The sequence below is a fragment of the Sphingomonas pokkalii genome, assembly GCF_003096275.1.
Taxonomy (GTDB): Bacteria; Pseudomonadota; Alphaproteobacteria; order Sphingomonadales; family Sphingomonadaceae; genus Sphingomonas; species Sphingomonas pokkalii.
This window is the reverse complement of sequence record NZ_QENQ01000001.1, coordinates 2692431-2750101: the sequence shown is the minus strand read 5'-3', so window position 1 is coordinate 2750101 and position 57671 is coordinate 2692431. Positions and strand designations below refer to the sequence as shown.

General features: G+C 66.1%; 48 protein-coding genes and 1 pseudogene (2 of these 49 cut by a window edge). 27 read left to right on the top strand and 22 right to left on the bottom strand.

Going from position 1 to position 57671, the window contains the following annotated elements; all coding sequences use genetic code 11:
- From DD559_RS12620 to DD559_RS20400, 3 genes and pseudogenes are all read left to right on the top strand, one after another.
- Nucleotides 1-437 carry the 3' portion of a cold-shock protein gene (locus tag DD559_RS12620; protein ID WP_116469485.1) on the top strand. Its footprint begins 157 nt before the window's first position, so 437 of the gene's 594 nt are visible here — the last part of the coding sequence; the start codon falls outside the window, past its left edge; the stop codon is at nucleotides 435-437.
- A 110-nt stretch (nucleotides 438-547) separates the two neighbouring features.
- Nucleotides 548-940: an NADH:ubiquinone oxidoreductase subunit NDUFA12 gene (locus tag DD559_RS12615; protein WP_116470894.1), complete on the top strand. Its 393-nt coding sequence runs from the start codon at nucleotides 548-550 to the stop codon at nucleotides 938-940.
- A pseudogene (locus tag DD559_RS20400) lies at nucleotides 937-1368 on the top strand (DUF2155 domain-containing protein); the annotation flags it as partial. The gene DD559_RS12615 and the pseudogene DD559_RS20400, both read left to right, overlap by 4 nt.
- Nucleotides 1369-1403: 35 nt before the next feature.
- On the opposite strand, the gene aat reads toward DD559_RS20400, so the two are convergent.
- The 3 genes from aat to DD559_RS20155 all read right to left on the bottom strand — a co-directional run bounded on the left by aat (nucleotide 1404) and on the right by DD559_RS20155 (nucleotide 3559).
- Nucleotides 1404-2132 carry a leucyl/phenylalanyl-tRNA--protein transferase gene (gene aat, locus DD559_RS12605; protein ID WP_116469484.1) on the bottom strand — a complete coding sequence of 243 codons (729 nt, stop codon included), beginning with the start codon at nucleotides 2130-2132 and terminating at the stop codon, nucleotides 1404-1406.
- Nucleotides 2129-2869 (bottom strand): ParA family protein, encoded by a 741-nt coding sequence (locus DD559_RS12600; protein ID WP_116469483.1) that lies wholly within the window; start codon nucleotides 2867-2869, stop codon nucleotides 2129-2131. The genes aat and DD559_RS12600 overlap by 4 nt, the downstream gene beginning before the upstream one ends.
- Before the next feature lie 87 nt (nucleotides 2870-2956).
- On the bottom strand, nucleotides 2957-3559 hold the full coding sequence (locus DD559_RS20155; protein WP_240610242.1) for a hypothetical protein: 603 nt from the start codon (nucleotides 3557-3559) through the stop codon (nucleotides 2957-2959).
- On the opposite strand from DD559_RS20155, the gene DD559_RS12590 reads away from it, so the two are divergent.
- Nucleotides 3558-4058, top strand: coding sequence for a hypothetical protein (locus DD559_RS12590; protein WP_116469481.1), 501 nt, complete (start codon nucleotides 3558-3560; stop codon nucleotides 4056-4058). The two genes, DD559_RS20155 and DD559_RS12590, sit on opposite strands and share 2 nt — an antisense overlap.
- Here DD559_RS12590 and DD559_RS12585 read toward each other — a convergent pair.
- Together DD559_RS12585 and DD559_RS12580 are read right to left on the bottom strand one after the other, a co-directional pair.
- On the bottom strand, nucleotides 4016-5383 hold the full coding sequence (locus DD559_RS12585) for a sensor histidine kinase (RefSeq protein WP_116469480.1): 1368 nt from the start codon (nucleotides 5381-5383) through the stop codon (nucleotides 4016-4018). The two genes, DD559_RS12590 and DD559_RS12585, sit on opposite strands and share 43 nt — an antisense overlap.
- A gap of 62 nt (nucleotides 5384-5445) precedes the next feature.
- On the bottom strand, nucleotides 5446-5973 hold the full coding sequence (locus DD559_RS12580; protein WP_116469479.1) for a DNA-deoxyinosine glycosylase: 528 nt from the start codon (nucleotides 5971-5973) through the stop codon (nucleotides 5446-5448).
- Nucleotides 5974-6126: 153 nt separating this feature from the next.
- Here DD559_RS12580 and DD559_RS12575 point away from each other — a divergent pair, with 153 nt between their 5' ends.
- Nucleotides 6127-6717, top strand: a complete 591-nt coding sequence (locus tag DD559_RS12575; protein ID WP_240610241.1) for an alpha/beta hydrolase — start codon at nucleotides 6127-6129, stop codon at nucleotides 6715-6717.
- Between the two features lie 52 nt (nucleotides 6718-6769).
- Here DD559_RS12575 and DD559_RS12570 read toward each other — a convergent pair whose 3' ends face one another.
- From DD559_RS12570 to DD559_RS12530, 9 genes are all read right to left on the bottom strand, one after another.
- Nucleotides 6770-8227: a S41 family peptidase gene (locus DD559_RS12570; RefSeq protein WP_240610240.1), complete on the bottom strand. Its 1458-nt coding sequence runs from the start codon at nucleotides 8225-8227 to the stop codon at nucleotides 6770-6772.
- Between the two features lie 71 nt (nucleotides 8228-8298).
- Nucleotides 8299-9447 carry an acyltransferase family protein gene (locus DD559_RS12565; RefSeq protein WP_116469476.1) on the bottom strand — a complete coding sequence of 383 codons (1149 nt, stop codon included), beginning with the start codon at nucleotides 9445-9447 and terminating at the stop codon, nucleotides 8299-8301.
- A complete protein-coding gene (locus DD559_RS12560) occupies nucleotides 9444-11786 on the bottom strand; it encodes an alpha-N-acetylglucosaminidase (RefSeq protein WP_240610239.1) in 2343 nt (780 codons plus the stop codon). Before DD559_RS12560 ends, DD559_RS12565 begins: the two co-directional genes overlap by 4 nt.
- Before the next feature lie 49 nt (nucleotides 11787-11835).
- The gene (locus tag DD559_RS12555) at nucleotides 11836-14544 is read right to left on the bottom strand and encodes a TonB-dependent receptor (RefSeq protein ID WP_116469474.1); all 2709 of its coding nucleotides are present in this window, start codon (nucleotides 14542-14544) and stop codon (nucleotides 11836-11838) included.
- A 270-nt stretch (nucleotides 14545-14814) separates the two neighbouring features.
- A complete protein-coding gene (locus tag DD559_RS12550; protein ID WP_116469473.1) occupies nucleotides 14815-15297 on the bottom strand; it encodes a GAF domain-containing protein in 483 nt (160 codons plus the stop codon).
- 206 nt (nucleotides 15298-15503) lie between these two features.
- Nucleotides 15504-15905 (bottom strand): alternative ribosome rescue aminoacyl-tRNA hydrolase ArfB, encoded by a 402-nt coding sequence (gene arfB, locus DD559_RS12545; protein WP_116469472.1) that lies wholly within the window; start codon nucleotides 15903-15905, stop codon nucleotides 15504-15506.
- Nucleotides 15898-16554: an RluA family pseudouridine synthase gene (locus tag DD559_RS12540; protein WP_116469471.1), complete on the bottom strand. Its 657-nt coding sequence runs from the start codon at nucleotides 16552-16554 to the stop codon at nucleotides 15898-15900. Before DD559_RS12540 ends, arfB begins: the two co-directional genes overlap by 8 nt.
- A gap of 119 nt (nucleotides 16555-16673) precedes the next feature.
- On the bottom strand, nucleotides 16674-17276 hold the full coding sequence (wrbA, locus tag DD559_RS12535) for an NAD(P)H:quinone oxidoreductase (RefSeq protein WP_116469470.1): 603 nt from the start codon (nucleotides 17274-17276) through the stop codon (nucleotides 16674-16676).
- Nucleotides 17277-17332: 56 nt separating this feature from the next.
- Nucleotides 17333-18031, bottom strand: a complete 699-nt coding sequence (locus DD559_RS12530; RefSeq protein WP_116469469.1) for a pirin family protein — start codon at nucleotides 18029-18031, stop codon at nucleotides 17333-17335.
- A gap of 113 nt (nucleotides 18032-18144) precedes the next feature.
- Between DD559_RS12530 and DD559_RS12525 the strand changes: the two genes are divergently transcribed.
- The 3 genes from DD559_RS12525 to ctrA all read left to right on the top strand — a co-directional run bounded on the left by DD559_RS12525 (nucleotide 18145) and on the right by ctrA (nucleotide 20976).
- Complete coding sequence (locus DD559_RS12525) at nucleotides 18145-19056, top strand: LysR family transcriptional regulator (RefSeq protein ID WP_116469468.1); 912 nt, start codon at nucleotides 18145-18147, stop codon at nucleotides 19054-19056.
- Nucleotides 19053-20135 (top strand): AI-2E family transporter, encoded by a 1083-nt coding sequence (locus DD559_RS12520; RefSeq protein ID WP_116470893.1) that lies wholly within the window; start codon nucleotides 19053-19055, stop codon nucleotides 20133-20135. The genes DD559_RS12525 and DD559_RS12520 overlap by 4 nt, the downstream gene beginning before the upstream one ends.
- Nucleotides 20136-20268: 133 nt before the next feature.
- On the top strand, nucleotides 20269-20976 hold the full coding sequence (gene ctrA / locus DD559_RS12515) for a response regulator transcription factor CtrA (RefSeq protein ID WP_116469467.1): 708 nt from the start codon (nucleotides 20269-20271) through the stop codon (nucleotides 20974-20976).
- Nucleotides 20977-21086: 110 nt separating this feature from the next.
- Here ctrA and DD559_RS12510 read toward each other — a convergent pair whose 3' ends face one another.
- The gene (locus DD559_RS12510) at nucleotides 21087-21641 is read right to left on the bottom strand and encodes a hypothetical protein (protein WP_165831085.1); all 555 of its coding nucleotides are present in this window, start codon (nucleotides 21639-21641) and stop codon (nucleotides 21087-21089) included.
- Between the two features lie 89 nt (nucleotides 21642-21730).
- A complete protein-coding gene (locus tag DD559_RS12505; RefSeq protein ID WP_116469465.1) occupies nucleotides 21731-23386 on the bottom strand; it encodes an amidohydrolase in 1656 nt (551 codons plus the stop codon).
- Between the two features lie 59 nt (nucleotides 23387-23445).
- Between DD559_RS12505 and DD559_RS12500 the strand changes: the two genes are divergently transcribed.
- Together DD559_RS12500 and DD559_RS12495 are read left to right on the top strand one after the other, a co-directional pair.
- Nucleotides 23446-24690: a threonine ammonia-lyase gene (locus tag DD559_RS12500; RefSeq protein ID WP_116469464.1), complete on the top strand. Its 1245-nt coding sequence runs from the start codon at nucleotides 23446-23448 to the stop codon at nucleotides 24688-24690.
- Nucleotides 24691-24892: 202 nt separating this feature from the next.
- Entirely contained in the window at nucleotides 24893-25672 is a 780-nt protein-coding gene (locus tag DD559_RS12495; protein ID WP_116469463.1) for an arginyltransferase, read from the top strand.
- Between the two features lie 4 nt (nucleotides 25673-25676).
- Here the strand turns inward: DD559_RS12495 and DD559_RS12490 are convergent, their stop codons facing one another.
- Nucleotides 25677-26570 (bottom strand): LysR family transcriptional regulator, encoded by an 894-nt coding sequence (locus tag DD559_RS12490; protein WP_116469462.1) that lies wholly within the window; start codon nucleotides 26568-26570, stop codon nucleotides 25677-25679.
- Between the two features lie 104 nt (nucleotides 26571-26674).
- Between DD559_RS12490 and DD559_RS12485 the strand changes: the two genes are divergently transcribed.
- The 11 genes from DD559_RS12485 to DD559_RS12435 all read left to right on the top strand — a co-directional run bounded on the left by DD559_RS12485 (nucleotide 26675) and on the right by DD559_RS12435 (nucleotide 42959).
- The gene (locus tag DD559_RS12485; protein WP_116469461.1) at nucleotides 26675-28222 is read left to right on the top strand and encodes an NADH-quinone oxidoreductase subunit L; all 1548 of its coding nucleotides are present in this window, start codon (nucleotides 26675-26677) and stop codon (nucleotides 28220-28222) included.
- A gap of 4 nt (nucleotides 28223-28226) precedes the next feature.
- A complete protein-coding gene (locus DD559_RS12480) occupies nucleotides 28227-30635 on the top strand; it encodes a YbcC family protein (protein WP_116469460.1) in 2409 nt (802 codons plus the stop codon).
- A complete protein-coding gene (locus tag DD559_RS12475) occupies nucleotides 30632-30883 on the top strand; it encodes a hypothetical protein (RefSeq protein ID WP_116469459.1) in 252 nt (83 codons plus the stop codon). Before DD559_RS12480 ends, DD559_RS12475 begins: the two co-directional genes overlap by 4 nt.
- A gap of 62 nt (nucleotides 30884-30945) precedes the next feature.
- Entirely contained in the window at nucleotides 30946-31881 is a 936-nt protein-coding gene (locus DD559_RS12470) for a hydrogen peroxide-inducible genes activator (RefSeq protein ID WP_240610238.1), read from the top strand.
- A 72-nt stretch (nucleotides 31882-31953) separates the two neighbouring features.
- Nucleotides 31954-33645, top strand: coding sequence for an ATP-binding cassette domain-containing protein (locus DD559_RS12465; protein ID WP_116469457.1), 1692 nt, complete (start codon nucleotides 31954-31956; stop codon nucleotides 33643-33645).
- The gene (locus tag DD559_RS12460) at nucleotides 33629-34687 is read left to right on the top strand and encodes an HlyD family secretion protein (protein WP_240610237.1); all 1059 of its coding nucleotides are present in this window, start codon (nucleotides 33629-33631) and stop codon (nucleotides 34685-34687) included. Before DD559_RS12465 ends, DD559_RS12460 begins: the two co-directional genes overlap by 17 nt.
- Complete coding sequence (locus DD559_RS12455; protein WP_116469455.1) at nucleotides 34684-36078, top strand: TolC family protein; 1395 nt, start codon at nucleotides 34684-34686, stop codon at nucleotides 36076-36078. The genes DD559_RS12460 and DD559_RS12455 overlap by 4 nt, the downstream gene beginning before the upstream one ends.
- A 141-nt stretch (nucleotides 36079-36219) precedes the next feature.
- On the top strand, nucleotides 36220-37107 hold the full coding sequence (locus tag DD559_RS12450) for an MlaA family lipoprotein (protein ID WP_116469454.1): 888 nt from the start codon (nucleotides 36220-36222) through the stop codon (nucleotides 37105-37107).
- Nucleotides 37108-37178: 71 nt separating this feature from the next.
- Entirely contained in the window at nucleotides 37179-40286 is a 3108-nt protein-coding gene (locus DD559_RS12445; protein WP_206364499.1) for a response regulator, read from the top strand.
- Nucleotides 40271-41143: a CheR family methyltransferase gene (locus DD559_RS12440; protein ID WP_116469452.1), complete on the top strand. Its 873-nt coding sequence runs from the start codon at nucleotides 40271-40273 to the stop codon at nucleotides 41141-41143. The genes DD559_RS12445 and DD559_RS12440 overlap by 16 nt, the downstream gene beginning before the upstream one ends.
- Nucleotides 41136-42959 (top strand): response regulator, encoded by a 1824-nt coding sequence (locus DD559_RS12435; RefSeq protein ID WP_116469451.1) that lies wholly within the window; start codon nucleotides 41136-41138, stop codon nucleotides 42957-42959. Before DD559_RS12440 ends, DD559_RS12435 begins: the two co-directional genes overlap by 8 nt.
- Before the next feature lie 24 nt (nucleotides 42960-42983).
- Here DD559_RS12435 and DD559_RS12430 read toward each other — a convergent pair whose 3' ends face one another.
- Entirely contained in the window at nucleotides 42984-43970 is a 987-nt protein-coding gene (locus tag DD559_RS12430; protein ID WP_116469450.1) for a LacI family DNA-binding transcriptional regulator, read from the bottom strand.
- A 94-nt stretch (nucleotides 43971-44064) separates the two neighbouring features.
- A complete protein-coding gene (locus tag DD559_RS12425) occupies nucleotides 44065-46119 on the bottom strand; it encodes a phosphocholine-specific phospholipase C (RefSeq protein WP_116470892.1) in 2055 nt (684 codons plus the stop codon).
- A 378-nt stretch (nucleotides 46120-46497) separates the two neighbouring features.
- Between DD559_RS12425 and DD559_RS12420 the strand changes: the two genes are divergently transcribed.
- Nucleotides 46498-47988: a tannase/feruloyl esterase family alpha/beta hydrolase gene (locus DD559_RS12420; protein ID WP_240610236.1), complete on the top strand. Its 1491-nt coding sequence runs from the start codon at nucleotides 46498-46500 to the stop codon at nucleotides 47986-47988.
- 7 nt (nucleotides 47989-47995) lie between these two features.
- Here the strand turns inward: DD559_RS12420 and DD559_RS12415 are convergent, their stop codons facing one another.
- The 3 genes from DD559_RS12415 to DD559_RS12405 all read right to left on the bottom strand — a co-directional run bounded on the left by DD559_RS12415 (nucleotide 47996) and on the right by DD559_RS12405 (nucleotide 50867).
- On the bottom strand, nucleotides 47996-49069 hold the full coding sequence (locus DD559_RS12415; protein ID WP_116469449.1) for a PLP-dependent cysteine synthase family protein: 1074 nt from the start codon (nucleotides 49067-49069) through the stop codon (nucleotides 47996-47998).
- Between the two features lie 338 nt (nucleotides 49070-49407).
- Complete coding sequence (locus tag DD559_RS12410) at nucleotides 49408-50058, bottom strand: Crp/Fnr family transcriptional regulator (protein ID WP_240610235.1); 651 nt, start codon at nucleotides 50056-50058, stop codon at nucleotides 49408-49410.
- Between the two features lie 179 nt (nucleotides 50059-50237).
- Entirely contained in the window at nucleotides 50238-50867 is a 630-nt protein-coding gene (locus tag DD559_RS12405; RefSeq protein WP_206364498.1) for a hypothetical protein, read from the bottom strand.
- Between the two features lie 251 nt (nucleotides 50868-51118).
- Between DD559_RS12405 and DD559_RS12400 the strand changes: the two genes are divergently transcribed.
- From DD559_RS12400 to DD559_RS12380, 5 genes are all read left to right on the top strand, one after another.
- Nucleotides 51119-51313 carry a hypothetical protein gene (locus DD559_RS12400; RefSeq protein WP_368389687.1) on the top strand — a complete coding sequence of 65 codons (195 nt, stop codon included), beginning with the start codon at nucleotides 51119-51121 and terminating at the stop codon, nucleotides 51311-51313.
- Nucleotides 51314-51718: 405 nt separating this feature from the next.
- Nucleotides 51719-54799, top strand: coding sequence for a TonB-dependent receptor (locus DD559_RS12395; protein ID WP_240610234.1), 3081 nt, complete (start codon nucleotides 51719-51721; stop codon nucleotides 54797-54799).
- Nucleotides 54800-54942: 143 nt separating this feature from the next.
- The gene (locus DD559_RS12390) at nucleotides 54943-55665 is read left to right on the top strand and encodes a SapC family protein (protein ID WP_116469445.1); all 723 of its coding nucleotides are present in this window, start codon (nucleotides 54943-54945) and stop codon (nucleotides 55663-55665) included.
- Nucleotides 55662-56702: a cupin-like domain-containing protein gene (locus tag DD559_RS12385; protein WP_116469444.1), complete on the top strand. Its 1041-nt coding sequence runs from the start codon at nucleotides 55662-55664 to the stop codon at nucleotides 56700-56702. Before DD559_RS12390 ends, DD559_RS12385 begins: the two co-directional genes overlap by 4 nt.
- A gap of 106 nt (nucleotides 56703-56808) precedes the next feature.
- A protein-coding gene (locus DD559_RS12380; protein ID WP_240610233.1) for a glycosyltransferase crosses the window boundary here: on the top strand, nucleotides 56809-57671 show its 5' portion. It continues 196 nt past the right edge of the window; 863 of the gene's 1059 nt are visible here — the first part of the coding sequence; it begins with the start codon at nucleotides 56809-56811; its stop codon lies beyond the right edge, outside the window.

Genomic DNA, 57671 nt, shown 5'->3' with positions numbered 1-57671 from the left:
ATCCCGCGATTGGCGATATTCTGATTCATTTTTCGGTATTGCAGGAACATGGCCGCCGCAGCTTGCCGGAAGGCGCGCGGCTGGAATGCATCGCCGTGCGGCGCCAGCGGGGGCTGCAGGCGCGCAGCGTCGTCTCGATCGATCTCAGCCAGGCGGTGGAGCCGGTGAAGCGCAGCGGCGACCGGATCGAGCGGCTGAAGCTGATCGACGATGCCGGCCCGTTCGAATCGGTTTCGGTGAAATGGTTCAATCGGCTGAAGGGCTATGGCTTCCTGGTGCGTGCGGGAGAGACCACGGACATTTTCGTCCATATGGAAACGCTGCGTCGGGCAGGGATTGAGGAAGTCGAGCCCGGCCAGCCGCTGCGCGCCCGAATCGTCGATGGAGAGAAGGGGCCGCTTGCCGTGGCTGTGGAGCAGCCGCTGATGATCGTCTGAAGGCTGGGGCAAGGCACCGTGCGGCGCGCGCCCGCCCTGGCGGCGGGAAAGCGGCCGGCATCGCATCGGAACCTTGCCCAGGCGCACGCTTGGCGGTATCGGACAAGCCCATGGGACTTCCTTTTCCGATCTTCACCTGGTGGAACGGCGCCACCTTCGGCACTCGCATGGGATTGCGCGGCAAGAAGCGCATCGGCGAGGATTCGCTTGGCAACCTTTATTATGAGGGCGGCCGCGATCCGAACGGTATCCCGCGCCGCTGGGTGATCTACAAGGGGTCCAACGACGCCAGCCGCATTCCGCCGGAATGGTTCAGCTGGCTGCACCACCAGATCGAAGGCGCGCCCGAAGAGGTGCTGCCGCCGGTGCGTGGCTGGGAAAAGCCCTGGGTGCCGAATCAGACGGGCACCGAGCTCGCCTATCGTCCGCCCGGCGCGCTCGAAAAGGGTGGCCAGCGCGTACGTGCAACCGGCGACTACGAGGCGTGGACGCCGGACGCATGAGAGCTGCGGCGGCGCTGATCGCGCTCGCCCTGACGGCTGGCTGCTCGAAGGGCGGTGGTGACGGTGCTGCCGGCGGGGACAATGCCGGCGACGCGCTGGTGATTACCGGCGCGGGCGGGAATGACGGCCAGGGCGCCGAAGTGGTTTCGATCGGGCCCGATGCGGCAACGGCGGATGCCGCGGCAACGCCGATGCGCGATCGGGTCGCCGTGATCGGCGTGCTCAACAAGCGGAACGGCGTTGAACGGGATGTGACGCTCAAGCCGGGTCAGGCGGTGCGCATCGACGGAAAGGTGACGGTGCGGCTGCGCGCATGCGAGCGGACCGCACCTTGGGAAGCCGATCGATTGACGGGCGCATTCCTGCAGATGGATGTGCTGCGCGGCCCCCGGCAATGGTCCCGCGTGTTTTCCGGCTGGGTGTACAAGGAACAGCCGGCGCTGAACGTCGTGCAGCACCCGGTTTACGATATCTGGCCCAAAAGCTGTGCGATGACTTTCCGTGAGAGCGGACCGGATACGGTGCCGGCATCGTCCGCCGTGCCATCCAGCGCGAAGAAATCGCCGGAAGCCGAACCCTCCCCTGCGGAGGACGCACCGTCCAGCGCTTCGCCCAGCAACGCGACATAGTCGGCGCGGGGGATTTCCACCGCCCCCAGCGATGCCAGGTGGTCGGTGATGAACTGGCAATCGAGCAGGCGGAAGCCGCCGGCCTGTAGCCGTGCGACCAGGTGTGCGAAGGCGACCTTGGAGGCATCCCGCACCCGCGTTACCATCGACTCGCCGAAAAACGCGCGGCCAAGCGCAAGACCATAGAGGCCGCCGGCCAGTGCCCCATTCTGCCAGCACTCGATGGAATGGGCGTAACCCTGACGATGCAGTTCCAGGAAGGCGCGCTCGATCGGGCCGTTGATCCAGGTTTCCGGGCGATCCTGCGCCGCTTCGGCGCACAGGCGGATCACGCCGGCGAAATCGCGATCGACGGTGACCTCGAAGCGTTCCGACGCGATCGTCTTGCGCAGCGAGCGGGAGAGGTGAAATCCGTCGAGCGGCAGGACGCCGCGCATCTTCGGTTCCACCCAATAGATGCTGGGATCGTCGCGGTGATCGGCCATCGGGAATACCCCCATGGCATAGGCACGCAGAAGCAGCGACGGATCGATTTCCTGTTCCGGGCCGCGACGTTGGCTCATTTTGCGGGGATGCGCCGGGCTAGCGCCTGTTCGATCGTCTGCCACAAGCCTGCGAAGGCGCGTGCCGCTTCGCTGCGCGGTGCGAAGGCGCCGACGGGCGACCGGCGCACCGCGACGGCTTCGATGAGGCTCGCCATCGGGACGGTCGGCCAATCGGGATCGCGGGAGAGCGCCTCGACATGGAGCTTGCGGCGGCGATCGACCATCGCGTGTACCGGCATCAACGGAACCTTCGCGCCGCGTTGCGCCAGATGGGTGGCGACTTCGTCGAACGCGCGGCGGGACAGGGGGGAGGGGACCACCGGCACGACGATCAGATCGGCGGCGCGCATCACCTGCTCGCTGGTATCGGTCAATCCTGGCGGGCAATCGAGCAGGATGCGATCATAATCCTCGGTCAGATCGTCCAGCAGCTTGCTGAGGCGCTTCTTCTTCTCCAGCGCGTGGAACAGATGGTCGAGCCCGCGGAGCGACGTATCCGCCGGCAGCAGTTCCAGCCGTTCGAAGGCGGTGCCGCAGATCAGCTTGGCGGCGGCAATGTCCTTGGAAAAGATCGATTGTGCGGCATGGTGCGACGGTGCGTCGCCGCCGAGCAGGAACGTCGAGGCTGCCTGCGGATCGAGATCCCATAGCAGGGTGCGGCGAGCGGAGCGTATCGCCGAACACCAGGCGAGATTGACCGCCATCGTGGTTTTTCCCACGCCTCCCTTCAGACTGTAGATTGCGATCGTCGCCATGCGGTTCCTCCCGACGCGCTACGCTGGCACGAAAAAGGCCCGGTGAGAATTCCCACCGGGCCAGGATCTCGTGAAAATGCGGTGGCCTCAGGCCTTGCAGGTGTGGGCGGTGCCGTCTGCGAGGGTGATCTTGGCGGACTTTGCGTTGCCTTCGAGCTTGTAGCCGCCTTCGGCGACATAGGCCTGGCCGGCTTCCGGCGCGTTGAGCAGGATCGACTTCATCGAATCCTTCTTCTCGCGAAGCGCGGCCATCTTGCCGCCCTTGAAGAAGTCAACGAACAGCAGCGTGTTACCCGGCTGGCAACGGAAGGACACCGACGTCTCGATCGAGGGCGGCGGCTCCGACGGCGCGGCGTTCGCAAGCTGCGAAGCCATGGGATCGGGCGAGCGGCTGTCGACCACTTCGGGCTTGTTGTTGCATGCGGCGAGCGCCAGCAGTGCGACGGCGGAGAGAGCAAACGGGGAGGAGTTTTTCATAGCGTTCGGGCTTTTCCTTGGGTGGGGGAGAATCGTCAAGCGGAAATCGGGATCCAATGCACCCATGTTGTGCGACGCAGCGTAGTAAGCGCAGGCAACGCTGTTTGCGCAACCCCGTAACAGCCGCTTGCGCGATCTCCCGGAGCCGGTGCAGGTGTCCGGCTTGACCGTGACGCTTTGGCTGCGCAGGAGGGCAGGGAGGAGAGAAGGCATGACGGTTCGTTCGCATTGGCCAGTGCTGCTATCGATGCTGCTACTGGCGGGCTGTGGCGGCAGCCCGGACGATCAGGGCGATCTCGCCCAGGCGAACGAAGCCCAGGCGATCAAGCCCGGCCCGATGCTGGGTGGCATCGACCTCTCCAAGCCGCTGCGCCTGCGGGCCGGGGATGGCAAGGGATGGACGCTGGATCTGGCACCCGGGCGGATCCTGTATCGCCCGGCAGGCAAGCCGCCGGTTCCCTTCTACCCCGTTTCGCCCCGGCTTGGCGTCGGCGAGGCCCGCTATCCGACCCAGACGCCCGATGGGGAGACGGTCGCCATCGTGCTCCGCCCGGAGGCTTGCGGCAAGGGCGACGCCGCCGCGCCGCTGACGGCGACGCTCACGATCGGGGCACGCAGCTACGCCGGGTGCGCATCTCCCTTGCCGATCGAACAGATTCGATACGATCTTTACAATGAAGCGATGTCGGACGCCGAGAATGCCGGCGGGTAATCGGGCGGGCGCTTCGCCAGCAGGGTAAAGTGGATGGTGGTGCCGCCATCGCTGTGCTGGGACAGCCACAGGCGGCCGCCATGCTCTTCTATCAGGTACATCGCGATCGGCAGGCCGATGCTTGGCCCGACGGCAGTGCCGTCGCCGCTTTGCAGGCTGAACCGCGCGCCGCTTTCGCCTGCGCCTGGCTTCAGGCCAGTGACGGTGACGCCGACGTCGATCCGGTCGTCCCGCATCGCGGCGGTGGTGATGCGGATCGTGCCGCCCTGGCAATAGGTACAGGCATCGGCACCGGCACTGACGACGTTCGAGAGGGCCTGCACGATCTGCTCCGCGTCGAAAAAGCCATTGGCCGCATCCGGCGCGATGTCGATGGAAATGGGCGGCAATGGTTGGGATGCGGTGGCGCGCGCGGCTGCCAGCGCCTGTTCGATCACGCCGGCCAGGGGGTGCAGATCGAAGACGAAATCGGTCTGTCTGGCCATATGGCGGATACGGCGAATGATATTGCCCGCGCGGTGAAGCTGCTCCTCGGCCGAGCGGGTGATCGCCAGGGTCCGTTCGTCGGTTTCCGGAGACAGGCGAATCGCCGCCATGAAATTGGCGGCGGCCGAGAGCGGCTGGTTGAGCTCGTGCGCGATCGCCGCCGCAATGGCGCCCAGCGCGCCGGCGCGCGCCCGGGCCGCCATCTCGCGTTCGATCTCCAAGCGATCGGCCACGATCTTGTCGCGTTCCGCAATTCGCGAATGTAGTTCCCGATCGACGCGGATGCGATAATCGGCCAGCGCCACATACCGCGATATGGACTGGAGAAAATCGGTTTCGTCTTGCGTGAAGTGCGCCGCGCTGCGGCGGCCGAAGCCAAGCGTGCCCAGCAGCTTTCCGCCATGGGAAAGCGGCACCGCGACGAAGCTGTTCAGCCGCAACAGGCGCAGGAAGTAATGGCCGGGGTCCTGCGATTGCTGGACATCGTCTACGACGACCATTTCACCCCGCTGCGCCGCCGTCCCCGATGTCGACTGGCCGGGGCGGAGGCGGATCGAGGCGCCCACCACGGCTTCCTGTGGGTTCAGGCCGCGATGCGATACCAGGCCCAGATCCCGTGTTTCCTCATTGAATTCGTGGTGGATGAACAGGTCGATGCCAAGCTCTTCGCGGATGTTGTCGAACACCTGCGCCAATGCGGGTTCGAGCTGGCGCGCCTGCATCAGCAGGTCGGTGTTGGTGACCAGCAGATCGGAACGCGCATGCTGCCGCGGGCGTGCCGACGCAATGGCGCCGGGATCACCCTCCTCTTCCGGCACGGTGCCTCGTTCCTTCGACATGGTGATGATACGCCCTTTGTCACATGCTATGTCGTGCAGAAACGAACCCCTAGTAGGTATTGCTACTGAGTTTCATTCTGGGACGGGTTTCCTCCTTCGACGATGTCCGCAAGGCGTTGCCAATCGGGAAGTTTCCGCGCGACGCCCACGGTGTGCAGCGGGCTTGAGGAAGGCAGGGCGATCACCGCAAACCCCGGCGCCATACCCGCCAGTTGCCGCATCCCATGCCGGTAGGCGGTGGCGCCGTTGAAGGCGATCGCGCGGAGATGCGGAAGCGTGGCGGCAAGCGCGCCAATATCGTGCGGCTCCACCTCCCGAAGCGCGGCATCGGTGCTGCCGGGGCGTTCGGCGCTGGCAACCACGTCCCACAACCCGATATGGGCCGCGAGCAGCGCCTGAAGCCGATCCGCATAGGGGAGCGGCACAAGATCCCGGCCGGCGGCCGGTGAAATCAGCTGCCAGAACTGGTTCTGCGGATGCGCGTAATAGCGTTGGGCGGCCAGCGACCGCTCGCCCGGAAGCGAGCCGAGCACCAGCAACCGGACGTCCTGATCGACCACGGGGGGGAAGCTGAACTTACGAGCGGTCATCACCCCGCCATTCTTGCAGAGCGCAGCCGGGTGGTCGAGCCGCGCCCTTCGGAGGCCGGCTTGCGACAGGCCGCGATACCCGGCCGAAGAAGTTCATTGCCGATGGCACGAATAGGATATAGCTTCAGCCAGTATCGAACAGGGAGTATCGCCGTGGCACTGGCAGCAATTCCCAACGATTTCTTCTCGGTCATCACGGCTGGCCATCACACCTCCGGCATCCTGCAGGCGATTCTTGGTAGCGGCCAGCCTGTCGGCGCGCATCTCGACGATCCGACGGATATCGACCGCCAGCGCAGCCTTTGGGCCGCCAAGCTGGACCATGCGATCCTGCGGGCGGAACGGCCGGTATTGCTGGTTGCCCGCGGCCAGAGCTGTTTTGCTGCGACCTGGTGGGCCAGGCTTTCCCCGCGTGACTATATCGCGCGCGTGGCGGGAGCGCTGTTCATCGACCCGCTGGAAGCGGATGGCGCCGCTGCCGCTCGCTTCGCCTCGCCGCGTATCCGCCTGCCGTTTCCGTCGCTGCTGCTGAACGGGGAATCGCCCGATAGCGATGCCGTTCGCCGTGCCCAGGCGCTTGCTCTTGAATGGGGCGGCGCGCTCGATTCTGCACCGCGCACCGAGGCGCTTTCCCGCTGGCAAGGTGCGCGCGAATTCGTGATGCGGATGACGGCGGGGGTGGTCGATCGCCGTGCGCAGGCGGCGGGTGCGCTGGCCGCAGCGCTGCACGCTCCCAAGGACTGAAGCCGGCCCGCCATCCTGATGGGGTGGCGGACGGGCCGGCTCCGGCCCGGGATCAGAAAATGCCGGGAACTTCGCGCTGGGCAGTGTTCGGTCGGGCTGGCGACAAAAGATCGCGCTGCTGGCGGGAAACGCTCGCCACGCCGATGCCGCCGCTATTGCTGATCGGGCTGCAACTGCGGCCTGCGACGAAATCGAGCGCCGACTTGATCGATGCTTCGCGGACATCGCCCAACGGGCGCGACAGATCGTCGATCGCGCTGCAACTGGCTTCGACGGTGCTGGCCAGACCATTGAAATAGGCGCCCTGGCGGTTGGCGTTCTGAGTTGCGAACGCGATCACGCGCAGGCGATCATCGCACTCCTTCCGGTCGATCGCGATCTGGCCCACGGGCTTGCCATAGGTATTGGTGCCGATCAGCGCGACGCTGCTGTGGAAATAGGGAAGGGCCGTGTTGATGACGAGTTCGCTGGCTGAAGCCGTGCCGCGGGTGCCGATGAATGCGATGCGCGTCGGGACAATGGCCTCAGGTTGTGCGCTGAAATAATCCGTTTCATCATTAGCCGATTTTTCCGGGCGGAAGCTGACATAGCTGAACACGTCCGTGGAACGGCGGGCGCCGCCCAGCAGGTCGCCGAACAGCTCCGCGATCGAAACCAGGCCGCCGCCATTATAACGCAGATCGACGATCAGGTTGGTGATGCCCTGTGCCTTGAACGTCGCGAAGGCGCTGCGCAGGGCCGGATCGGCGGTGTTGATGAAGGTGCGCAGATTGATATAGCCGACGCGCCCGCCGCCGTTAGGATCCGTAAGGATTTGCGCGCCATAGCGATTGGACACGGGCGCAAGGCTGAATTCGGCTTTGGCGAGCGAGACCACGCGCTCGCTGCCGTCGGTGCTGCGGATCCGCAACGTCCGGCTGGTGCCGTTGGTATCGGGGCCAAGCGCGTCGGTGACGCCATCCAGGCCCTGGCTGGCGATGATGCTGCTCACATCCCGAAGATTGCCAGCGTTGGTGCCGATGGCGACAATCTGCGCGCCGCGATCGATGCCGGCCTTCAATGCGCTGCCGCCTTCGAAGCTTTCCGCGACCATGATCGTTGAAACGCCGTCGGTGGCCAGGCGGAAACCGAAGCCGGCACTGGAGCCGGAGGTGTAGTAGGCGGTCTCTCCCGCGATCGATGTGAGATAGGTGAAATGGCGATCACGTCCCTGCGATCGCGCGGTGGCGGTGAGCGCATCGAGGTACGTATCGGGCGATGTATAGCCCGATGGATCGAGATTCGCTGGCAGCGTTTCGGGGAAGAGATACCATTCGCGCATTGCCGCCAGGATCCAGTCCTGACGGCTGCGGAGCGTGCAGGCGCTGGACGTTGGGGTCGGGGTTGCAGTTGGCGTGGGAGTGGCGGGTTGCACCATCGAACCGCTGCCGCCACCGCTGCCGCCGCCGCCACAGCCGGCCAGCAACCCGGCCATCACCAACGCCGAAATACCCGAACGCAACGTCGACATCACTATTCCCCCATACATGTACCCGCAACGCTTAGTCGGTCGCGGGGTGCTTCGCCAGAAGGCGTCGCGCATCAGGCTTTCAGAATCCAGCCCTTTCGATCCATCCACCAGCCGACCGCCCAGCACAGCATCGTATAGGCGAAGGCGCAGAGCAGCGACCCCAGCGAGCCGGGCGCGATCGCCTGGAAGATGTCGACGCCGGCGGCTTCGTACGTGCCGTTCTCCGCGCCCGCGGGGATCATGTTGAGCACCGTCACGAACAGCTCGGAGAACAGGTAGATGGCCAGCGGATTGCGGCCGAGGATGGTGAAGAAGCGGGTGCCGCGCTTGAAACCGGCGATCTCGATCAGCCAGATCGCAGCCCCGAGCAGCAGCAGATCCAGGCCGACGGTGAGCAGCACATAGGAGCCGGTCCACAGCTTCTTGGCGATCGGGAACCAGGGCGACCAGGCGAGCCCGGCCAGCACCAGCACCACGCCGACCAGCGCCATTCGCCCCACGGTGCGGCGCAGCTCGCCGCCCTGCACGATGGCGAGGCCTGCCAGATAGCCTGCGATCACGTTGACGGTGGCGGGCAGGGTGCCGAGCAGCCCTTCGGGATCGAAGCCCGCATCCTTCTTGTAGAGATGGCCCGGCCCCAGCAGCCACAGGTCGATCTGGGTGCCGATATTGGCATATTTGTCGAACGCCATCCCCGCCGGGCTGAAGGCGAGCAGGATCGTCCAATAGCCGAGCAGCATGGCGACGCCCGCCAGCAGCAGCTGCCGCGGCTTGAGCCAGCGGATCATCAGCCCGGCCAGCACATAGCAGAGCGCGAGGCGCTGGAGCACGCCGGGCACGCGGGTGAGCGCGAAGGGCTTGAGCTCCCAACCGTTCGCGCCGTGCTCGACGAAGGGGAACCAATACATGAGGTAGCCGAGCACGAAGATGATCGCGCCGCGCCGGAACAGCCGGGCGAGGAACGGCGCGGTCGCCACCGGCTTGCGGAAGGCGAAGCTCATTGCATTGCCCATCGCGAACAGGAAGGTGGGGAACACCAGGTCCGCCAGGGTGAAGCCGAACCATTTGGCATGGACCAGCTGCGGATAGGGCTCGGCACCGGGCCCCGAGGTATTGACCAGGATCATCAGGAAGATGGTCGCGCCGCGAAACACGTCGAGCGCGAGGAAGCGCGGCTTGCCGGCGAGCGCGGCGACGGTGTTGGCCTGGGTTTCGGTCATCGGGCGTCGCTTTCTGCGAGGAGGGTGCGGGCAAGGGCTAGAGGTGCGGCGGGGCGTTGGCGCGCCCACATCTTGCCGTCCTTGAGCCAGGCGGCCTGCCAGTCGCGGATGGCGGCGGCGGTGGCCTTGGCGTCGAACGGCTGGTGCGCGGCGGCGGCGGCGCGCTGGGCGGCGAGGAAACGCTGCCAGCGCGGCCAGTAATAGCCGGCATAGAGGCCCTGCCAGGCGCGCGAGGCATAATCGGAGAGGTGGCCGGTGCCCCCCCAGACGGTGACCACCGCCTTGGCCTGTTCGACGAACGCCGCCTTCTCGGCGGGCGTGTCGCCATAGGCGGCGGCGTCGGCGAGCCAGCTGCCCAGCGTTTCCTGCTGGTTGCCGGCGAGCGCGTCGATGTCCTTGGCGAGGCGTTCGGCGGCGGCGGTGGCGCGGTCGCCGGTGGCGAGGTCGCCCGCCTTGTAGGCGGCGACCGCCGTCTTCAGCCGGTCGTCCAGCCGCACGCTGGCATAGTGGCGGACGAGATCGACCACGTCATAGGTGTAGAGCAGTTCGCCGCCATGTTGCGGGGCCTGGGCGAGCAGCGCTTCGATTCCGGCGCGGAGTTGGGCCGGATCGCCCGGCGCGGCGGGGTATTCGGCGCCGTCGAGGCTGGGGAATTTGAAGAACAGATAGGCGCCGGCCTGTTCGTGCCACCAGCGCGGCGTCCAGTAGCGGGTGGTGTAGGCGCCGGCGATCGCCTTCTCCCAGGCGGCGACCAGCGCGGGCGAGGTCTTGCCGTAGCGCGCGCGGGTATAGTCGCCGATCCAGGCATCGAGCGGGCGGGCCTTGCCGGCGGCGTCGATCTCGCCCCAGGCGAGGTCATAGGCATAGGCATAGGCGATGCCGTTGCTGTGCAGCCCTTCCGGGAACAGCCCGAAGCCGCGCATCCGGCCATGGCCCGGATTGGCGAGCGCGGCGGTGATGTCGCTGCGGTAGAAGTTCAGGTCGCCATAGACCGGGTTGCTGCCGCCGTAATTGTGGACATAGCCATAGGCCCAGCCCTTGCCGTAAAAGGCCTTTGTCGCGTTCCAGATGCCGGGATAGCGATCATTGCCGATGTCGAGGATCAGCATCCGCTCGTCCGGCACCTTCGACAGGAAGGCGGAAATGGCATCGGGCGTCCAGAAGGCCTTGTCGGCGCCGAACAGCCAGCCCTGCATGACCCAGGTCGCGTTCGGCGCGGCGGCGGTGATCGAGCGGTAGAGCCGCTCGCCATAGGCCGCGAGCCGGGCGTCGCGGACCTCCTTGGGCAGCGCGGCGGCGCGGGTGGCGGCGGTGTTGGCGATGGCGTCGCCATAGGCCGCCGCGCGGGCGTCGCTGCCGTCTTCGGCGATCGGCGGCACCATCTCGTTGAAGGCATCGGCGAGATAGTATTCGCCGGGGCCGTAGGTCGCCGTGTAGAGCTGCAGGAAGCGCGCGGCGAGCTTGGCGAACAGCGGATCGGACGGGTCGAGCCAATAGGTGCCGGGGAAGCCCTCCCATTGCCGCATCTGGTAGATCTTGGCTTCGGGGTGCGCCTTGGCGAACGCCTCGGGCACATAGCCGGAAAAGGCGGGCAGGATCGGCTTCATGCCGAGCGACCGCATCCGCGCCAGGATCTGGCGCTGGAGCACGCGCTTCTTCTCGATCCAGTTGGCCGAGAGCGGCGCGCGATAGCCGGCGATGTTGCCCATGCGCTGCCAGGGCAGGAAGGGCGCGGCGGAGAGGCCCTGGGCGATCTGGGCGTCGGTCATGCCCTGCTCGCGCCACAGCGCGCGCCAGACATGTTCCTGCCCCTCCATCGCCAGCGGCGTGTCGACGCCGTGCGCGGCCATCCAGTCGATCTCGCGCTCCCAGCGGCCCCAGTTCCACCAGGGGGTGGTGTAGCCATAGGTGCAGGTGTTCAGATAGGTACGCAGCGAGAAGGGCGAGGCGACCACCCCACTGTCATAGCCATCGCGCAGCGCCAGCGGCCGGTTGCGCACGCCCTCCCAGGAAACGAACAGGCTGCCCTGCTGGCCGAGGGTCCGGGCGGCGCCGCGCACCAGCGCGACCGGCGAGGTGCCTTCGATCCGCAGGCGACCGGCAGCGGTGCGGGCGCGGAACTGTGGCGTGGCGCCGGGAACCAGCGCCAGATCGATTCTTCGGGTGTCGACGCCGAGGCGCGCCAGCACGGTGCGGGCAGCGGCGGTTTCGGACTGGGCTGCCGGCGCGGTGGCCGGTCTGTCAGGCTGCGCCGCAGCGGGGGTGGCGAGGACGAGGCCGGCCGCGACCGGGCCGAGGTAACGGAAACGGCGGGCGGCAATATGGGCCAAGTCGTACACTCCAGAACACGAAAATTCGGGGGCGGCGTGGTGCCGCCCCCGAGGGGTCTTACATCTTCAGCGTAGCCGACAGGTAGAAGCTGCGGCCATAGAAGCTGCTTTCCTGCCAGACGGCGGGATCGCGGAAATAGGCCTGTTCGCGGCTGTTGTTGAGGTTGATCACCCCGGCCGCGAAGCTGAGCCATTTGTTCGGCGAATAGCCGCCGCTCAGGTCGAACTGGGTGCGGCCGCGCACGACATGGCCTTCCCGCGCGAAGAAGCTGTCCGCGCTGTTCTGCTCATAGCTGCTGCGATGGTTGACCGAGAGGCGGATGTTGAAATGCTCGTTCTCCCAATAGGGCGAGACGTTCCACGTCACCTTCGACAGGTTGCGGATGGTGAAGCCGGTGCCGATCGCCACCTTCTGCGGATAAACCCGCGTCAGGTTGGCGAGGATGCCGAAGCCGTCCACCGGCAGCAGATCGTCGAACGACTGGTTCCAGCTCACCTCGAAGCCCTTCACCTTGATGGTGCTGGGATCGTTGCGGGTCTGGGTGATGTCGTAGCTGTTGCCGCGGGCATCGACGCAGTCGTTTGCCGTGGCGGTCAGCGCGGTGCCGTTGAACGTCGACGGGCAGATCAGCGACGAGAAGGTGCCGTTCTTGATCCACTTGTAGAAGCCGTTGATCGCGATCGCGCTCGACCGGGTGAAGTACCATTCGACCCCCAGATCGAGCTGATCGGCGGTCAGCGGCTTCAGCGATGCCTGGCCGAGATCGACCGAGATCGTGCTGGTGCCCGGCGGCGAGGTGTTAGGCGAGCTGCTGGTGGTCTGCGCCATGGAGGTGCTGGAGTCCATGATCGGGCGGACGAGCACCTTGGCGGCGGCAAAGCGGACCTGCAGCGTGCGGGTCGGCTCCAGCACGAGGTTCAGGCTGGGCAGGACATTGTCGTAGCTCTGCTCGATCGCATAATCGCCGATCTTGCGCTGCACTTCGGTATAGCCGTCGGTGCGGGGGGCGGTGATATTGCCCTTCACCTTCTGCTTGGTGTGCTCGTAGCGCACGCCGATGTTGCCGCGCAGCGTCATGTCGCCCAGCTGCGTGTCGATGCCCGCCATGAAATAGGCCGAGGGCATGAAGCGATCGACATGGTAGCTGCCTTCCGGCGCCGCGATATCCGGAACGGTGATGCCGGCCTTGGCCAGTGCCGCGTCATAGGCGCCGAGATCAGGCCCCACCCAGGCACCCGGAATGCCCGTGTCACCGTTGAGGAAGCCGCTGACCGGATAGTTGGTGGTTGCCATCGCCGGGAAGATCGCGCTCGACGGCGCCGGCTGGTTGGCCAGCGCGATCATGTCGTGGCGGCTGACGTCGCGGTTGAAGATCTCATGGCGATATTTGGCGCCGATGGTCAGCTTGTTGATCGGGCCGAGCGCGACATCCTTGGAGATGTCGGCCTGCGCCGAGCTTTCGCTCGAGCGCATCTTGCGGGTGGCGCCGTTCGGATATTCGTTCCGCGTGAGCGCACTCGGAGCGTAGAGTGCGGTGCTGGTGAGGTCGGTGCCGACGCTGTACTTCACCGCGTCAGGGTTGGAGAAGTCGATCGTCGCCGTCGGGATATTGACGGCGAGGATGGCGGCGGCTTCGCGCTGATAGGTGCTGCCCTGCGTGTAGTTGAGCGCCGTGCGCGCCGACCAGCCATTGTCGCCGGTCCACTTGCCTGACAGGGTATAGCCCTGGCTGACGAGATCGCGGTCCTCGTGCTGGCGGTTGTTTTCCATGGAGAAGTTGGTGGCGGTCGCCTTGGTGGCGACACCGTTCACGACGTTGCTGCCAGCGATGCGCGACGTGTTGAACAGGAACACCTGCTGGTTCACGTCGTAATCGGTGATGTCCTTGGCATAGATCGCGCTGGCATCGATTTCGACGCGGTCGCTCGGGCGCCACTGCACGCCGCCGCTGCCCATCAGGCGTTCGGTGTCACGATCGATGCGGCGATAGCGCGGGCGGCGTGGCACGAAGGTGCTGGCGCCGGCGATCGTCTGGGTCGCCCAACGGTCCATCCAGAAATAGTCGGCGCGGTCCTTCAGCTTCTGATAGCCGAGGTTGAGGTACACGCCGAGCGTGCCGTCGGCGAACTGGTCGACATAGCTTCCGCTGACCTTCGGCGTGATCTTGCCGCCGGCATATTCGGAATTCTGGCCCTTGACCGAGAGGACCAGCTGGCGGCCCTTATAGTCGAGGGGTTTCGCGGTCTGAATGTTGACCGTGCCCGAAAGGCCACCGGCATCCATGTCTGCGGTCGGCGACTTGATCACCTGGATCGAATTCGCGAGCTCGGTCTGGATGATGTCGTAGCGGAAGCCGTCGGTGAAGTCGGCGCTCTTGAAGGTCTGGCCGTTCACGGTGGTCATCGCATATTGCGGGCCGAGGCCGCGGACGCTGATCGTCGCACCGCGCCCGTTGATGTTCGACATCTGGACGCCGGAGATGCGCTGAATTGCCTCGGTGATGTTTTCGCTGGGGAACTTGCCCAGGTCCTCGGCCGAGATGCCGTCGGTGACGCGGGTATCCCTGCGCTTCGCATCGATCGCATTGTCGATCGCGGCGCGGATGCCGGTGACGACGATCTCGCCGCCGTCCTGACCGGCCGGTTCGGTGGTGGTCTGTGCCTGTGCGGCGCTGGCAAAGCCCAGTGCTGCCGCGCATCCCGATACGAGCAGAAGCGCGCGGATGTGGCGGCGCGTGCCTGTGGTGACGCTACCCGTGATGTGCATGTGTTTCCCCCAATGCTGGCCTTTCGGCCGGTTGGCTGCCGCGCTCCATCGCGCCCTCCCGTGGCGCTTGCGTCTGGAACACGGCAAGCCTGCATTGGTCGGTATCGGTCTTACTCTGTCAAGGCCAATTCAATACAAAAAACAAATGGTGGTATTACCTATTTGCCTGACATCGTTGCAAATGTTGCATTAAGTGATTGATAATGTGGACTGCAATTTGAGTGTCGCCCAAGCGCCACAGGCGCGAGGATTTGAATACAGGTATGCTGGTCAGGCAATGCGGGGTGCCAGAATCCGCATCAGCGCCTCGCAGCCGGCTGCATCGCCCGCATCGAACCGAGCGGGCAATGGACTGTCGAGATCGAGAACGCCGAGCAGTCGGCCCTGGTGGACGATAGGCACCACCAGCTCCGATCGGCTGGCCGCGTCGCAGGCGATATGACCGGGGAATGCGTGGACGTCCTCGACCAGCTGGGTTTCCCGCGTTGCGGCGGCGGCGCCACACACGCCCTTGCCGAATGGGATGCGGATGCACGCCGCCTTGCCCTGGAACGGGCCCAGCACCAGTTCGTCCGCCACGTTGCGGTAGAAGCCGGCCCAGTTGAGATCGGGCAGATACTGGCCGATCAGTGCGGAGACGTTCGCCATGTTGGCAATCGGATCGGGCTCTTCCGCCGTCAGCGAATCGAGCGCGGCGGCGAGATCGCGATAGAGCTCGGCCTTGGAATCGGCGGTGATGTCGAAGCTGTACATGGCGGCGATGTAGGGGATCGCGGCAGCGGGTGCGAGGGGGACTTGGTTCTGCCGGTGCTCCGAAGCCGCATCCTCCCCCGCCAGGGGGAGGTGGGCCGCGCAGCGGCTCGGAGGGGGAGGATGCCAGAACCTCTCAGCCCGTCCTTCCTCCCCCTCCGTCGCCTTCGGCGACACCTCCCCCTGGCGGGGGAGGATACGCTCTGCTTTCAGTCCAGGGAAACCTTGCCCCGCCCGGCCTTCACCGCCGAGCGGCCCTTCTTGGCATCCACCCGCCGTGCCTTGGCGGCCTTGCTCGGTTTGGTCTTGATCCGTCTGGCCTGGCGTTCGTGCGCCTTGTCGATCAGATCGGACAGGCGCTGGCGGGCATCGGTTCGATTTGCGTCCTGGGTGCGATATTGCCGGGCGGTGATCAGCAGCTCGCCCGCCGAGGTCATCCGGGTGCCGGCCAGTTCCTTCAGCCGTTCATAGGCATAGGGCGACAGGCCCAGCCGGAACACGTCGACCCGTAGTTGCACCGCGGTCGCCACCTTGTTGACGTTCTGCCCGCCGGGGCCGGTCGCCGCGAGGAACTTTTCCTCGACGATAGCCTCGTCGGGAATTTCAGCCATTCGGGCGACCGAAGCCGATATGGTGGAAACGTGCGGGCAGCGGCGCGTCCCCGTGCACGTCCGGCTTGCCGAGGCGGGGGACGGTGATCGACTGGGCGTGGAGCATCAGCGCCGGGCCGCCGCGCCCATAAACGGGGTCACCGACGATCGGAATGCCGATGCCTTCCAGTGCATGGACGCGGATTTGATGGGTGCGGCCGGTCTCGGGATAGAAGGCGACCAGCGCGCGGCCGTCCTGCACTTCCATCCGCTTCCAGCGGGTGCGCGCGGACTTGCCCTTGGGATCATGGGTCATCCGCCAGCCCTCCTCGATCGTCGAGACCTTGCCGAGCGGCAGGTCGATCTCGCCGCTTTCGGCTTCGGGCACGCCGTCGAGGATCGCGACATAGCGCTTGGTGACCTGGCCGGCCTCGAACGCCTGGCCGAAGCGCTTCATCGCCTTGGGGTTGCGGGCGAGCAGCAGGCAGCCGCTGGTGTCGCGGTCGAGCCGGTGGACGGGAAGCGGCAGGCGCTGGAAGCCGAAGGTCAGCTGGTCGAGCAGATCCTCCAGGCTTTCGCTGCGGTCGCGCGGGCGATCGACGGGGAGGCCCGCCGGCTTGTCGATGATCAGCGCTTCGCCGTCGATGAAGAGTACCCGGTCCTTGAACATGCGCGAGCATATAGCGCGCCGCGCGAAATCCGCGAGCCCGGATACGAAAACGGCCGGAGCAGGGGATGCTCCGGCCGTCTTGGTGTGCCGCGCGCTACGCTACCGGCGCGGCACCTGGGTTACGCCTTCAGCTTGGTCGCCGTGGTCGCGACGCGGGCGCCGAGATAGCGGGCGCCGTCGAGCTCGACGGCGCTCGGCTGGCGGCTGCCGTCGCCGTCGGCGATCGTCGTCGCGCCATAGGGGGCGCCGCCCTTCACTTCGTCCACGCCGCCCTGGCCCTGGAAGCCGTAATCGAGGCCGACGATCGTCATGCCGAAGTGGAGGAGGTTGGTGAGGATCGAGAACAGGGTCGTTTCCTGGCCGCCATGCTGCGAGGCGGTGGAGGTGAAGGCTGCGCCGACCTTGCCGTTCAGCTGGCCCTGGAACCACACGCCGCCGGCCTTGTCCCAGAACGCCGCCATCTGGCTGGCGAGACGGCCGAAGCGGGTGGGGCTGCCGACGATGATGCCGTCATACTGGGCGAGCTGGTTGACGTCGTCGAGCACCGGATGGCTCTCGTCGACGCGGAAGCCGGCGGCCTGGGCGACTTCGAACGGCGCGGTTTCGGCCACGCGGCGAACGTCGACGGTCGCGCCGGCGCTGCGTGCGCCCTCGGCCACGGCGTCTGCCATCGTCGCGAGATGGCCGTAGGAGGAGTAATAGAGAACGAGGATCTTGGTCATGGCAACGGTCCTTTCACGGGAAGGAAAAGGGGGCCTGCGGGCCCCCTGGGGGAAACTTACTCGGCGTCGACGAGGACGATTTCGGCGTCTTCGAGCGCGGTGATCGTCACGGTCTGGCCGCCGGCCAACGCTGCACCATCGCGGGCATCGATACGATCACCCGCAAGGCTGATCGACCCAACTGCTGGTACAAGATAGGCGTGGCGACCCTCACCCACGGTATAGGGTACGCTCTCGCCTGCCTTCAGCGTCGCGCCGAGCACGCGGGCGTCGGCGCGGATCGGCAGCGCATCCTTGTCGTCGGCGAAGCCCGAGGCGAGGGTGACGAAGCGGCCCGAACGATCGCCCTTGGGGAAGGGCTTGGCGCCCCAGCTCGGCTGGCCGCCGGCCGCGCGCGGCAGGATCCAGATCTGAAAGATCCGGGTCGTTTCCGGCTCGAGATTATATTCCGCGTGGCGCACGCCGGTGCCAGCGCTCATCACCTGCACGTCGCCCGCCTCGGTGCGGCCCTTGTTGCCCATCGAGTCCTGGTGGGTGATCGCACCCGAGCGGACATAGGTGATGATTTCCATGTTCTGGTGCGGATGCGGCGGAAAGCCCGAATTTGGAGCGATTTCGTCGTCGTTCCACACCCGCAGCGCCCCCCAGCCCATGCGGGCCGGATCGTAATAGTCGGCGAAACTGAAGTGATGCTTGGCCTTGAGCCAGCCGTGATCGGCGCCGCCCAGGCTTTCGAAACTGCGTTTGTCGATCATCGCTGATCTCCCATTGGTTGCCGCCAAAATAGGGATCGAGATCAGCGCGTAAACGGAAACGTTGGAAACTGATCGTTTCATGATATTGCGTTGGCCGAGCAGGAGACGCGGGGATGAAGCTACCGGATTTCGAAGCCTGGGCGGTGTTTGCCAGCGTGGTGGAACATCGCTCGTTCAGCGGCGCGGCGCTGGCGCTGGGTGTCTCCAAGGCGACGGTTTCCAAGGCGATCACCCGGCTGGAGGGGCGGTTGGGCACCGCGCTGTTCCATCGCACTTCGCGGCGGCTGACGCTTACCGACAGCGGCCAGCACCTTGCCGACCATGCCCAGCGTATCCTGGACGAAGGCCAGTCGGCGGAGGAGGCGGCGTTCGAATCCGCCAGTGCGCCCTCCGGCGTGGTCCGGCTGGCGGCGCCGCTGACCTTCGGGGCGCGTCATCTTTCCGGCCTGATTGCCGAGTTCATGACGGCGCACCCGCAGATAAAGGTGGAGCTTACCCTGTCCGATGCCTTCATCGACATCGTCGGCGAGGGGATCGACGTCGCGTTGCGCATCGCCGAATTGCCCGATAGCTCGCTAAGGGCCCGGCGGCTGGGGCCGGTGAACATCCATGTCGTCGGTGCGCCCGATTATTTCGAACGCATGGGCCGGCCGCAGCACCCCGCCGACCTCGCTCGCCACGCCTGTTTCGTCTATACCAACACGGCGACGCCGGGGACCTGGCGCTTTCGCAAGGCGGGTGGTGAGGAAGCGGCGGTGCGGGTGGACGGGCCGCTGCGCACCGACAATGGCGAGGCGATGCTGCCGGCGCTGCGGGCCGGGCTGGGCGTGGCGCGGCTGCCGGGATTCCTGGTGGATGACGATATCGCGGCGGGCAGGCTGGAGCCGGTGCTGGCCGACTGGGTGGCCGGATCGGTGGGGCTTCATCTCGTCACGCCGCCGGGATCGCGGCGGCCGGTGCGGGTGGAAACGCTGATCGAGTTTCTGACGGAGCGCCTGCGCTCTCTGTGCGTTCGGCAAGCGTGAAGCGCCTCGTTCCCGATGATGCCGATGCGCGGTTCATTCGCCGTGTCCTGATCCTGCTCGCGCTGGGCGGGGTGGTGGTTGCGCTGGTGCGCGCTGCCGATCTGCTGATCCTCACTTTCGGGGCGGTGCTCGGCGCGGTGGTGATCCGCGCGATCGGGGATCGCTATCTCCAGCTGGGGTTGGCAAGGCGCTGGTCGGTGCCCGCTGCGATGGCGACGGTGCTGGCGGCGATCGCGTTCCTCGTCTGGCTGTTCGCCGTGCAGTTCGGCCCGCAGATCGAAGCGCTGGTCCGTTCGATCCCGCAATTGGTCGCGCGGCTGGAAGGCTGGGCGCAGCGCAGCCCCGTGACCGCCAAGCTCTATGATGCTGCCGAGGCGGCGTTCGCGGGATCGCGGGTGGCGCGCGATGCGGGTGGGTTTGCGCTGGGATCGGCCGAACTGCTGCTCAACACGCTGCTGCTGCTGGTGGGGGCGCTGTTCATCGCGGCCGATCCTGGTGTCTATTTGCGCGGGGCCCTGCTGCTGGTGCCGAAGGGGCGCCAGCGCGACGCCGTTGCCGATGCGCTGGCCGATGTGGGTACCACGCTGCGGCTGTGGTTGCGCACCCAGATCATCCTGATGACCAGCATGGGGCTGCTGGTGGGGTTGGGACTGTGGATCGCGGGGGTGCCGTCGCCGGCCGCGCTCGGGCTGCTGGCGGGGTTGAGCGAGTTCATCCCCTATGTCGGCCCCACGGCGGCGATGCTGCCCGCGCTGGGCCTGGCCGCAACCGCGGGCACGGGGACGCTGATCGGCTGCCTGCTGACCTTCGCCGGTGTGCGAATCATCCAGACCAATTTCCTGACGCCCTTCGTGCAGAGCCGGGTGATCGCGATTCCCCCGGCCGTGACGCTATTCGCGATCATCGGCATCGGGTTCGTGTTCGGGCTGTTCGGGCTGTTCTTCTCGGCGGCGCTGCTGGTGGTGATCTTCACGCTGGTCCGCAGCGTGTATCTGCGGGAGGTTCTGGGCGAGGAAATCGATCCCCGGCAGCCGCCGGACCTGCCCTCCGAACCGCCTCCGTCCGAACCCGCATCGTAGATTCCACAGGGTGCCGAACGACCCCGGCTTACGAGAAATTAACCTTTCAGCTTCATTGACGTTTAGGTTAATGAATCGTCCAGCGCGTCGGGCAACGGGGCTCCGCCGTGTGGTGTGGACAGGGGAACCGGCAATGCGCGTGCTGCTGATCGAAGACGAACCAAGCACAGCCAAGGCGATCGAACTGATCCTCTCGGGTGAGGGCTTCAACGTCTATACGACCGACCTGGGCGAGGAAGGCCTCGATCTGGCGAAGCTGTATGATTACGATATCATCCTGCTCGACCTGAACCTGCCGGACATGCATGGCTATGACGTGCTGAAGAAAGTTCGCACCGCGCGGGTGCAGACCCCGGTGCTGATCCTTTCGGGCATCAACGAGATGGATTCGAAGGTCCGTTCGTTCGGCTTCGGTGCCGACGATTACGTGACCAAGCCGTTCCACCGCGACGAGCTGGTTGCCCGTATCCATGCCGTGGTGCGCCGCTCCAAGGGCCATTCGCAGTCGGTGATCCGTACCGGCAAGCTGGCGGTGAACCTGGACGCCAAGACCGTCGAGGTCGACGGTGCCCGCGTCCACCTGACCGGCAAGGAATATGCCATGCTGGAGCTGCTCTCGCTCCGCAAGGGTACGACGCTGACCAAGGAAATGTTCCTCAACCACCTGTACGGCGGGATGGACGAGCCCGAACTCAAGATCATCGATGTGTTCATCTGCAAGCTGCGCAAGAAGCTGAGCATGGCCTGCGAAGGCGACAATTATATCGAGACCGTCTGGGGCCGTGGCTATGTGCTGCGCGAGCCGGACGAGGCACTGCAGGCGGAATCGCAAGTCGCCTGATTTCCTCGACACGCAAAGACAAAAGCCGTCGTCACGCCCCGGTGACGGCGGCTTTCTCTATTTGTAGCGCGAGAGGCGCGCGCTCCCGAGCGCGATGACGTGATGTCGCGCTATCGGTCGGCCGTATCCGTCTGGCCTTCCAGTACGGCCTCGTAGATCTGCGAACGATCCGGACCTTCGGCGATATGCAGCAACACCCATGTGTCGCCACGACGCGCGACCAGCACGCGAATGCGATCGTTGAACAGGCCATCCGCAAGCCCGGTTGGCGCAATGCGGCCGGAATTCAGGATCAATCCGCCCATCCCTGCGCCGCAGGCCGGGCCGACGCACGCATAGACCGTCTTGAACCCCTGCTTCTGAAACAGGCCGGTGTAGTAGCGCTCGATCTGAAGCGGGGCGGTAGCCGGGGTGAGGCGATAGTCGATATGCGTGACCTGGCCCGTATGCGGTGCGAGATTGGCTTGTGCCGTTTCATTCGTGACCGGGCCGGTTGGGAGGACGATTTCGTCCAGCGACGGCGCGCGATAGCCGTCGATGATCGCGCCGGGATAGCGCGGCAGCGCGGCATGGTCTTGGCCCTCGCTATCCTGCGCCCGCAGCGGGGCGGCGGCGAACAGCGCCGCGAGCATCGGAAGGGCCATCCCAAGGGATCGTCCGCGCATTGATTTCTCCTCTCCAATCAAGGGCTTTGTAAACGCACCTTCTATGCCCGATTCGCGAGGGCAGCCCAACAGGGCGTGGACATTGTCTCCTATTTCTTGGCAACCCAGGCGCGTTGCCCGGCCACCCAGGTTTCCAGCACCTTGGTGCCTCGCAATTCGGCGGGAGAAACGACAAGCGGATCGCGATCGAGGATCAGGAAATCAGCCCAAAGCCCCGGTGCCAGCCGGCCGAACTTGTCTTCGGCGAACCCGGCATAGGCCGCCCCGATGGTGAAGCCGGCCCAGCCTTCCTCGCGGCTCAGCCTCTCTTCCGGTCGCCAGCCCCCCGGCGGGTTGCCCTGCGCATCCTGGCGGGTGGCGCTTGCCGCCCAGCCGGCCCAGGGATCGGGCCTTTCGACCGGATAGTCGGAACCGAACGCCAGGCGCGAGCCATCGCGCAGCAGCGACCGCCAGGCATAGGCGCCGGCAAGCCGATCCGGCCCGAGCCGCGCTTCGGCCATCGCGCGGTCGCTGGTCTGGTGGACCGGCTGCATCGATGCGATCGTACCGAACTTGGCGAAGCGCGGCAGATCCTTCGGATCGATGATCTGGGCGTGCTCGATCCGCCAGCGGCGATCACCCTTATAGGTATCGGACAGCGTTTCGATCGCATCAAGAACCTGCTGGTTGGCGCGATCGCCGATCGCATGGACGGCGAGCTGGAAATTGTCCATCGCGCCGCGCGCCATCAGGTTGAGCAACTGATCGTCGCTGAGGAAGCCCAGGCCCTTGTTGCCTGGCGCATCGGCGTAATCGGCCTTCAGCCACGCCCCGCGCGAGCCGAGCGCGCCATCGGCGTAGAGCTTGATGCCGCCCATCCGCAGCCGATCATTGTAGAGCCAGGGCGTAGGCCCGGCGCCTGCCACGCGCAGGGCGGTTTCCACGCCATGCGCATAGCTCATGATGCGGAGGCGTAGCTGGCCGATATCGGCCATGCCGCGCATCGTTTCCCAGTCGTCGATCGTCGTGCCCATATCCGCCGTGGCGGTGATGCCCAGCGCGAGCAGCTTTTCCTGTGCCGCGAGGAAAGCGGCGTTGCGTTCGCGCGGCGTGGGCTGGGGAACGACCTTGGCGACCAGATCGGTCGCGGCATCGATCAGCACGCCGGTGGGGCGCCCGCTGGCATCGCGCTCGATGCGGCCGCCGGCGGGGTCTTTGGTGGCCGCGGTGATGCCGGCGAGTTCGAGCGCGCGGCTGTTCGCCCATCCCGCATGGCCATCGACGCGTTCGAGCCAGGCAGGCCGGTCGCTGACCGCCCGATCGAGCTCGGCGGCGGTGGGGAAACGGCCGAGCTGCCATTTCTCCTGGTTCCATCCCCGGCCGAGAATCCATTTTGCCGGGCTGCGGCCGGCATGGTCGCGGATTCGGGCAAGGGCATCGTCGAGGCTGGTGGTGTCGGCGAGATCCAGCTGCAGCTGCTGGAAGCCCAGGCCCATGAAATGGCCGTGCGCGTCGATCATGCCGGGCACGAGCGTCGCGCCTTTTAGGTCGATGCGCCAGACGAGCTTCTTCGGCCGCTTCTGCCCCTTGGCGATCAGCGCGACGACCTTGCCCCAGGGATCGATCTGTAGCGCCTCGAACCGCACCACCGCGCCCTTGGCATCGAGTGTAATGCCGTTGACATTGTCAATGATTCCATCGGCCTGTGCGGCAGGGGCAAGCAGCAGGGCGGCGGCGGCGGCGAGCCGTTTGAAGCGGGTGAACATGCCGGCAGGGCATAGGGCCTGTTCCCCCGGCGCGCCAGATGGTCTAGGCGGGCGGAATCATGGCTACAAAAGCAGCACCCGCATCCGCCTCGCTCCCCGTTTCGATCGACGATGTTCGCGCGGCGGCAGAGCGAATTTCGGGCGCGGTGGTGCGGACACCCACGCTGCACAGCCGCACGCTTTCGCAGCTCACCGGCGCGAACGTCTATCTGAAGTTCGAAAATCTTCAGTTCACGGCGGCCTATAAGGAACGCGGCGCGCTGAACACGCTGCTGCAACTGGATGCGGAGGCGCGTGCAAAGGGCGTGATCGCTGCGTCGGCCGGCAACCATGCCCAGGGCCTGGCCTATCACGCGACGCGCCTGGGCATCCCCAGCACGATCGTGATGCCGAAGAACACGCCGATCGTGAAGGTGACGCAGACCGAGGGGCACGGCGCAACCGTGGTGCTGCATGGCGAGACGTTCGACGCGGCCTATGCGCATTCGCGCGAGCTGGAGGCGGCGCAGGGCTATACTTTCATCCACCCGTTCGACGATCCGCGGGTGATCGCCGGCCAGGGCACCGCGACGCTGGAACTGCTCGAAGACGTACCCGCCATCGATACGCTGGTCGTGCCGATCGGCGGCGGCGGCCTGATCTCGGGCGCGGCGATCGTCGCCAAGGCGCAGGATCGGTCGATCGAGGTGCTGGGCGTGCAGGCGGAGCTCTATCCGTCGATGTACAATCGCATCCACCACACCGAAATGCCGTGCGCGGGCGACACGTTGGCAGAAGGCATCGCGGTGAAATATCCGGGCAGCGTGACCGCCCGGATCGTCGAAGCCCTGGTCGATGATATCGTGCTGGTCGGCGAGCGGCGGCTGGAAGAGGCGGTTAGCCTGCTGCTCCAGATCGAGAAGACGGTGGTCGAAGGGGCAGGGGCGGCCGGCCTTGCCGCGCTGCTTTCGGAGCCGGAGCGCTTCAAGGGGAAGACCGTCGGCACGGTGCTGTGCGGCGGCAACATCGATACGCGGCTGCTGGCCAATGTGCTGTTGCGCGATCTCGCCCGTTCGGGCCGGTTGGCACGGCTGCGGGTTCGACTGCAGGACCGACCCGGCGCGTTGTTCCACGTCGCGCGAATCTTCCACGAACAGGGGGTCAACATCATCGAGGTGTATCACCAGCGCGTGTTCACCTCGCTGCCGGCCAAGGGGTTGATCACCGACATCGAATGCGAGACGCGAGATCGCAACCATCTCGACCGGCTGATGACCGCGCTACGGCGGGCCCAGTATGAAGTGAGCATGGTCGAGCTCGCGTGAGGCGTGGCAGCGCTGTCCATCGGAAAGGATGGTTAGCGCCGGGCAGGGCATGTCCCGTTCCGCGTCATTCGGGAAAGTCGTGGATGCGCAGACGCGATTCTTTGTTGGTGAATCGGCTTTTCATCATGCTGATCCGCCCCCATAGTCACACGCCAAGGGGCCGGACAGGGAAGGCCCCGGTGGAGCAGAGGACGGCCGAGCGGTGACCGCATTATCACGTTTCCCGCGTTTCTTCGTGACCAGCCCTTCCGCCTGCCCGTATCTGCCCGGCCGGCAGGAACGGAAGATTTTCACCGAGCTTTCCGGGAACAATGCCGGCGAGCTGAACGATGCGCTCAGTCGAATCGGCTTTCGCCGCAGCCAATCGGTGGCCTATCGGCCGAGCTGCGCGGGATGCTCGGCCTGCGTTTCGGTGCGCGTCATCGCCGACGGTTTTCGCCCCAACGCCACCCAGCGCAAATTGCTGAAGCGCTATGCGGACCTGGAAGTGACGGCTTGCAAGCCCTGGGCGACCGAAGAGCAATATGCGCTTCTGAAGCGGTATCTCGAAGCGCGGCACCCCGGCGGTGGCATGGCGGCCATGGACGAGAACGACTATGCCGACATGGTCGAACAGTCGCCGGTCACCTCCTATGTGATCGAATATCGCGAACCGTCGGTGGATGGTCTCCCCGGACGGCTTGTCGGCGCCTGCATCACCGACCGGCAGGCGGACGGCCTGTCGATGATCTACAGCTTCTTCGCGACCGAAGAAGATGGCCGCCCGGGCATGGGCAATTTCATCATCATGGACCATATCGAGCGCGCCCGGATGGCTGGGCTGCCCTATGTCTATCTGGGGTATTGGGTGAAGGGCAGCGCGCGGATGGCCTACAAGACGCGCTATCGCCCGATCGAGATGCTCGGCCCCAATGGCTGGACGCTGCTGGAAGACGAGTCGGCGATCGTGCCTGCGTCGATTCGGATGCGCGAGTTCGCCTGACGGTTCAGGACGGCTGCGATGCGGCGCTCGCCACCCGAAGCAATTCCCTTACCAGCGGGTTGGGAAAGCGCCGTTCGAGCGTGACGGCATAGAAGCTTTCGGTGATCTGGGGCAGGCGATCTAGCTCGACCAGCGTGCCCGCTTCCAGCTCGTCGCGCACGACGATCGGCGGCAGTACGGCAAGCCCGGCGCCGGCGCGGGCCAGAAGACGCATCATGGCCATATCGTCGACCTCCGCCGCGATCAGCGGGCGGACGCCGAGCGCCGCGACCAGCGAATCGAATGCGGCGCGCACCGTGCTCTCGGGCGTGGGCAGGATCACTGGGTGCTGGGCGAGCAGGGCAGGCAGGCCGCCTTCCGCGCCGCGGGCGCTGGCATGGCCGATCAGGCTGACGCGCTGCTCGGCGATCTTGGTCGCCAGATACGGCGTGATCGAGTCGCGCGATGGCGGCTGGTTCGCCAGCACCACATCGAGCTGGAGACCGGCCAGGGCCTGCATCAGCTCGGCGGCGCTGCCCGAGCGCAGGACGAGTTCCACGTCGGCGCGGTGCAGCAGCGGCTGGACGAAGCCGATCTGGAAGTTGCGCGACAGGGTGGCCAGCGCGCCGATGCGCACCGCCTGGCGCGCGCGGCCGGTCTCGCGCAGCACGTCGAGAAGCTCATCCCCCGTCGCGAAGATCGTGTCGGCATGATCCAGCGCGATGCGCCCCGCCTCGGTAAGCGCCAGCCGCCGCCCCTCCCGTTCGAACAGCGGGTGCCCCAGCCGATCTTCCAGCTTGCGGATCTGCGTGGACAGTGCCGACTGCGATACCCCCAGCCGGGTGGCCGTTCGGGTGAGATTGCCGTCATGCGCCACCGCCCAGAAATAGCGAAGATGGTTGTAATTCAGGTCGCGCATTCGTTCTTTTAAACAGAACGATGAACAACAAACAATGAATTTTATCTGATCGTTCCGCTCCCCTAACGCTCTGCAGCCGAAACGACAGGAGGTGCGGCGTGGCGATGTGGTGGTTGGCGAATGCGGGGCCGGTGGTGCTGGCTGTCGCGGCTGCGGCGGCGGCGATGGGGCGGCAGCGTCGCCCGCGCTCGAGCCTGCGGATCGCCGATGCGGCAGCGGCGCTGGCGCTGCTGGCTGCGCTACTGCTCGCCGGATGGCTGGCGGTCGCGGGACCGCGGACGATCGCGCTTTCCGGTGCCGACCCATTCGTGGCCACCCGGCTCGACGTGGTGAGCGTCACCATGCTGGTGCTCGTCGCGTTCGTCGGCTGGGTGGTGATGCGGTTCGCGGCCACCTATCTCGATGGCGAGGCCCGGCAGGGGCGGTTCACCGCCTGGCTGGCGCTGACGCTGGCGAGCGTGATGCTGCTGGTAAGCGCCGGGACGCTGCCGCAGCTCGTTCTTGCCTGGATCGCGACCGGCCATGGCCTGCGCCGCCTGCTCCTCTTCTATCCCGAGCGTGCCGCCGCGCGCAGGGCGGCGCGGAAGAAGGCGCTGAGCACCGGGCTGGCGGATCTGCTGCTGATCGCTGCCGCCCTGCTGTTGTGGCGGGCGACGGGAACCAGCGATATCGCGACCCTGCTGGCCATGGCGCGGGCGGGCGAGGCACCCGAGGCGATGGCGCTGGCGGCATGGGGGATCGCGATCGCGGCGATGCTCAAATCGGCGCACTTCCCGCTGCATGGCTGGCTGACCGAGGTGATGGAGGCGCCGACGCCGGTTTCGGCGCTGCTCCATGCCGGCGTGATCAATGCCGGCGGGTTCCTGCTGATCCGACTGGCCGATGTGATGGTCGCGGCGCCGGCCGCGATGGCGCTGCTGGCGATCCTGGGCGGCTTCACCGCGCTGTTCGGCAGCCTGGTATTGCCGACCCAGCCGGCGGTGAAGACGCAGCTCGCCTGGTCGACGGTTGCGCAGATGGGGTTCATGACCATGCAGTGCGGGCTCGGCCTGTTCGCGCTCGCCCTGCTGCACATCGTCGCGCATTCGCTCTACAAGGCCCATGCCTTTCTCTCCTCCGGGGGCGCCGTGGAGCGGATCGCCGCCGCCCGCCGGCTGGGGCCGGTGGCCAAGCCCGATTTCGCGGCGGTCGCGCTGGCGATGCTGGGGGCGGCGATCCTGTATGGCGCGCTCGCCTTCGGGCTGGGCGCCTGGCACAAGCCGCCGCAGGCGGTTGCGCTTGGCGCCATCCTGGTCTTCGGCGTCGCCTATCTGATCGTCCAGGGGATGAGCCCGGCCGCGCCGCGCGCGCTGCTGCAGCGGACGCTCGGCTTCGCGATCGTCGCCACGGTCGCCTATTTCCTGCTGCACACGCTGGCCGAGTGGATGACCGCCGCCACCCTGCCGCCCGTGCCGGCGCCGGGGCTGTTCCAGTGGGTGCTGATCGCGGTGGCACTGGTCGCCTTTGGCGGAATCGCCGTGGCACAGGCGATGCTGCCGCTCTGGTGCGACCATCCGGCGGCGCAGCGGCTGCGCATCCATCTGCATCACGGTTTCTATGTCAACGCGCTGCTCGATCGGGTGATCGGCAGCCGGCTTCTCGGAAAGGCCTGATCCCATGTATCGTAGTGCCACTGCCGACCCTCAATCCTATGCGCCGCAGCCCAGCTATGTCGGGATGGTGCTGGAAGCGGCCGAACATGCCGCACGCGGCATTCCGCCGCTGTGGCCGCTGGCAACCAGCGTCGCGGTGAACCCCTTTCTGGGCCATACCGGGCGTGGTCTCGCCCATGCCTCCGCCTGGCTGGCGCGGAGCGCCGGTACCCGTGCGACGATGCCGCGCCGCTGGTATCGCGAGCGCATCGCGGCGGGAGAGGTTACCGAAGCCGACCTGCGGGAGGCCTGGCGTGCCGCGCCGGCCGCCGAACGACCGGCCCGGTTCGAACAGGTGCTGGCCGCGATCGACCACGACCCTGCCGGGCCAGTCCCGTATCCGACGCTGGCAGAAATGGCCGCCGTTGCCGGGACCGACTGGCCATCGCTGGTCGCGGAGCAGATCGGCGCCTGGGCGGGCAGCTATTTCGATGCGGGCCAGGCGCTGTGGGCGGCGCCGCAGGCGGTGGGGGCCTATGCCGGCTGGCGCGAGCAGGCGCGGGTGGACCGTACGCCGGAGATTTTCGGTCTCCCGGGCTTCCGGGCCTTCGTGGCCAGCGCGCCGGCGGCGGCCAGCGATGCGATTGCGGTGAGCGCCGCCCGGCTGGGGCTGCGCGCCGAAGCGGCCATGCGCTATTTCGAGCGGTTGTTGATGACGCTGGGTGGCTGGGCGCAATATGCCCGGTATCGCCGCTGGCAGGCCGAACTTGCGGGGGCGGCCGACGATACGCTGCTGGACCTGCTGGCCGTCCGATTGGTGTGGGAGGCTGCCCTTTGGGAACTGGGCGGCGCGGCACTGCGCCAGCGGTGGAGCGCAGCGGTCGGCATCTATGCAGCGCCGGCTCGGCCCGATGAAGACGCCTGGGTCGATGCCATCCTGCAACATGCGGCGGAGCGGGCGGAGCAGCGCCGCCTGGAGACGCGGTTGCGCGCGCCGGTTGCGCGGCCTGGCACGGTGGCGCCGATCGCGCAGATGGCCTTTTGCATCGACGTGCGTTCGGAACCGATACGGGCGGCGATCGAGCGTGTGGCGCCCGACATCCAGACGCTCGGCTTTGCCGGTTTCTTCGGGCTCGGCACTGCGCACCGCCCCCATGGGGCCTGTTCGCACGAGGCGCGGTTGCCGGTGCTGTTGCGGCCGGGGCTGACGAGCGACGATGGCGCCGATCCGCATCGGGAGGCGCTCGATCACGCGATCGGCCGGGGCGATCGCGCCTGGGGCCGGTTCAAGCAGGCGGCGGTTTCTTCCTTCGCATTCGTCGAATCGGCCGGCCTCGCCTATGGTGCCAAGCTGCTGAAGGCGACGTTGGGGATGGGCGGTGCCGCGCACGCCACGGATGCCCGCCCGCGTTTCCAGCCGCCGCTGCCGCCGCAACAGGCGATCGACAACGCCGAGCGGATATTGCGCGCGATGTCGCTGACGGCGGACTTTGCGCCGCTGCTGATCCTGGTCGGGCATGGCGCTGTGGTGACCAACAATCTCCACGCCAGCGCGCTGCAATGCGGTGCCTGTGGCGGCCATGCCGGCGACGTCAATGCCCGGTTGCTCGCCGCGCTTCTGAACGATCCGGTCGTACGTGCCGGGTTGGCGACGCGGGGCATCACGATCCCGGCGGAGACGGTGGCGATCGCCGCGCTGCACGATACCGCAAGCGATCGGATCCGCCTGTTCCCCGAAGACCGCGCCGAAGCGCCGTCGGTGGAACTGGACCTTGTGGAGAAGGCGCTGGCGCGGGCATCCGTGGATGCGGCGATCGCACGGGCGGCGCGGCTGCCGCGGGCTGAGGGTGCGAAGCAGATTGCCGCGCGGGGACGCGATTGGGCGGAGGTGCGGCCCGAATGGGGGCTCGCCGGGTGCAGTGCGTTCCTCGCCGCCCCGCGCGTCCGCAGCGCGGGCCGGGCCCTGGGCGGCCGCGTGTTCCTGCACGAGTATGATTGGCAAAGCGATGCCGAGCTTTCGGTGCTGGAACTGATCCTTACCGCGCCGGTGGTGGTGGCAAGCTGGATCAGCCTGCAATATTATGGGTCCAGCGTCGCCCCCGGCGTGTTCGGCGCGGGCAACAAGCTGCTCCACAATGCCGTGGGCGGAATCGGTGTGCTGGAAGGCAATGGCGGAACGCTGCGCGGTGGCTTGCCGTGGCAATCCGTGCATGACGGCGAACGGCTCGTGCACGATCCGCTGCGCCTGACGGTGGTGATCGAGGCGCCGACCGCGGCGATCGGGCAGATTCTGGCGCGGCACGATGGCGTCCGTGCCCTGTTCGATCACCATTGGCTTCACTTGCTGGCGATGGACGAGACGGGCCGTATCGCCTGGCGCTATGCGGGCGGGCTCGAATGGGTGCCCTTTACCGAAGGGGAGGCAGGGCAATGAAGATTCAGCCTGGCCGCCTGCTGCAGAAATTTCAGGAGCCGGAGGTGGAGCTGGCGGTCATCGATCGTCGAATCGCCTGGGTGCTCGGCCACCCCGGCACCAGCCCCTGGCTGAAGGCGGCGCTGGAGGCAGCACTTCGCAACGACCCGGTGGAAATCGCCAATGACGTGGAGATGCTGCGCCATCTTTTGCTGCCGCGCAGCACCGCACATGCAATAATTTTGGCCGCAGGGCCGCTCTGCAATTGAATGTAACGGATTATATTGGATGTGGTAACATATCTGCGCCATGGGTGCGCATTATGGACCTGATGGCATCTCCTTCCGGTTTCGAACAACAGATCAACCTTCGCCAACTGCGGTATCTTGTGGCGCTCGCCCAAGAGGCGAGCTTCACGCGAGCGGCGGCGCTGGTAGGGGTCAGTCAGCCGTCCCTGTCGCAGGCGATCCGCCAGTTCGAAGAAGCCTTGGGCGCCCCCTTGGTAGAGCGCGGCGCGCGCGCCTTTCTGACGCCGCTGGGGCGTGAGGTGGCGGAGCGCGCGCGACGCATCCTGCTGGAAGTGCGCGATCTGGGCGAACTGGTGGGGGCGGGGGACGCGGTGCTGCTCGGCACGATCCGGTTGGGCGTAACGCCGACATTGGGTGCCTATCTGCTGCCGCGATTGGTCGCCAGGCTGCACCAGCAGTTTCACGATCTGCGCGTCCATGTCCGCGAGAACCAGCCTGCGCTGCTGGTGGAAGGATTGGCCGCCGGCCGGCACGACGTGATCCTCGCCCAATTGCCGCTGCAGGCGCCCGGCGCACATGTCGAGCGCCTGTTTCGGGAGCCGCTGCACCTGGCGATGGCGGCCGATCATCCGCTGGCCAGGCGCGCGGCGATCGACCGTGCCGATCTGGCCGGGCAGGATCTGCTGACGCTCCAGCGCGGCTATCGACTTGCGGAGCAGACGATTGCGATTGCCGAAGAGGCAGGCGCGCGGGTGCGTGAGGATTATGAAGGAACCAGCCTGGATGCGATCCGGCAGATGGCGGGGATGGGCATGGGCCTGGCGGTGTTGCCCGAACTCTATGTCCGGCAGGAGATCCGGCCTGGCGACGATGTCGTCGCCCGGCCGTTTCGCGGCGGGAGACATTATCGCGAACTGGGGTTGCTTTGGCGCAGCGGCGTTGCGCGGGCCGCTGCCTATCAGCGGCTGGCGGTCGAGCTTGTCGCCTGTGTCGAGGACATAGGTATTTCCTATAGGTAGCATAGTTGATGTGCCATTGTATCAATGGTGCATCGCAAACATTTGAGCGTTCCTGAAGGAGACGTTTCGGCGATGGCAAAACAGAAGATCGGCCTGGCGGACGTGCGCGGCTGGCTGGCCGAGGTGATCGGCCCGGATGGCGGGTATCTGCGCCTTGCGATGGTCTATGGCGTCGCTATCAGCCTGTTGTCGCTGGCCACGCCGATTTCGGTGCAATTGCTGATCAATAGCGTCGCGAAGATCGCCCTGCCGGCGCCGCTGCTCACCCTGTCCGCGCTGATGTTCGGCCTGCTGCTGCTGGTCGTGCTGCTCAGCGCCTTGCGCGTGCACATCATGGCGCTGTTCGAGCGGCGGATTTTCGCGCGGACGCTGGCCGAAATCACCATTCGCGCGGTCCACGCGCGCAACCCCTTCTTCGCCGATGCCCGCCGCAGCGACCTGTTCAACCGCTATTTCGATCTGATGCTGGTGCAGAAGAGTGTGCCTAGCCTGGTGATCGGCGCGTTCACGATCCTGCTGCAATCGGTGGTGGGTCTGCTCGTGACCAGTTTCTACCACCCGTTCTTCCTGGGCTTCAACGTGATCCTGATCGCGTTGGTGCTGCTGATCTGGCAGATCTGGTCGCCCGGTGCGATCCGGTCGGCTGTGGCGCTCAGCCATGCCAAGCACGAAGCGGCCCGCTGGCTGGAGGGGCTGGGCAGTTCCAACGGTTTCTACAAGTCGAGCCGGCACCTCAATTTCGCGATGGACGGATCGGAGGCGATGACGGCAAGCTATGTCGACGCCCATCGTCGCCATTTCCGCTTCACCTTCGTCCAGACCTGCGCGTACCTGCTGCTCTATGCCACCGCGAGCGCCGCGCTGCTGGCGCTGGGCGGGTGGCTGATCCTGCAGGGGCAGCTTTCGATCGGCCAGCTGGTGGCGGCCGAGCTGATCCTTTCCGGCGTCTTCTATGGCCTGGGTCAGCTCGGCACCTATCTCGAAGCCTATTACGACATGGTGGCGGCGGCGGAAGAAGTATCGATGCTCTATGCCATCCCGTACGATACGCCGAAGCGCAGTCCGGAAGGCCCGGCGAGCGGCGAGGTGCAACTGCGCGGCGTCGAATCCGGTGATGCACGCATCGACCTGACGATCGCTGCAGGCAGCCAGCTGGTCGCCATCGGCGCCCCGACGATGGATCACCGGCTATCCATGCTGCTGAAACGCAACCTTCAGCCCGATCGCGGGCTGGTGATGGTGGGCGGCGTCGACCTGGAGGCATTCGACGTCTATCGCCTGCGCTCCGACGTGATCGTGCTCGACCGTCCGACCATCGTGGAGATCCGCATCCGCGAATATCTGGGTCTCGCCGGTGCGGGTATTCCGGCCTCCCATGCGCTGGACGCGTTGGCGCTGGTGGGGCTGGGCACGCGGATCGCGCAATTGCCGGAAGGGATGGATACCCCGCTCGCCGCCTCCGGCTGGCCGCTGTCGATCGGCGAACTGATGGCGCTGAAGCTGGCCAATGCGCTGCTCGCGAAGCCGCGGGTGCTGCTGCTCGGCCCGCTATACGATCTGATGCCGCCCGAGCGGCTGAGCGCCGCGCTCGACGCGCTGCGGGAAAGCGGCACCACCGTGCTGTTGTTCACCGGGCGGCCCGAGGCGATCCGCCGCGATGGCTATCTATGGCTGGGCCGTACCGCCCAGGCCCGGTTCGAAACGCTGGAAGCACTCAGCGCGGCACTGCGCGACCAGGAGGAACGCAATGCCCTTCAGGCCTGACCATATCGTCCACTTCCCGACGCTGGCGGCAATGCGGCCGCCGCGGATCGCGCGGGTGATCGCGTGGATGATCATCTTCGTCGTGGGCGTTACCGGGGCGGTGATGGTTGCGGTCCGCTGGGTACAGACCGCGCCCGGTCAGGGGCAGGTGATCGCGCTCGATCCGCATGATCGCGCGCAATCGGTGACGGCCTTCGTTCCCGGGCGGGTCGATCGCTGGTTCGTGACCGATGGCCAGCTGGTCAAGAAAGGGGACCCGATCGCCAAGATTTCGGATAACGATCCCGAACTGCTCGCCCGGCTGGCGGCTGAACGCGATCAGGTGCTGGCCGAGATCGCCTCCGTTGAAAGCGCCCGCAGCGTGGCGTCGATCGACGTCAATCGTGCCCGCCAGATGTATGCCGAAGGGCTTGCCGCACGGCGCGAATATGAACAGGCGCAGATCCGCGTCGCCGATCAGAGTGCGAAGCTGGCGGATTCGCGGGCGAAGCTGAACCGCATCCAGGTGTCGTTGCGGCGCCAGGCGGAACAGATCGTGCGGGCACCGCGCGATGGCCGCATCCAGAGCCTCAATGCCGCTGCCAGTGCGACACTGGTGAGTGCCGGTACCGAACTGGCGACGCTGACTCCCGAGGGCAACACCGAACGCGTGGTGGAACTGATGGTCGACGGGCGCGACATCGCGCTGGTCCGCCCCGGCCGCCGCGTGCGGCTGGAGTTTGAGGGCTGGCCGGCGATCCAGTTCAGCGGCTGGCCTTCGGTCGCCTGGGGCCTGTTCGACGGGCGGGTCCGCTCGGTCGATCCCGCTGCCATGTCCACCGGCCTGTTCCGCGTCCTGATCGAGCCGCTGCCGGGCACCCAGCCCTGGCCGAGCGACCGCTTCGTCCGCCTGGGGGCGAAGGTGCGCGGCTGGGTACAGGGTGAAACCGTGTCGGTCGGCTATGAACTCTGGCGCCAGCTCAACGACTTCCCGCTCGAATTCGGCAATGCCGTGAAGAGCGAGGAGAAGAGCATGGATGTGTACAAGAAGAAGAGCAAATGATGCGTCGATTGCTCGCCCTCTGCGTCGCGGCGCTGGCCGCGCTCCCCGTGCCGGCCGCGGCGCAGTCCCCGCTCACGCTGGACGAAGTTTTGCGCGCCTCCGCCAAAAACGCCCCCCAAATCATCGAGGCGCTGGCCAAGCAGCGTCAGGCCGAGGGCAAGGCGCTGAGCGTCGAAGGAGCTTTCGACGTCGTGTTCGATGTCGACGCGCAGACGCGGGCGCTTGGCTATTACGACGGGACGAGCGTCGATGCGAAGGTTAGCCGGCCGCTCGATAACAATGGCGGCGGCCTTTACGCTGGCTATCGCGTGTCGCGCGGCAAGTTCCCGGTCTATGAGGACAAGGCCTACACCAACCAGCTCGGCGAGTTCAAAGTCGGTGCGATCTTTTCGCTGTTGCGCGACCGGGTGACCGATGAGCGCCGCACGAAGCTGCGCCTGGCCGATCAGGACGTAGACGTCGCGCGACTGGAACGCGAGATGGTCGCGATCGGCGTTCAACGCCGCGCGATGAGCGCGTATCAGGCCTGGGCAGTGGCGGGGCTGCGGCTGAAGGCCTATCGCGACCTGCTAGCGCTTTCCGAAAAGCGTCGTAGCCAGCTGGCCCGCCAGGTGCAGCTGGGCGCGCGGCCGCAGATCCTGATAATCGAGAACGACCAGAATCTGGCGCGTCGCCGCTCGCTGGTGGCGCAGGCTGAGCAGAAGCTTGCCGAAACCGCCAATGCGCTTTCTTTCTTCTGGCGCGACGAGAACGGGGTGCCGCTGGTCCCCGCGGCGGCGCGGCTGCCCGCGTCATTGCCCGAACTGCCCAATGTCGCGCCTCGCGCCGGGCCGATCCTGCGGCCGGACCTGAAGACAGTGCTGGTGCGTATCGATCAGTCGCTGGCGCGGCTGCAACTGGCCGAGAATGATTTGCGGCCGCGGCTGGATGCCCGCGCCGAACTGGCCAAGGATGTCGGCGCGCTCGGCCCTGGCGGGCCCTCGCGGACCCCGGCCGAAGCGATCGTGGGGGTGCGCTTCACGGTGCCGCTCGAGCGCCGCGCCGCCCGCGGCCGGATCGCGGAGAGCCGCGCGGAGATCGAGTCGCTCCGTACGCGGCACCGCATCCTGGAAGAACAGATCGCGATCGAGGTGAAAGGCATCACCATCGGTATCGAAGGCGCAGATCGGGTGGCGGACCTGGCCACGCAAGAAGCTTATCTTGCGGGAAAGATGGCGACGGCCGAGCAGCGCCGGTTCGACATGGGTGCCAGCGACTTCTTCCTGATCAACCAGCGCGAGGAAAGCGCCACCGACGCGCGGCTGCGCGCGCTGGACGCCCGCTACCAGGCGCTGGTCGCGCGCGCGGATCTTGCCGCCGCGACGGCGGATCGGGACGCGCTGGGCTTGTAGCCCCGTAGCGCTTTTTGCGCGTGCCCCGTGCGGTATCGTGGCGCTGGCAACGTCTTGTTGTGGAAGCACCATCGAGAGTCGATACTTGCCGCCCCGCCGCCCTTCCGTTTTCGGTTCCACCTCCCCGCGGCGCGGCGGGCGATGAGCGCCTTTGCCATCGGTATTCTGCTGCTCGCGCCACCGGCGGCGCCGGCGCAGGCGGCCACGCACTGGGTGGAGCAGCAACGCGTGCCGGACCAGACCGGCGTGGAAAAGGTGGAGATCGCAGAGCTTCGCGCCGATCCGGCGATGGGAGAGGAGATCGTAGTTTCGGCGCGCCGCCGCGACGCGCCGGATGACCCTTTGGAGCGAGTCAACGCTTTGTCCTTCTCGGCGACGCAGCGCATCGACGATGCGATCACCGAACCCGCTGCCCGGACCTATGTGCGCAGCGTGCCTCGGCCCATCCGCCTGGGCCTGCGCAACTTCTTCAGCAATTTGCGGGAGCCGGTGGTCTTCGCCAACTATCTGTTGCAGCTGAAGCCGGGCAAGGCGGTGGAGACGCTTGGCCGCTTCACCATCAACACTACGCTGGGCCTGGGCGGGACGATCGATGTCGCGAAGCGCTGTCCGTTCAACCTGCCGCTGCGGCAGAACCGCTTTTCCGACACGCTGGGCTATTATGGCGTGGCGCCGGGGCCGTTCCTGTTCGTGCCGGTCGCCGGACCGACGACGCTGCGCGATGTCGTGGGAGGCATGGTCGATTTCTTCGCCTCGCCCTTCGCGCTGGGCGGACCGTTCCGTTCGCGCCCTTATGTGATCGGATCGGCGGCGGTGCGTATCCTGGATCGACGCGACCAGAAGGAAGAGGCGCTGCGCACGGTAGATGCTAGCGACAACCCTTATGCGACCCGGCGGACCCTGTATCTGCGGCGGCAACGGGAGCGGATCGAAGCGCTGCATGGCCGCCCGGTGCTTGGCGAGCCGGCGCCGCAGCGCTGCCGTCGCCCGTCGCGGGAACGGGGCGCAGGCGACGACGGCGCCGCCTGAAACAAGGGGCAGGGTTGCAGGCAGGGTGCCGGGGCGGTACGCCATCCTGATCTATCCCCTTGAGTTTCCACATGTCCCCAGCACAGCGCGGCCGTCGTCCCTCCTTGCCTTTCTATGCTGGCCTCGGCTTGCTGATGGTCTTGCCGTTCGGCGCCGATCTGGTGCTACCCTTGGGTACGGCGACCTGGGCGGGGTACCTGTTGCCTACGGTGATCGCCTTTATGGCGGGGCAGCCGGTGGTGCCTTTGGTGATCGCCGCGCTGGCCACACTGCTCAGCTTCGCCGGCTTCACCTTTGCGCCGCCTGGCGTCGATCCGCAGGTGGTGCTCGTCAACCGCATCTTGGGCGCCTCGATCACCTGGATGCTGGCAGGGATCGGATTTGTTTTCATCCGCAACCGCCTGGCGATACGCCGCGAGGAATGGTTGCAGTCGGGGCAAGTAGAGCTCGCCAAGGCTGTGGCGGGCGAACTGCCACTCGACCAGCTCGCGGGGCACGCGTTGCGTTCCCTGGCCGAGCATTGTGGGGCGCAGGCAGGGGCGCTGTTCGTGCGCGATCCGGGCGGCCAGGGATTCCGGCGCCAGGCGACCTATGCGGTGCCGGCGGATGCGGCACTGCCCGAATGGGTGACGCCCGGTGACGGCCTGCTGGGTCAGGCGATCGCCGATCGTCGCCAGTTCGTGGTCGATGCGGTACCCGAAGGCTATCTCTATTACGGTTCCGGCCTTGGCCAAGCCCAGCCGCGCACCTTGCTGATCGCGACGACCGAAGCGGACGGTGAAGTGAACGCCGCGATCGAACTCGGTTTTCCGCATGCCGTCGATCCGCAGGTGCAAGCGCTGCTCGATCGCGTCGCGCCGCAGCTGGGCATATCGATCCGGTCGGGAAAATATCGCGCCCGGCTACGGGAGCTGCTGGAAGAGACGCAGCGGCAGGCTGAAGAGTTGCAGGTGCAGAGCGAAGAACTTCGTGCAAACAATGACGAGCTGGAGACGCAGAGCCGCAACCTTCAGGACACGGCAGCGCGGCTGGAAGCGCAGCAGAGCGCGCTCGAGCAGACCAACGCCGAACTGGAGGCGCAGGCCCGGCAGCTGGAACTGCAGCGCGACGAACTTGCCCGTGCGCAGGGTGCGCTCGAACAGCAGGCGGCCGATCTGGAACAGGCCAGCCGCTACAAATCCGAGTTCCTCGCCAATATGAGCCACGAGCTGCGCACGCCGCTCAATTCGTTGCTCATCATGGCACGGCTCCTCGCCGAGAATCGGGCGGGCAATCTCACGTCCGACCAGGTGCGGCACGCCGAAACGATCGAAACCTCGGGCAACGACCTGCTCACGCTGATCAACGACATCCTCGACATCTCGAAGATCGAGGCGGGCAAGCTGGAACTGCAGCCGCGGCGCATCCGGATAGCGCCGGTACTCGACAAACTGAAGGCGGTGTTCGCCGCAGCGGCCAGCGCCAAGGGACTTGCGCTGCGGATCGAACCGGACACGCAAGCGCCTGGCGAAGTCGAAACCGATCCGCAGCGGCTGGAGCAGGTGCTGAAGAACTTCCTGTCCAACGCGATCAAGTTCACCGCGAAAGGGGAGGTGTCGCTGGCCGTCGCTCGCCGGCCGGACGGGCGGATCGCGTTCACGGTGCGCGACACCGGCGTGGGCATCGCGGCCGAGCAGCAGCAGGTGATCTTCGAAGCGTTCCGCCAGGCCGATGGCACGATCAGCCGGAAATATGGCGGCACGGGGCTGGGCCTTTCGATCTCGCGCGAGCTGGCGCGGCTGCTGGGCGGCGAAGTGGCGGTGGAAAGCACGCCGGGCGAAGGCAGCAGCTTCTCGCTGATATTGCCCGCGGCCTATGATCCGGCGCTGGTGCAGGCAGCGGTGCCGATCGCGCCGCCGCCGGCGGCAAAGCCCCAGCCTTCCAATCCCAAGCCAGCGCGCCGCCGCAATGCCGCGCCAGCGGAAGATGATCGGGAGCGGCTTTCCGGAGATAGCCGCGTGATCCTTATCGTGGAGGACGACCCCGCTTTCGCCCGCATCCTCTGCGATGTCGCGCACGATCTGGGCTTCCAGTGCCTGATCGCCGGCACGGCGGACGAAGGCGCGCTGATGGCGCGGCAATATGCCCCGAACGCGGTGATCCTGGACATGAACCTGCCGGATCACACCGGGCTCTCCGTGCTCGATCGGATCAAGCGCGACGTGCGCACGCGGCATATCCCGGTGCATGTCGTCTCCGTCGATGATGACAGCCAGGCCGCGCTTTCGAGCGGCGCGGTCGGCTATCTGTTCAAGCCGGTGCGGCGCGAGCAGCTTGTCGAGATGCTGGAGGGACTGGAAGCCCGGATGGCGCAGCGGATGCGCCGTGTGCTGGTAGTGGAAGATGATGCCCAACAGGCCGAAAGCGTGAAGCAACTGCTTGCCTCACGCGATGTCGAGACGATCGAGGCACATTCGGCCGCCGAATGCGTCGCGCGGCTGGGGCAGGACACGTTCGACTGCATGGTGCTGGACCTGAACCTGCCCGATGCCTCCGGCCTCGATCTGCTCGATCGGCTAAGCGAGGATGAAAGCGTCGGCTTCCCGCCGGTGATCGTCTATACCGGCCGCGATCTGAGCGCGGACGAGGAACTGCGGCTTCGCCGCTATTCCAAGTCGATCATCGTGAAGGGCGCCAAATCGCCCGAACGGCTGCTCGACGAAGTGACGCTGTTCCTGCACCAGGTCGTCTCCGAACTGCCCGAGCCGCAGCAGCAGCTGATCGCCAAGGCCCTGGGCCGTGACGCGGCGCTGGAGGGGCGATGCATTCTCGTGGTCGAAGACGACATTCGGAACGTTTATGCCCTTACCAGCATTTTCGAACCCCATGGAGTCAAGGTCCGCATCGCCCGTAACGGCCGTGAAGCGCTGCAAGCGCTGGAGGAATCCGCGCACAAGCGCGCGGACCCGGTCGATCTGGTGCTGATGGACGTGATGATGCCGGAGATGGATGGCCTTACCGCCACGCGGGAGATCCGCAGGCAGCCCTGGGGCAGGACGCTGCCGATCATCGCGCTGACCGCCAAGGCGATGGCGCGCGACCAGCAGGATTGCCTCGACGCTGGTGCCAACGATTATCTCGCCAAGCCGCTCGATATCGACAAGCTGCTGAGCCTGGCGCGCGTGTGGATGCCGCGTTGAACGAGGATCCGATCCTGCCGCATGAGGAAATCGAACTGGACCTGATGCTGGAGGCAGTCTGGCGGCAGTATCAGTATGATTTCCGCGGCTATTCGCGCAGCTCGCTGTTTCGCCGACTGGAGCGGGCTTGCCAGCGATTTGGCTGCGATGGCCTCTCGCAGCTCCAGCATCGGTTGCTCCGCGAACCGGCCGTGCTCGCCGAGCTGATGGGGTTCCTGACCATCCAGGTGAGCGAGATGTTTCGCGACCCCGATTATTTTCGTGCCCTGCGCGAGACGGTGGTGCCGCACCTGCGCACCTGGCCGTCGCTCAAGGTGTGGATCGCGGGATGTGCCAATGGCGAGGAATTCTATTCGCTGGCGATCCTGTTCCGCGAGGAAGGGCTGGAGGATCGGACGATCTTCTATTGCACCGACATCAGCCCGGCCGCGCTTGCAAAGGCGAAGGCCGGTATCTTCGACCTGGAGCGCATCCCCCAGTTCACCGAGAATCATCGCCGCTCCGGCGGACGAGGATCGCTTTCCGGCTATTACACGGCTGCCTATGGCGCGGCGGTGTTCGACAAGAGCCTGCGTGCCCGCGCCGTCTTTGCCGAGCATAGCCTGTCCACCGATCAGGTGTTTGCCGAAGTGCAGCTGGTTTCCAGCCGCAATGTGCTGATCTATTTCGACCGCGCGTTGCAGGATCGCGCGCTGGGGCTGTTCGGTGCGTCGCTGGTGCGGGGCGGCTTTCTGGGGCTGGGATCGCGCGAGACGTTGCGTTTTTCCCAGCATTCGAATGCTTTTGCGGACTTCGATCGGGCCGAGAAAATCTACCGTCGCGGCGCCAGCGAATTGCAGGTGCTGGCCGATGCGTGAGACGGTGAAGGTCCTGGCTGTCGATGACGTGCCTGAAAACCTGATCGCGCTGGAAGCGCTGTTGCAACAGGAGGGACTGGAACTGCTCACCGCGGCTTCGGGCATGGAGGCGCTCGAGCTGCTACTGGTGCACGATGTCGCGCTGGCACTGCTAGACGTGCAGATGCCCGGCATGGACGGCTTCGAACTGGCCGAACTGATGCGCGGTACCGAGCGGACGCGCCGGGTTCCGATCATCTTCCTCACGGCCGTCGCCACCGACGAGCGGCGACGCTTTCGCGGATATGAAACCGGCGCGATCGACTATCTGCTCAAGCCGGTGGACCCGCAGATCGTGCGCAACAAGGTGGGGATCTTCGTTGAACTGGCGCGCCAGCGGCAGGAGATCGCGTTGCAACGCGATCGCCATGCTGCCGCGCTTGCACGGCTGAAGGCACATCGCGACAATTCGCCGCTGGCCGTCGTCGAATTCGATGCGGAGCAACGGGTGATCGCCTGGTCGGCCGGAGCCGAGCGCATGTTCGGCTGGCGCGCGGCCGAAGTGCTTGGCCTGCGCCCCTCCGAGATCGAATGGCTCGACCAGGAACATGCGGCGCGGTTCCGGGCGATGATCGACGGCATGATCGCGGGCGAGACGACCCGCGACAAGGCGGTACTGCGGATGCGTACCGCCGAAGGACTGACGCTCGACTGCGAATGCTATGGATCGGCGTTGCTCGGGCCCGATCAGCGGCTGTTTTCCGTCAATACCCAGATTCTCGATGTTACCGATCGCGCCCGTGCCGAGGAGACACAGCGCCTGCTGATCGGCGAACTCAACCATCGGGTGAAGAATACGCTGGCATCGGTGCAGGCGATCGCGACGCAAACGCTTCGCCATTCCTCCGGCCCATCCGATTTCGCGCCGACCTTTATCGGCCGTATCCACGCGCTGGCGCGTGCGCACTCGCTGCTCAGCAGCACGACCTGGCAGGGGGCAAGCCTGCAGGAATTGGTGGCAGGCCAGGTGCAGATCGGCACGGTGGACGAGGGGCGCTTTGTGGCCCAAGGCGCCGACCTGGACTTGGCCCCCGAACCGGCGCTGCATCTGGCGCTCGTGCTGCACGAATTGGTGACGAACGCGCATAAATATGGCGCCTTATCCGTGCCCGAGGGGCGGGTGGCGTTGACATGGCAGGTGCGCGACGGGGTGCTGGCGCTGGATTGGCGCGAAAGCGGTGGACCGCCCGTAGCCGCGCCGGCTCGCCGCGGCTTCGGCACGGCGCTGATCGAGCGGAGCCTGAAGGCGGAGGGAGGCAGCGCGGAACCATCCTATGGCGAGGGCGGGATGCGATGGCTGCTCACCGTCCCCTATGCCAGTGCCGTGCGGTTGCGCACGGAGGACCGGGCTCGCCGGAAGCAGACCGCCGCCGCGACATCGGCCGAGGCCGTCGCCACGATCCGCGGCAAGCGCCTGCTGATTGTCGAGGACGAGCCGCTTGTCGCGCTCGAACTCTCGGCCATTCTGGGGGAGGCTGGCTGCGAGGTGATCGGCCTTGCCGCCACGGCAGGGGAGGCGATGGCGGCGATCCGTTCGGATTCGATGATCGACGCGGTGCTTCTGGACGGGAATTTACAGGGCGCTTTGGTGGATGATGTCGCAGGGGCGCTTGCTACGCGCGGTATCCCGTTCCTGTTCGTCAGCGGATATGGTCGGGATCATCTGCCGCTGGGGGTGGGGGCGGTACCGATCGTCGAAAAGCCGTTCGATGGCGAGACGATTTGCACCGTCCTGGCTGGCCTGTTCTGCGATGCGGCGGCTTCGACGCGGGCGTGATCCCGCCTCGGGTGCTCGGTCCGATCAGGCCGAGCCGCGGACGATGAGTTCGGGCTGCATGGCGACGGAACCCACCGTTGCGCCACCGATCCGCGCGAGCAGCAGTTCCACCATCAACTCCGCACCATAGCGTACATCCTGCCGCACGGTGGTCAGCGGCGGTGAGGTGTGTGGCGCGAGCACGATATCGTCATATCCCACTACCGCGACATCTGCCGGTACGCGCAGCCCGCGATCGGACAATGCGCGCATCGCGCTCATCGCGACGACGTCCGACGCGGCGAAGATACCATCCGGCGCAGGATGGGTGGCCAGATACCCGGATATCTCACGATAGGCATCCTCCAGGGTCAGGTGCATCGGCACCACGACTGCGGTGACATCGGTTGCCTCCGCCACGGCGGCATGGAATCCGCGATAACGATCGGCGAATTCCGGCACGTCGGGGGAGCCGAGAAAGGCGAGCCGGCGGCAGCCACGTTGCAGCAGGTGACGGGCGGCGAGTTCGCCGCCGGTGAGGTTATCGGTGCCGACCGTTACCTGGTGCGAGCCGAGGCGCGCTGCGCCCCAGACGATCATCTGCGGGTATCGTTCGGCGGCGCGTTCGATCGCCTCGATCTCGTTCGACTGCCCGATCAGGATGATGCCATCGACGCGGCCGGCGGCGATGATGTCTTCCAGCCAGTCCGGCCCTTCCGGCACCACGCGCGACAGCAGCAGATCATAGCTGCGCTTGGCAAGCGCATCGGCCAGGCCCCCCAGCAGGCCCATGAAGAAGGGGTCGGAGAGCGACTGATCGCGTTCATGGCCCAGCGGCACGACGACACCGATCGCCCCCGTGCGCTGCTTGCGAAGCGCACTCGCGGTTTGATTCAGCCGAAAGCCAAGCTCCTTGGCCAAATAAAGTATTCGTTCTCGCGTAGCCTTGGCTACGCGCGGATGGTTGGATAGTGCGCGTGAAGCGGTGGAAACCGATACACCCGCAATCTTTGCAAGTTCAACAAGTCCCACCGGCTTCAATTGCGCTGCCCCCGCCTGAACGTCCGTTGTCAACGGTGACAGTAGCGGTTTCGTACGAATTGGGAACCCATAACTGTTGCCGATTTTATCGGTAATCGAGCGGTGGTTCCGAAAGGCCGGGCCTGCCGGTTTCTACCCGTCCGGCCAGCCGGCGGCGGAAGCCCGGCATCGCCGGATCGCTGAGGACGAGATCATACCAGCCGGCGCTGGATTCGAGCGAGAACCGGGTCTCCGCCCGTGCGACCTTGCCGTCGGCGAAGCGATCGGCATGGCGGGGCCAGGCGAGCGCCCAGCCGACCGGCGCGGCGATCTCCAGCCCGGGATGCAGCGTGCGCCGGATCTGCCGCCAGTTCGCCCGGCTTAGCGATTCCCGGCCGCGACCGGCGAAATGCCGATGAAAGCCGGCGGGGCCCGTTACCCAGAGATCATAGGCGCCATCGGGATCGAGCGGCCATTCCGCTTCCAGTGTCGCCCCGGCGGTGAGCGTGTAGCGGCGCGGCAGGCGGTCGAGCCGCAGGCGATCATAGACGTGGAGGACCGCAGCGGCGCCTTCGCACCGCATCCGCAAGCCGATCCCGCCCGCCGCGCCGGCGATGTCGTGCACTTCCAGAGCGTAGGGCAGCGCGCGGGACCGGCGCACGCCCGGTTCCTGCCGCGGCACCCCCGCCGCTGCCGGCGGCGCGCTCGGCTCCGGCTGGCCCTTCAGCGCCGCCGCGCGCCTGGCGAGCGGGCGAGGATCCGGCAGGTCGGGCAGGGCGGCGGCATCGTTGGGGCGGCTGAAATCGAAGGCGGTGGTGAGGTCGCCGCACACTGCGCGGCGCCATGGCGAGATATTGGGTTCCTGGACGCCGAACCGCGCTTCGAGGAAGCGGATCACCGACGTATGATCGAACACCTGCGAATTGACCCAGCCGCCCCTGCTCCACGGCGAGACGACATAGCAGGGCACGCGTGGGCCGAGACCATAGGGGCGGCCGATCAGCTCCGGCCGTTCGGAGGCGGCATCGGCGGCGCTGCGGTGCAGGTGATATTCGCCGCCGGTATCGACCAGCGATGCTCCTGCCAGGCCGCCCGGCGCCTGCGGATCGCGGGAAGGCGGGGCGGGCGGCGGGACGTGATCGAAGAACCCGTCATTCTCGTCGAACATGACGAGCAGGACGGTGCGTGCCCAGACGGCGGGATCGGCGGTGAGGGCATCGATGACGGCCGCGGTATAGGCCGCACCCTGGACCGGGCTGGACGGGCCGGGATGCTCGCTGCCCGCCGCATCGGCGATGACCCACGATATCTGCGGCAGCCGTCCGGCGAGGACGTCGGCGCGCAATCGATCGAGCCCATGGGTGGTCAGCGCGCGCTGGCGCAGCGGCGATTCCGGCGGTGCCTGGCGATAGGCGGCGAAACCGACCAGCGGGTTGTCGGTGAAGTTGTCCGCCATATCCTGATAGATCCGCCAGTCGATCCCCGCCGCCTGGAGCCGTTCGGGATAGGTGGTCCAGCGATAGGGTTCGGGCCATCCGCCCTTTTCCGCCAGCTCGTCATGCGAATTGCCGATCGCGGGCCCGCCCCGCATGCCGGACGGATCGTTGGTTCCGGTCCACAGGAATAACCGGTTGGTGTTGGTGCCGGTATGCACCGAGCAGTGATAGGCGTCGCAGATCGTGAAGCTTTCCGCGAGCGCGAACTGGAAGGCGAGGTCTTGGCGGGCATAATGGCCCATCGCGCGTTCGGTCTTCGCTGCGGGCCAGCGGGCCATGCGGCCCTCGTCCCACGCCGCCTGGGCGTCGGGCCAGCTATGCGGCGTTCCCGCCACCCGCATCAGATCGAAATGCGCATCCGTGGCAAGATGGAACGGCGCCACCAGGCGGCCATCTGCGGTGCGTTGCGCCCATACCGACGCGCCGCCCGCCAACGGGATCGGCAGTGGATCGCCGAAGCCGCGCACGCCCTTCAACGTGCCGAAATAATGATCGAAGCTGCGGTTCTCCTGCATCAGGATGACGACATGCGCGACATCGCGGATCGTGCCGGAACGGACATCCGCCGGAATCGCGGCGGCACGCGCGATGCTGGAGAGCGCCGTAGCGGCGGTTGCCTGCACCCCGGCCTGCAGAAATCGCCTGCGTGTCGTTCCGTTCGTCATCATGTCTTCCCAATCTCCGGCCGGCGCATTTGTATCGGCCCGACTGCGCCGGTTTCACGACGATGCCATGACAAGCCGCGCGTTGACCGCAAAAGGGTGTGGCGATAGATAAAGTTATACAAGATAGCTATTCGGGAGGGGTGGTGAATGTGCCTGAAACGATCGAGCGCGCGGCGCGCGATGTTGCTCGGCGCCGTTGCGGCCAGTTGGACCGCCGGAAGCGCCCTTGCCGCGCATCGCCCGCATCCGGCGGCGGCAGCGGCTTCCCCCGAGGCCCGATGCGCCGCCCTGGCCCAAACGGCCCTTCGCGGCGCGCCGGTTGCCGGCCTGACAATCAGTGCGACCCACTGGCAAGCTGCGCAGCCCGGTACCGCGGCCATGCCAGCCCATTGCCTGGTCGAAGGCTATTTCGGCGGCCATGACGGGGTGGTCGGCGGCGCGTATCGCATCGGGTTTCGGATGCGCCTCCCCGCGCAGTGGAACCAGCGGTACCTGTTCCAGGGCGGCGGCGGCAGCAACGGTACGATCGGTGACGCGACCGGTCCCAACGGTCCTGGCAACCGATCCGCGCTGGAACGCGGCTATGCCGTGATCGCGCAGGATAGCGGGCACGACAATGTCCGCAACGCGGTGGCGGATCATGGCGGGGTGCTAGCCTTTGGCTTCGATCCGCGGGCGCGGCGGGATTATGGCCATACGAGCCTGAAGCCCACCAACGACCTTGGCCATCATCTCCTTCGCGCCTTCTATGGCCGGGACAGCGCGACCAGTTTCTTCTGGGGCTGTTCGAAGGGCGGGCAGGAAGGCATGGCCTTTGCCCAGCGCTACCCGGAGGCCTTTGACGGCATCGTCGCGGCGGCACCCGGCTTCGCCCTGCCTCGTGCGGCGCTGGCCGAGGCCTGGGATACCCAGACGATCGCTTCCATCGTGCGTGCCCGCGGCGAAACGCCGACGCTGGACAGGCTGAAGGCGGCGCTCGATGTGCCGACGCTGAAGCTGGTGCGCGACGTCGTGCTGGCGACCTGCGATGGCGATGACGGCGCCATCGACGGCACGATCGCCGCGATCGGCCGCTGCACCGCCGATCGCGTCGTGCCGGCGCTTCGCAAGCGCAGTTGCGCCCCCGGCGCCAGCGGCGACTGCATCGACACGCCGGTGATCGACGCGCTGGCGCGGATCATGGGCGGTGCACAAAATGCGGCGGGCAAGCGCCTGTATGCACCATTCCCGTGGGACAGCGGCATCGCCGAAGCCGGGTGGCGGGTGTGGAAGGCGGGGCTGGAAAATGGCCCGCCTGCGCTGAACGTGCTGCTGGGGGCGGGGGCGCTGGCGGCGATATTCACCACACCGCCCACCGCGCTGCCAAGCGACCCAACGCAGTTGCTTGCCTGGCAATTGGGGTTCGACTTCGATCGGGATGCCGATCGGATCTATGCCGTCGCCGCGCCGTTCACCACCTCTGCCTGGCAGGATGTGGGGATGCAGGACACCGACCTTGCCCGGTTCCGCGCCCGCGGCGGCAAGCTGATCGTCCCGCACGGAATGAGCGACCCGGCCTTTTCCGCCTATGACACCATCGCCTGGTGGAATGCCGTCGATCGGCGGATGGGCGGGCAGGCGGCGGGTTTCGTGCGCGTGTTCCCCGTCCCCGGCATGAACCATTGCGCCGGTGGCCCTGCGACCGACCGCTTCGACAGCCTGGCCGCGCTGGAGCGATGGGTATTGGAGAAGAAGGCGCCGGATAGCATTGCCGCCACCGCTGGCCCCGACACGCCCTGGCCGGGGCGCGAACGGCCGTTGTGCCCCTATCCCAACGTGGCGCTGGCCACCGGCGGAAGTTTCAGCTGCGGACGGCTGAAGGAGAACTGATCCCGGCCTAGGCCGGGTGGGTGAAGATATCGTCGAGCGCCGCGTCGTGGGTCGTGGTTTCAAAACCGTGCGCGTCGCGCCACGCCGCGTCGAAGCAGGTGGAGGCATAGCGCCGCCCATCGTCGCAAAGCAGCGTTACGATCGATCCCTGTTCCCCCGCCGCGCGCATTTCGCGGATCAGCGTGGCGCATGCCCAGATATTGGTGCCGGTGGAAACGCCGCACGGACGGCCGAGAATGCGGCTGATCCGTAACGCGGCGGCCAGGCTGGCGGCATCGGGCACCGCGATCATCCGATCGACCACATCGGGCAGGAAAGACGGTTCCAACTGCAGGCGGCCGATTCCTTCCACGCAAGACGGCGCGCCGGCAATTTCGGTGATCGTCCGATCCGCATAATGGCGGTGGAACACCGATGCTTCGGGATCGGCGACGCAGAGCCGCGTCGCCAGGCGGCGATAGCGGAGATAGCGGCCGATGGTGGCCGAGGTGCCGCCGGTGCCGGCGCCGCAAACGATGTGGCTGGGCACTGGATGCGCCTCCTGTGCCATCTGATCGAAGATGGACTGGGCGATATTGTTGTTGCCGCGCCAATCGGTAGCGCGTTCGGCATAGGTGAACTGATCCATGAAATGGCCGCCCAGCGCCTGGGCCAGCCGTTGCGCTTCGCTTCGCACTGAACGGGGGTCATCGACCTGGTGGCAACTGCCGCCATGGAATTCGATGGCAGCGATCTTTTCGGGCGAAGTGCCGCGCGGCAGCACCGCCACGAAGGGCAGGCCGATCATCCGGGCGAAATAGGATTCGGATACGGCGGTCGATCCGCTGGAGGCTTCGACGATCGTGGTCTCCGGGCCGATCCAGCCGTTGCAGAGCGCATAGAGGAACAAGGATCGGCCCAGGCGATGCTTCAGGCTTCCCGTCGGATGGCTGGATTCATCCTTCAGATACAGGCTGATACCGGGAGCGCCCGGCAGCTCGACGGGGACCAGATGGGTATCGGCGGAGCGGGTGAATTCCGCATCGATGATGCGCACGGCCTGGTCTACCCAGGCGCGATCGCGGGCGTTCGTATCGATCATGCCTGCGCCATAGCGAGGTGAAGGCGTCTCCGTCGACTCCGGGCGGACCGCGTGTCGCTAATGCGGTGCGGCCGATCGCCTGCCTGCCTGTCTCGCCGCTATGGCGATTGTCCGGCGGAAATGGCGCGCTTTTACCAAGCTGCATGGACATGGACTCATCCGCCTCCGCGCCGTCATCCCGGCACACGCCAGGATCTATGCGCCTGTCGGTGTCAGCAAGAGCCGATAGCGCGACCTTGATGGACCCCGGCTTTCGCCGGGATGACGATGTGCAGCGCAGCGATGGGTTCTTAGCAACGCAACTCGGTATGAGTCAGAAATCTCGCAGGTTGGTATTGCTACGCAGCCGAATTCTCAAGCGATGCGCGGTGCGGCGGACGGGCACGCTGCGCCGCTGGTTCCGCGATCCGTGCCGCCGTGCCGCGCGTGGCGGATGGATCGGATGCGCGCGCGGCCTGCACCATGCGAACGACACCGCCTCGCCATTCCAGGATGCCATCGCGGCGCATGGCTTGAAGGGTGCGGTTGACATGTACGCTGGTCAGGCCGAGCGCATCGCCCAGTATCTCCTGGGTCAGCGGCATCACGAAGCTGTCCGGCCCGGCCACGCCGGCAAGCGCCAGTCGCTCATGCATTTCGTTCAGCCAATCGAGGATCCGTTCATAGGCGCTCATCCGCCCCAGCCGGGCAATCTGGCGGAACAGATAGCATTCGGTCAGCGCGGCGCTGGCGGCATAGGCTTGTTCCAGCCCGGGCGAGTTGGGAGGCGGGGCCGGGCATAGCCGTGCATCGCTGAGTGCGGTGATCGTGCTCAACGCGACTGGGTGCGCACAGGCGGTTTCCGTAATCACGTCTCCCGGGACGAGGAAGCTGAGTATCTGGCGGCGGCCGTCCCGGAACAATCGGGTGCGGCCGAGCCAGCCTTCGAGCACCAGCAGCGGCCCTGCCGTACGCTGCCCTTCGACGATCAGGTCGCGCGCAGTCGGCACCAGTTGGGGGTGCAATGTGGCGTCTTGCAGGAGGGCGCGATCAGGATCTGTGAGTTGGGCCAACCCACTTAGCCGGCGGGAAACGCTCGTACCGGGCGCCGGATGGATGGATTTCAGCATATTCCCGCAACGCGCAGGCATCTGGAAGGTTCACGATGCCTCGCGGAAGCATCGGATCGTTAGATTCCAAACGTTTGTGCAGGCAGCAAGATGGCGCATTCGACGCCGCCGGGCACGAGCGCGAAGCGGGATGCCGCGCCGAGATGGCGCGGCAATATGTCTTCGATCAGCGTCTGGCCGAAACCCTTTCGCCGCGCCGGCAGCGTGGCGAGGACCGCAACGCCGGACTCCTGCCAAGCAAGCTCCAGCCCATCGTTCCGGAAGGCCCATGTCACGCGGAGCGCCGCATCTGGGCCGGATCGGCCCAGCATCCCGAACTTGATCGAATTGGTCGCAAGTTCGTGCAGGGCCAGCGCGACGAACCGGCCGGTATCCGGGCGAAGGCGAACCTCCGGCCCCTCCACCATGATTCCCGGTGCATAGCCGAACTGAAACGCGCGAAGTTCGTCGCGCACCAGCAATTCCAGATCAATGCCGGACTCTACGGCGATCGCCCTGTCATAGCATGAAATCGCCTGCATCCGCCCATGAAGATGCGCGGCGCGACCATAGGGCGAGTCGTCATTGGCGGCGGAATCGAAGGCGGATTGGACCAAAGTGCGCAGTATCGGTTGCGCGGTAACCAACCTTGTCGGCAAGTCCGTATCTGGGGCTGGATATTCCCGCCGTTCCGCGGCTCCGTTGGTCATGTGCGGTGCTGGTCCTCGCGCTGCTTCATCGGCTTGGCGGGTGCCGCGCCCCGGAGAGCGGAAGGAAAAGCGTATCTAGACGCGACGTCGCTTCTTAGCGCGTTCGGACAGGGTGGGGAGCATGGCCAAAAGGTCAGGTGTGACGAACTGCCGGAGACTGCGGTTAGCCTGCGCTATTCAAAGGAAAAGCTGCAACCGCCGTCGCCTTCTGGCGTGATTTTGCGGACCTTTCGCCGATCCTCGACAATTTGGTGTGGATCGACGTCCTCGATCGCGAACGCCGCCACTGGGCGGTCAAGGCGCCTGCCGGTGGTACCGTCGAATGGGATTCCCGGATAACCGAGGACCGCGAAGTCGCGCTGCGCCGCTTCAAGCAACGGATGGAAACCGGCGAAATCGCGACATCGTCGCGGACGCGCAAGCAACTCGAAGAGGCGCGGAACTGACGCGCGCACTGACCTGGCACGGCAAGCAGGACGTCTTTGGTCGCCTCTTGGCGCAGACGCGGTGGCAACGCTGCTCTGGCGTTGGGGGCGTCTGTCGGACAGCTTGTGCTGGAGAACCTCCCCCATATTGGCTCCCGGCACCGTAACGAAGTCAAATTTCCGCTGTAGCTTTAGAAACACACTCTCGGTGAAAATCAAAGCTGTCTTACAGATTTTCGCTTCGATCGTTGACAATGTAGTCGTAGTTGGTAGCGGTAACCCCGCTGCGAACGCGTTGGGCGATCGCAAGGTCAACAGTTTCCGCCGCAAATATGCGGTGGCCAGGAGGGGAAGATGAACAGCGTGAAGCGTTCTGCTGCACTGTCGCGATCGGCGTCGATTCTAGCGGTATCTGCATGTTTGTTGATGCCAACGTTTGCACATGCGCAAGCCGACAACGTTGCCACCGGCGCGACGGCGGCCCAGGAGTCCACCCAGGGCGAGGAAATCGTCGTTACCGGCATCCGCGCCAGCCTTGAGCGGTCGATTGCGATCAAGCGTGAAGCGCCCGGCATCGTCGACGCGATCTCGGCCGAAGATATCGGCAAGTTCCCGGACACGAACCTTGCGGAATCGCTGCAGCGTATCCCTGGCGTTTCGATCAACCGCACCAACGGCGAAGGTTCGCAGGTCACCGTGCGCGGCTTTGGCCCGCAATATAACCTGGTGACGTTGAATGGCCGCCAGCTCGCGTCAGCGGCGGTCGCGGTGGTCGGCGGCGACCAGAATGCCGATGGCGCGCAGGGGACCACGCGGTCGTTCGACTTCTCCAACCTCGCGACCGAAGGCGTGCGGACGCTGGAAGTTTACAAGACCGGCCGTGCGGCGGTTCCTTCGGGCGGTATCGGTGCGACGATCAACGTCGTGACGCGGCGGCCGCTGGATGGCGGCAAGGTCGGCCTGAACGGCAGCGTCGGCGCCAAGGCGGTGTACGATGCGAGCGTCGACGGCTGCCTCGACTGCGGATCCAAGGTGACGCCGGAATTTTCGGGCGTGGTGGGCTGGACGGATGCCGAGCAGCGCTTCGGCATCGAACTGTTCGGCAGCTATCAGAAGCGCAACTTCACGTCGATCGCCGCGACGTCGAACGACTGGAACATCATTCCGTACAGCACGTTCGTGTCCGGCGGCTTCGCGCGGAACAACACGATCTGCCCGTCGACGCAGACGACGCTGAGCGCCAGCTGCACCATCGTGAAGAACGCGCCGAGCAACGCCAGCCAGCTCGTCGCGATTCCGAACGACAGCCGGTATCACTATGCCGAGGGTAGCCGCGAACGCATCAACGGCCAGGCATCGGTGCAATTCAAGCCGACCGATTCCCTGACGCTGACCGCCGACGCGCTCTATGCGCAGAACCGCCAGCGCGAAACCCGTTCGGACCTGTCCAACTGGTTCAGCCGGCCGTTCGATGAAGTGCATTTCGACGGCAACACGACCGTTGCCACCGCGAACTATCTCCATGAGACGATCAACGGCTTCAAGGACGAGGGCTTCGAGGCACAATCGCGTGCGCAGAAGAACCGCCTCGAGGATTACGGCCTGAATGCCGATTGGCAGATCGCAGACAATTTCTCGCTGCGGATCGACGGCCATGCTTCAAAGTCGTCCAGCCGTCCGGACAACCCCAATGGCGTCAGCTCCACGCTGGTCGGCATGGGTGCGAACGTGGTCGCCGCGCACTCGGTGACCTACAACAGCGGCATCCCGCAGCAGGATATCACGCTGGGCTCGACCCCGCTTTCGGCCGGTGTGGTCGGCAGCCAGGTGGGGCGCACCAACCGTTCGGTGCAGGAGCAGACCGTCAAGGAACTGCGGGCCGATTTCGGCTGGGACCTGGGCAATGAAAGCCGCTTCGATTTCGGCGGAAACTATCGCAAGACCGACATGCGCCAGACCTTCGTCAGCACGCAGCAGACGTTGGGTGACTGGGGTATCGCCAATCCCGGCGACGTCGAGCGTCTGGCACCGGGCTCGCTCCAGTCCTTCTGCCTGATCTGCAAGTTCGATGCCTATAATCCCGGCTCGGACCCCGATTCGCGGGTGGCCTTCCGCGGCGATGCGGCGAAGATCTATCCGATCCTGTCGTCCTACTATGCAGGCCAGGGCAAGACCGTCGGCATCACGGGCAACAACAACAATCGTGTGAAGGAAGATATCTGGGCCGCCTATGGTCAGCTGACCTGGAAGGGTGAGGTCGGCAACGCGCCGGCGCGCCTGGTGGCGGGCATCCGTTACGAGCACACCAAATCGCGTTCGATCTCGCAGGTCGCCGTCCCGTCCGCGCTGGACTGGGTTTCGGATAACGACTTTACGGTGGTCGTATCGCTCACCAACACCAGTGCGTTCGACGAATCCTATTCGTACGACAACATCCTGCCGCAGGTCGACTTCCAGGTGGAACTGCAGCGCAACCTGCTCGCTCGCCTTTCGTACAGCAAGACGATCGCGCGGCCGAACTATAACAGCCTGTTCACCGCCACGACGGTGGGCGGTCCGCCGCGTCCGACCAACAATGGCGGTATCCCGAGCGCATCGGTAGGCAACCCGCGCCTCTCGCCGCTGATCTCGGACAATTTCGACGCATCGCTGGAATGGTATTTCAAGCCGGACAGCTATGTCTCGATCGCGTTCTTCGACAAGCGCGTGCAGAACTTCGTCGGCAACGGCCAGTTCACCTCGCCGCTGTTCGGGCTGCGCGATCCGAGCTCGGGCGCCGCGGGCAGCCGTTCCGGCCAGGCCAAGGATGCGTTGAACGCGCTGGGTGCGGACATCAGCGACGTCAACCTGTTCGTAATGTCCTCGCTGATTGCCAATCGTGGTTCCGTCGCCGCGGCTACCGGCGAGTTCCAGGCAAACTACAACACCTCCACCCGCTCGCTGGACGATGCCTACGTCAAGGCGATCAACAATCAGTATGATCTGCGCGGTAACGCGGCCGACCCGCTGTATCAGTTCCAGGTGACGCAGCCGATCAACAACAAGTCGGCGAAGATCTACGGCCTCGAAGCCGCCGGCCAGTATTTCCTTGGCAATACCGGCATCGGCATCGCGGCGGCCTATACGCTGGTGCGTGGCGATGTGGGCTTCAACCTGGGGGCCGATCCGGGCCAGGATCAGTTCGCGCTGCTGGGCCTGAGCGATACGTTCAGCACCACGCTGATCTACGACAAGAACGGCATCTCGGCTCGTCTCGCCTATAACTGGCGCGACAAGTTCCTGTCGGGCATCAACCGCCAGGGTTCGCGCAATCCTGAGTTCACGGCGCCGTTCGGTCAGCTCGATATGAACATCAGCTACGAGATCACGCCGCAGATTGCGCTCTCGCTGGAAGGAATCAACCTGACCCGTGAGAGTGTCCGGACCTACGCGCGTGACAAGAGCGAGCTGTGGTTCGCGCAGGAACTGGATCGTCGCTTCCTGCTGGGCGCGCGCTTCAAGTTCTGAGGCATCGGAGTGCGATAGGAGAGGGAGGGTCGCTGCCTTGTGCAGCGGCCCTTTCGCTTGCCCGTTGAGGCTCCATCGGCTTTCGGCCATGGTTGCCCGAAAGGGCGACGGCGCCGATCGCACGGAAAAAGGAAGCAGGTTACATGACAAGACCGGTCGCACTCGACAACGTGCTGCACCAGGACCTTCGGGTCGCGTTTCGCCACGGCGCGGAGTTCGGCGATGCCGCCAACCAGCAACTGATCTTCCCGACCGAGTTCGAGGCGGCGCAGCGTGCGTTTCCGATCCTGTTCCGCGAAGAGCCGCAGGAGGGGTTGCAGGCCGTTATCCTGACCGGGCTCGACCGTGACGAGAACCTGTTCTTCGACGGGACGCGCTGGACCAGCCGTTATGTTCCGGCGTTGCAGCAGCGCGGCCCGTTCTCGATCGGCATACCTGCCGATACGGCGGGTGCGGAAGAGGGCCCGACCGTTCATATCGATCTGGATGATCCGCGCGTCGGCGCGGTGGACGGCGAACTGCTGTTCCTCCCGCAGGGGGGCGCGAGTCCGTATCTTGAGCATGTATCGAAGGTGCTGGGGCGGATTCACGCCGGCATCGCCGCCGCAGCGCCGATCTATGCGCTGTTCCGGGAACTCGACCTGTTCGAGGCCAGCGCGATCGAAGTGACGCTGCACGATGCGCGCCGCTACGTGATCGAAGGTTTCCTGATACTGTCGCGCGACCGGCTCGACGCGCTGAGCACCGCGGGGCTAGAACGGCTGCACCGGGCCAGCGTGTTGGGCCAAGCCTATATGGTGGCAAGTTCGATCGGCAATGTCACGGCGCTGATCGAGCGCAAGAACGGGCAGGCAGGCGAACGGTGAACGTCGTCGCCGCCGCGGCACCTTCGGTGCAGGTGATCGAAGCCGTCGCTCCGGATGCAATTCCCTATGACGCGCTGATGGCGGCACAGGCGCCGGTGCTGCTGAAGGGCATCGCCGCAGATTGGCCGCTGGTACGTGCGGGCCTCCGATCGACGGACGCCGCGCTGGACGCGCTGAAGCGTTTCGATGCCGGCCGCCCGGTCGTCACCTTTCGCGGCGCACCGGAGATTGGCGGTCGGTTTTTCTACACCGAGGATGGGGCGGGCCTGAACTTCAGTGGCCGGCGCGAAGCACTGACGGCGTTGCTGGACGAGATGCGGCCACAGATCGAAGCGGCGGGCGGCCCCAGCTTCTACGTCGGATCGACCGACCTGGATGCCTATCTGCCCGGCTTCCGGCGCGAAAACGACCTGGTGCTCAACCACGCCATGTTCGACGCGCATCCGCCGCTGGCCAGTATCTGGATCGGCAATCGCACCATTGCCAGCTGCCATTACGACATGTCGCACAATCTTGCGGTCTGCGCAGTCGGGCGGCGGCGCTTTACCCTGTTTCCGCCGGACCAGGTGGCCAACCTCTATCCAGGGCCGCTGGAGCCGACGCCCGGTGGTCAGGTGGTCAGCATGGTGGATTTTGCGGCGCCGGATTTCGCGCGCTATCCCGGCTTCCGGGACGCGATGGCCACCGCGCAGGTGGCGGAGATGGAGCCTGGCGACCTGCTCTTCTATCCGGCGATGTGGTGGCACCATGTCGAGGCGCTGGGGCCATTCAACGTGCTGGTGAACTATTGGTGGAATACCAGCCCTGCCTGGCTGGATACCCCGCAGATCACGTTGCTTCACGCACTGCTTAGCCTGCGCGATCGCCCTGCGCCCGAGAAGCGGGCCTGGCAGGCGCTCTTCGACTATTATGTGTTCGGCGCATCCGAGCAGGCAGGTGCGCATCTGCCGGAAGCCGTGCGAGGGCCGTTGGCGCCGATCGATGCCGTGCAGGCGCGCCGGCTGCGGGCGCAATTACTCAACCGGCTCAATCGGTAAGGCTGGCATCGTTTCGCTTGTTTGTGCCGCATTCGCGCTTGCCCCTCTATAATGGCAGGGTTGGTTCGGACGATTCCGGCCGACGCGATCGAGGGGCAGATCTGGCGTGACGCGGTTGGCTTTGGTGATGATCGCCCGCGACGAGGCGCGCAGCATTGCGCGTTGCCTGGAAAGCGTGCGCCCCCATGTCGACCGCATGATCGTCGTCGATACCGGATCGACCGACGATACCCGCGACATCGCCTTTCGGCTCGGTGCCGAAGTGCATGACTTCGCCTGGCGGGATGATTTCTCGGTTGCCCGTAACGCCGCACTCGATCGCTCGGACGCCGATTGGAACCTCGTGCTCGACGCTGATGAATGGCTGGCCGGCGGCATCGACGCGCTCGCACCTGCGGTGTTGCCGCCTGTCGCGGTGCAGCCGCCCCGTTTTGTCGGCTGCATCCGCATCCTTAACGAAAGTGGGAGCGGCGAGCCAACCCGGCGCTTTCTGCCCCGCATCCTGCCGCGCGGCGTGCGCTATGCCGGACGGATCCATGAACACCCGATTTCCGACCTGCCCTTCGTTCCGCTCGCGCTGGAAGTCGGGCATGATGGTTATGTCGAGGCGCAACTGGCGCGGAAGAGCGGCCGTAACCTGTTGCTGCTGGAACGCTCGCTGCAGGACGATCCCGGCGACACCTATCTCTGGTACCAGCTTGGACGCGAGCGCCTGGTGCGCGGGGATCCGGCAGGCGCCGCGGAAGCGTTGCGGACGGCGTATCGCGGCGTAGGGCCCGACGCAGCGTATCGCCATGCCATCGTGCTTTCGGCGATCCAGGCACTCAAGCAGGCGGAACGCTTCGAGGAAGCGTTGGCGCTGGTCGATGCCGAACAGTTCGCCTGGCCCGATTCTCCAGATTTCTACTTCGCGGTTGCAGGCCTGTATCTCGACTGGGCAGGACGGAATCCCGAGATCGCCCTCGACCA

Coding starts and splice junctions, on each gene's coding strand:
- DD559_RS12615 (WP_116470894.1), top strand. CDS start 548: ATGGGACTTCCTTTTCCGATCTTCACCTGGTGGAACGGCGCCACCTTC.
- aat (WP_116469484.1), bottom strand. CDS start 2,132: ATGAGCCAACGTCGCGGCCCGGAACAGGAAATCGATCCGTCGCTGCTT.
- DD559_RS12600 (WP_116469483.1), bottom strand. CDS start 2,869: ATGGCGACGATCGCAATCTACAGTCTGAAGGGAGGCGTGGGAAAAACC.
- DD559_RS12590 (WP_116469481.1), top strand. CDS start 3,558: ATGACGGTTCGTTCGCATTGGCCAGTGCTGCTATCGATGCTGCTACTG.
- DD559_RS20155 (WP_240610242.1), bottom strand. CDS start 3,559: ATGCCTTCTCTCCTCCCTGCCCTCCTGCGCAGCCAAAGCGTCACGGTC.
- DD559_RS12585 (WP_116469480.1), bottom strand. CDS start 5,383: ATGTCGAAGGAACGAGGCACCGTGCCGGAAGAGGAGGGTGATCCCGGC.
- DD559_RS12580 (WP_116469479.1), bottom strand. CDS start 5,973: ATGACCGCTCGTAAGTTCAGCTTCCCCCCCGTGGTCGATCAGGACGTC.
- DD559_RS12570 (WP_240610240.1), bottom strand. CDS start 8,227: ATGTCGACGTTGCGTTCGGGTATTTCGGCGTTGGTGATGGCCGGGTTG.
- DD559_RS12565 (WP_116469476.1), bottom strand. CDS start 9,447: ATGACCGAAACCCAGGCCAACACCGTCGCCGCGCTCGCCGGCAAGCCG.
- DD559_RS12555 (WP_116469474.1), bottom strand. CDS start 14,544: ATGCACATCACGGGTAGCGTCACCACAGGCACGCGCCGCCACATCCGC.
- DD559_RS12550 (WP_116469473.1), bottom strand. CDS start 15,297: ATGTACAGCTTCGACATCACCGCCGATTCCAAGGCCGAGCTCTATCGC.
- arfB (WP_116469472.1), bottom strand. CDS start 15,905: ATGGCTGAAATTCCCGACGAGGCTATCGTCGAGGAAAAGTTCCTCGCG.
- DD559_RS12540 (WP_116469471.1), bottom strand. CDS start 16,554: ATGTTCAAGGACCGGGTACTCTTCATCGACGGCGAAGCGCTGATCATC.
- wrbA (WP_116469470.1), bottom strand. CDS start 17,276: ATGACCAAGATCCTCGTTCTCTATTACTCCTCCTACGGCCATCTCGCG.
- DD559_RS12530 (WP_116469469.1), bottom strand. CDS start 18,031: ATGATCGACAAACGCAGTTTCGAAAGCCTGGGCGGCGCCGATCACGGC.
- DD559_RS12525 (WP_116469468.1), top strand. CDS start 18,145: ATGAAGCTACCGGATTTCGAAGCCTGGGCGGTGTTTGCCAGCGTGGTG.
- ctrA (WP_116469467.1), top strand. CDS start 20,269: ATGCGCGTGCTGCTGATCGAAGACGAACCAAGCACAGCCAAGGCGATC.
- DD559_RS12510 (WP_165831085.1), bottom strand. CDS start 21,641: ATGCGCGGACGATCCCTTGGGATGGCCCTTCCGATGCTCGCGGCGCTG.
- DD559_RS12505 (WP_116469465.1), bottom strand. CDS start 23,386: ATGTTCACCCGCTTCAAACGGCTCGCCGCCGCCGCCGCCCTGCTGCTT.
- DD559_RS12500 (WP_116469464.1), top strand. CDS start 23,446: ATGGCTACAAAAGCAGCACCCGCATCCGCCTCGCTCCCCGTTTCGATC.
- DD559_RS12490 (WP_116469462.1), bottom strand. CDS start 26,570: ATGCGCGACCTGAATTACAACCATCTTCGCTATTTCTGGGCGGTGGCG.
- DD559_RS12485 (WP_116469461.1), top strand. CDS start 26,675: ATGTGGTGGTTGGCGAATGCGGGGCCGGTGGTGCTGGCTGTCGCGGCT.
- DD559_RS12480 (WP_116469460.1), top strand. CDS start 28,227: ATGTATCGTAGTGCCACTGCCGACCCTCAATCCTATGCGCCGCAGCCC.
- DD559_RS12475 (WP_116469459.1), top strand. CDS start 30,632: ATGAAGATTCAGCCTGGCCGCCTGCTGCAGAAATTTCAGGAGCCGGAG.
- DD559_RS12470 (WP_240610238.1), top strand. CDS start 30,946: ATGGCATCTCCTTCCGGTTTCGAACAACAGATCAACCTTCGCCAACTG.
- DD559_RS12465 (WP_116469457.1), top strand. CDS start 31,954: ATGGCAAAACAGAAGATCGGCCTGGCGGACGTGCGCGGCTGGCTGGCC.
- DD559_RS12460 (WP_240610237.1), top strand. CDS start 33,629: ATGCCCTTCAGGCCTGACCATATCGTCCACTTCCCGACGCTGGCGGCA.
- DD559_RS12455 (WP_116469455.1), top strand. CDS start 34,684: ATGATGCGTCGATTGCTCGCCCTCTGCGTCGCGGCGCTGGCCGCGCTC.
- DD559_RS12450 (WP_116469454.1), top strand. CDS start 36,220: ATGAGCGCCTTTGCCATCGGTATTCTGCTGCTCGCGCCACCGGCGGCG.
- DD559_RS12445 (WP_206364499.1), top strand. CDS start 37,179: ATGTCCCCAGCACAGCGCGGCCGTCGTCCCTCCTTGCCTTTCTATGCT.
- DD559_RS12435 (WP_116469451.1), top strand. CDS start 41,136: ATGCGTGAGACGGTGAAGGTCCTGGCTGTCGATGACGTGCCTGAAAAC.
- DD559_RS12425 (WP_116470892.1), bottom strand. CDS start 46,119: ATGACGAACGGAACGACACGCAGGCGATTTCTGCAGGCCGGGGTGCAG.
- DD559_RS12420 (WP_240610236.1), top strand. CDS start 46,498: ATGCCAGCCCATTGCCTGGTCGAAGGCTATTTCGGCGGCCATGACGGG.
- DD559_RS12415 (WP_116469449.1), bottom strand. CDS start 49,069: ATGATCGATACGAACGCCCGCGATCGCGCCTGGGTAGACCAGGCCGTG.
- DD559_RS12405 (WP_206364498.1), bottom strand. CDS start 50,867: ATGACCAACGGAGCCGCGGAACGGCGGGAATATCCAGCCCCAGATACG.
- DD559_RS12395 (WP_240610234.1), top strand. CDS start 51,719: ATGCCAACGTTTGCACATGCGCAAGCCGACAACGTTGCCACCGGCGCG.
- DD559_RS12390 (WP_116469445.1), top strand. CDS start 54,943: ATGACAAGACCGGTCGCACTCGACAACGTGCTGCACCAGGACCTTCGG.